Source organism: Xanthomonas sp. NCPPB 3442 (assembly GCF_056725145.1).
The window spans coordinates 4,362,403-4,420,073 of sequence record NZ_CM161514.1; the positions used below are offsets into that span (position 1 = coordinate 4,362,403).

The following is a 57,671-nucleotide window of genomic DNA, read 5'->3' on the forward strand; positions in this document are numbered from 1 at the left end:
GCATCAGCGGTACCCTGTACTACAACACGGACGGCGAGCTCTGCATCGATAACGATTCGGGGCGATTCAGCGAATATGCCGACCGAACGTCAGACCATCTCGAAAACGTTGCCAAGCTCTTTCAGCACTACGGTCTGCCGGTCACGCCGGAATGGAAAGCAAAGAAACAGATTCCGTTGCAGCGTGTGCCCGCCGGTGCGGCCATCGCGTCACCGAGCCCGGCAGAGAAAGGCGAAGCGGCGCATCCTGACCCAAGCGGTGAATGATCCACCGTCCACGCGCATCGTCATGACGGCCCGCAGCGTGCGGTCACCGCCGCACGCTGCACACGCGATGAGTTCGCACCGATCGCTCAACGCTGCCGGTTCCCGCGGCGTTTGACTGCATAGCCAATGGCCAGGAGCAGGAACCACACCGGGCTGGCCAGCAATGCCTGACGCGTGTCGTCCTGCAGGGTGAGCAGCACGATGACGAAGGCGAAGAATGCCAGGCAGACGTAGCACATCAGCACGCCGCCGGGCATCTTGAACGCCGAGGCGGCGTGCTGCTCCGGGCGCTTGCGGCGGTAGGCGATGTAGGCGCACAGGATCAGCGACCACACGAACATGAAAAGCACCGCCGACAACGTGGTGACCAGCGTAAACGCAGTGACCAGGTTGGGAATCAGATACACCAGCATCGCGCCCAGCAGCAGGCACAGGCAGGAAAACAGCAGGCCGCGCGCCGGCACCGCCGCGCGCGACAGCTTGGCAAAGCCTTTGGGCGCATGCTGTTCTTCGGCCAGGCCGTAGAGCATGCGGCTGGTGGAAAAGATGCCGCTATTGGCCGAGGAGGTGGCCGAGGTCAGCACCACGAAGTTGATCAAACTCGCCGCCGCCGGCACGCCGGCCAGCACGAACAACTCCACGAACGGGCTCTTGTCGGCCACCACCTGTCGCCACGGCGTCACCGCCATGATGGCGATCAGCGCAAGCACATAGAAAATCAAGATGCGCACCGGGATCGAGTTGATCGCCTTGGGCAGGTTGCGGCGCGGATCGGCGGTTTCTGCAGCAGTGGTGCCGACCAGCTCGATACCGACGAAGGCGAACACCGCAATCTGGAAGCCGGCGAAGAACCCGCCGATGCCCATGGGGAACATGCCGCCGTCGTTCCACAGATTCGACAGCGAGGCCACGTTGCCCGACGGCGAACGGAAGCCCCAGGCCACCAGCCCGGCGCCGGTGATAATCAATGCGGCAATGGCGATGATCTTGATCAGCGCAAACCAGAATTCCATCTCGCCGAACAATTTCACCGTGACCAGATTCAGGCTCAGCAGCAACAACACGCACAAGATCGCGGGAATCCACGGCGCCAATCCCGGAAACCAGAACTGCGCATAGGCCGCAATGGCAATGACATCGGCAATGGCGGTGATGATCCAGCAAAACCAGTACGTCCACCCGCAGAAAAACCCGGCCCACGGCCCGAGTAGGTCGGTGGAAAAATCGATGAACGACTTGTATTCCAGATTGGAAAGCAGCAGTTCGCCCATTGCGCGCATCACGAAGAACAGCATCGCGCCGATGATGAGATAGACGAACAGGATCGACGGCCCGGCCAGACTGATCGTCTTGCCAGAGCCCATGAACAGGCCGGTACCGATCGCCCCGCCGATGGCGATCAACTGCAGGTGGCGATTGGACAGGCTGCGTTGCAGATGATCGGGCACGGACGGGTCAGACATGGGCACGGCACCGGCAAGTGAACAAGCCGTCAAAAATACGAGATCGCGCCGACGCATACCAGGGGTTTGCGCTGCGGCAATCGCAAGGACATGGATGCGCCGGCGCATGGTGGGCAGCTCGCCCCATCATGGGGCGTCGGTAGTGGCGTGTGGACAACCACTCTCGAGGCAGGCAGCGCGCGCGTGGGCGTTGCGCGCATTGGGCACCCGGTACCCAGTCGCTGCGCATCGGACAGCCGGCTCGCGCCCGCCTGATTCGCCAACTCGTGCTGGTCGAGCTGCACTGGTGGATCGTTTGCCGCAATGCCCGTTGTCGCGAGGTCATCGCCGGGCAGCAAGGCAGTGCACGGCATTGATGACGACGCCAACAGCACCACATGCAATAGATCGAGCCTGCAGCTGCGCCTCAGATCACACCACGGCGCTGCTAGTGCTGCCCCATTGCAGCGCAGCCGCACACAGCATGCGCGTGCCATGCTCGCGCCCGCTTCCCCGACCGCGCGCGTGACAAGCAGCGTCGAGCGCACAACGTCGAGCGCACAAGACGGAGGACGAGCACGCAGAGACACGACGCCAGGCGAAAAAAATGGCCAACAGGAAGCAGGGCCAAACGCGACACTGACCTACTCTTCGTTGGCGCTACTATCAAGAGAACAAAACGCGGTACAGGCGTGGACGCCCGTGTCTTGAAAGACACGCGCCGACAAGTGGGACCGGCATGCGACGTGCTGTCACGGTGACGGCAGGTAGAGCTCATACCAGCGCAGTCGCACCGTCAGTACTCAACCACCCGCAAGGCCGCCGCCTACCCGCCCCGGCAGCGCTCCGTCGTCCTCCTGCTCCGGGTCGCCCACCTCATCGTTCAGGCCACCGCGTTGCGGCGGCTGTTCTTCCAGCGGCGTGTCTTCTTCGTTGGTATTGGGATCGGGCGTGCCATGTGCCAGAACAGCGGCGTCGGCGTTGGTCATGGTGCGCGCGGTGCGTGGATTCAGATGCATGAGCAGCTCCGATGGAATTCGACAGGAGCGTTAACGCTAGGCTGCATCGCGCTACTCCGCCGTGAGCCTGCAATGAGCTTGCGTGACATGCTGTTGACGTGGCGCAGTCGGCATGGCGCGAATGATCACACTCGACATCGCACGGCGCACAAGGCCCTCTTGCGCGGTCGCGCATTCACAACTGCAGACGGCCACGTCCAAGCCGGTAGGCAAGCCTGACCCGGCGCGCATACGACGCCGCGCAGCGCAGACCGCCGCAGCCACCGCTATCATGCCCAGACCTCGCCGAGACCATGCCATGCGCCATCGCATCTGCCTTGCATTGTTGTTGAGCTGCGGCGCGGTGCACGCCGCCACACCGGCGTCGCGCCTGGATGCGGTGCTGCAATCGGGGGTGCTGCGCGTGTGCACCACCGGCGACTACCGTCCCTATTCGTTGCTGCGCGGCGACGGGCAGTTCGAAGGCAGCGACATCGACCTGGTGCAGTCGCTGGCCGCCAGCCTGGACGCACGCGTGCGCCTGGTGCGCACCAGCTGGCCGCAACTGATGCCGGACTTGCTGGCCGACCGCTGCGATATCGCGGTCGGCGGGATCTCCGTCACCTTGCAGCGGCAACGCCAGGCCAGCTTTAGCGCGGTACTGGATGTGGACGGCAAGATTCCACTGGTGCGCTGCGCCGACCAGGCGCGCTACCGCAGTCTGGAACAGCTCAACCGGCCGGAGGTGCGCCTCATCGAACCACCGGGCGGCACCAACGAGGCTTTCGCGCACCGCCAGTTACCGCAGGCCACGTTGCGGCTGTTCGCCGACAACACCACCATCTTCCAAGAACTGCTGGCTCATCGCGCAGACGTCATGATCACCGACGCCTCCGAAGCGCTGTATCAGCAGGCAAGGCTGCCAGGCCTGTGCGCCATCGCACCGGAGCAACCGCTGCAATACAGCGAAAAAGCCTTCCTGCTCCCGCGCGACGACCACGCCTGGAAAGCCTATGTGGACCAATGGCTGCACCTGAGCAAGGCCAGCGGCGACTATCAACGCATTGTTGAAGGCTGGCGGCAGCCGCGCTGAATGAGCCGGGATTAGGGATTCGAAAAGCAGCAAAGCTGCACGTCAAGTCGACTAACGCTGTTACAAATCCCCAATCCCGACTCCCCAATCCCCGCCGTCAAACAATCTTGGTTCGCCGCCACCAACGCGACACCTGTTCCTCGCGCACCAGGGTGAACAGACCGGCGCCCAGGATCAGCGCGATGCCCACGGCCATCGGCCAGTCCAGATGATCGTGAAACAGCAGGTAGCCGAAGGCGATGGCCCATAGCATCTGGCTGTATTGGGTCGGTGCGACAAGGCTGACCGGGGCCATGCGCGTGGCGTACATCATGCAGATGGCAGCCAGCCCGGCGAGCAAGCCGTAGCCGGCCAACAAGCCCCACTGGGACAGCGTGGGCCAGACGAAGCTCGGCAACATCATGATCCCGCCCATCACCAACGGGCCGATCACGCCAGCGCCGTACAAGGTCAATCGCTTCTCGCTATGGCCGGCCATGCGCAAGGCGATCACCGAGATGGCGCCGACCAGGCCACACACGATGGCCGCCACATGCCCATGGGTGAGATGGCGAAATCCCGGGCGCAGCACGATCAACACGCCGATGAACCCGACGATCACCGCCGACCATCGCCGCCAATGCACTTCTTCCTTGAGGAAGATCACCGACAGCACGGTGACGAAGATCGGCATCAGGAAGATCAGCGCGAATGCTTCGGCCATTGGCAAGGTGGTGAAGGCGATCACCGAGGTGAGGTTGCCGATGGCGCCGGTGAGCGCACGCAGCAGCCACAGTGCCGGCTGCTTGGCCATCACCAGCTCGCGCAACTGGTCGTTTGGCTTTTTCAGGAACGGCACCGCTAGCAGCATCAGCAGCGCGCCGAGAAACAGCACTTCATAGACCGGCAGCGTGCCCTCGAGCAGCTTCACGAACGCATCGCTGATCGAATAGGCCGCATAGCAGGCGAACCCCAACAACACACCTTTCAGCATTGCCCACACTCCACGGTTGACGCCGATCCGACGAGGTGTCGATACGGACTGCCTGCAGTATGCGTTGCAGCGTGTGTCAGCGAAACGGCGCGGGCAGTCGACCTCGGTGGCGAGCGCATGGTGGTGGCCCGGCAGCAGATGCCGCAACAGGTCGGTTACGATGCCGCTCCCTTCCTTGCAGCGGTGCGGCACGTGCCGCACGCCGCACACAGAGCTGTCAGCCGTGCCCCACTACTCCGGCCCCCTACTCGTTCTCGCCGATGCCCAAGCCCTGCTTGCCGCGCGCGGCAGTGGTCTGACTCACTGGACCGGCTCGCTCGACCTGGGCCGCAGTACCGACACTGCCCAGCTCGATGCACAGACCTGGCAATGGCGCGGCCGCGGTTATCCCTATCCGGGCAAACTCAAGGAGCGCACGCTGTACTTCTGGGATGGCGAGGATTTCGCGCCGATCTCGCGCTACAGCGGCGCATTGATCAAGCTGGTGCCCACCGAATGGGGCGCGCCCACGTTCGAGATCGATGGCATCAAGATGCTGCCGTCCGCGCAGCTGTCCCCGTTTGAGGATGCGCGGCGCAAGGTGGCGTTGGTGGATCCGCGCGGCAAGATCGTGCTGGACACCTGCGGCGGCCTGGGCTACTTCGCCGCCTGCTGCCTGGAGGCCGGGGTCGCGCAGCTGTTCTCGTTCGAAAAGAATGCCGACGTGCTGTGGCTGCGCACGCTCAACCCGTGGTCGCCGGATCCGCAGGGCGCCGCTGCCGGCGGGCGTTTGCAGCTGACCCATGCCGATATCGCGCAGCACATCGCCACGCTGGCCGACGATTCGGTCGATGCCATCCTGCATGACCCGCCCCGCTTCGGCATTGCGGGCGAGCTGTATTCGCAGGTTTTCTACGGTCAGCTGGCACGCGTGTTGCGCCGAGGCGGGCGGCTGTTTCATTACACCGGCGCGCCGAACAAGCTCACCAGTGGGCGCGATGTGCCCAACGAAGTGAGCAAGCGCCTGGCCAAGGCCGGCTTCACCACGCAACTTGCCCTGGATGGCGTGCTGGCGAGCTTGCCTGCACGGCGCTGAGTGGTGCCTCCACGCCATTGACGCTGGCGATACGGCCCGCGCGATCATCGCGTGGCGAATGCAAGACAGCGTGCACTCGCGGCACGCATGCGCACTGCATGATCACGCGAGGCCGGCATGACGGTTACCGCGGCGGTTGCAGCGTGCCGCCGGCGGGATCTGCGATACTGCCGCGCCCTCGACACGGACGTTGCATGCGCGCCTATTTGATCATTGCCCTGCTGGTCTGGCTATTGCCGGTCACTGCGACACCAACACACGCGCAGACTGCATCGGCAAGCGCAGCATCGCAGCCGATGTCGGAAGTGACCACGCGCTATCCGGTGACCACCGCAACGGTGGGCGGGCGTGTGATCCGCCTGGGCGAACACCAGGGCAAGTGCGCGGTGTCGCGCGACGGCGACATCGTGGTACTGAGCATCGGTGCACCTTGCTACTTCAGCACCGATCGCCAACATGCCGCGCAGGTCCATCGCTTCCATGGCAGCGACGTCGTGCTGGTACAGCACGCGCATCCAACGTCGCGACCAGACTGGGATGTGGCCGTCTACGGGCCCATCTGCGCCTTCGAAGCGCAGGCGGTACGCGAGATCGGCGGCGTGCTGGAACCCGGCGGTGTCGCCGGTTCCTGGCATTGCGACCCGACCGCGGGGGCCGACCAGAAGCAGTTCGTCTACAGCTACGACACCTGGCCCAGGCACGGTGCGCGGCGACCTTCGCGCAAGCAAAAAGCGCATTGATGGATGCGCGAGCGCCGCGAGGCCGATGCGAATCCGGCCTGCTTTTGGTCAGCGCTGTTTGCCCGACACGCCGTTTGCGCCGCGCACCAGCATTTGCACGCTGCAGACGATTGCCTGCCGCCGCGCCTTAACCGCTGGGTGTCGGATGGCAGCGACGTCGCATGATCGGTGGCCACGCACACGCCGGGTCATGCAGCACGAAGACTGCAATCGCCGCCAACCGTGCCATCACCGCACGTGGCGGCGCGCGCGCCAACTTGCATATGCAAACCCGCCGACGATCAGCAACGGTACGCAGCTCAGCAGTGCATCCCAGCCAACGGCAATCCAGAAGCGATGCGGGTCGCTGTCGACCAGAAAGATCCGTGCCGGCCGGCCACGAATAACGCTGACATAGCGCCCTTCGAAGACTGCCTCACCCAATAGCCAAAAACGTCCGCAACATGCGATCACCGCGATACCAACCACGCCGCGCACGAGCCAGTCAATCAGGCGTGAACTCTTGCGTTCAGAGGCCGGCGGCGGTGATGGACGAGGTGTTTTCAAGCCTGAATTTCTATCCACATGGCAGCGAAGTTTACGCGCCCCCCACTCAGAGCGACCAACCAATGCGAAGTCGTCAGGTGGGCTTGGCCGTCATTCGTCACCGGCTGCGGCGCTCTTGCACTGCTGTTTTCGCCAGGCACAGGATTCCAATGCAGGACCTGCGTCAGTCGGGGATGCGGCGCCGAGTCGCAGCCCGCACACCACTGGCGTGCACGCGCGTTCGCTACCGGCGCAATCGTCAGCTACCCAGGCCGAAGATCAGGCTGCGATGCGTTGCAACGCCGGCCATCGCGCCGCTGGCTGCCGCCAACACCACCGATGCGGCCGGGTTTACGATATCGCCACAGGCAAATACGCCCGGCACCGTCGTTGCCTGCATGGCGTCCACAGCGAGAAGGCGACCGAAAGGCCCCTCGCTGGTGGCACATCCAAGCTGCCTCACCAACGGGCTGATCTCGGTCTGGGTGGTGATGAACACCCCGTCCAACGCGAACCTCTGGCCGTCGTGCAGCACCAGCTCCAGCGCATCGCCCTCGCCTTGCAGCGCCGCCACTGCGCCGGTCACCACATGCACCGCGCGCGTCTCCAGTTGCGCCCGCTGGGATTCGTCCGGCACCAGCGTGTCGTTCAAGAACAGCCAAGTAGGGCCCCAATCCGGCAGCATGGCGGCTTGATGCGCAGCAAGCGCAGAGGTCGCGATCACACCGATGCGCCCCTGCTGCAGTTCGTAGCCATGGCAATACGGACACACGAACACCTGCCTGCCCCAACGTTCGGCCAGACCGGCCAGCGCAGGGAGACGATCGACCACCCCCATGGCCAGAATCAGCCGGCGGGTGGCATGCACGCTGCCATCGGCAAAGACGACCTCGAACGCATCCGCCTGCCCGCGGACCTGGACGACCTCGCCATCAGCCCACTGCACGCTGGAATACGACAGCACCTGCGCACGCGCCTCATCGGCGATGCGCGCGGGCGATGCGCCATCGCGGCCCAGCAAGCCATGCGAGGTTTCGGCAAAACGATTGCGCCGCCGGCCGCTGTCCACCAGCAAGACGCGGCGTCGCGCCCGCGCCAACTGCAAGGCGGCTGACAGCCCTGCATAACTGCCGCCAACGATGATCACCTCGTGCTGCATGGTCGCTCCTGGGTGCCGCCACCGATTAATGTATCTTTCGATGTTACATTAATCGACGGCGGAGACACCACGGGTATCGCGCCGCGCATCCAGTGACGTGATTCAGCGCTGCCGCGTGCGCTTGCCCGCCGCGTTGCCGCCAGATGGCGCCCTCGCGCTGCACAAGGCATCGAACTCGCTCGCCAGTGCGGCAAGCGTCACCGTGCCCAGGCGCTGCAACAGCAGCGCTTCGGCGTGGGCCAGCACATCGGCGATTGCCGCATTGACCACACGCTCCACCCCACATTGCGGATTCGGGTGATCGGCACCGATCGCGAACAGGTGCGGGCCGCCAACCGCGCGATGCACATCCAGCAGCGTCACCTGCGCAAGATCGCAGCCGATCTGCCAACCGCCGTTGTGCCCGCGGCTGGATTGCACATAGCCGGCACTGCGCAGCCCGGCCATGGTCCGGCGCACCACCACCGCATTGGTCGACAGCATGCTGGCGATCTGCTCGGAGGTCATCGGCTGCGGGCTTCTGGCCATGTGGAGCAACACGTGCAACATGCGGGAAAGGCGGCTATCGGTGCGCATGCGGTCCTGGGTCGTTCGATCGGTTCACGGCAACCAGCGGTCGCCATCGGCCGGCAGATTGTGCCGCAGCATCGCCTCGATGTCGCAGCGCGGGTGCGTGCACCAGGATCAGCACACCGCCCATTGATCGCGCCCAGCGGTCTTGGCGGCGTACAGCGCAAGATCGGCCTGGCTCAGCAACACATCCAGCCCGGTGTCGGCGACGATGCGCACCGCGCCCATGCAAAAGCGCACCGGTTGGTCGGGCGGCAGGCCGGCGATGTCGATCGCTGCCACCGCACTGCGCAGGCGCGTAAACACCGCGGGAATCTCCTCTTCGCCACAGCCCGGCAGCACCAGCAGGAATTCTTCGCCGCCCAGGCGGCCCAGGCGATCCTGCGCGCGCAAGGCGAGCCGGGACGCACTGGCCAGTGCCTTGAGCACCGCATCGCCGGTGGCGTGCCCATACACGTCATTGATCTGCTTGAAGTGATCCAGATCGATCAATGCCAGCATGCCCGGCGTGTGCGAGCGCAAGGCCTGCTCGATCTGCTGCTGCGCCTCGGTGCGAATGGCGCGCCGGTTGGGCAGGCCGGTGAGTTCATCGCGCATCGCCAGCCGCGACAACTGGCGGCGGTGCCGTGCGCCGAAGGCCAGCACCACCAGTGCACCGAGCAGCAACAGACAGGCCGCGCACAACGCGATCCACAGCGTCCGCTGGCCCGCTTCGCGCGCCTGCAGTGCCAGCTGCGCGGTCTCGCTGCGGCGGCGCAGCTCGGCCGTTTCGGCACCGCGACGTGCGTCTTCGTAGCGCGCCTGCAACCGCAACATCACCGTATCGCGCTGGCGGTCCAGGCTCTGCGCGCGCAGCGCGTTGGCGCGTTGCAGTTCCTGGTAGGCCTCTGCATGGCGGCCGCGGAATGCCAGCGCCTGGGCGATCGCGTCCACCAGTTGCGCACGACGGTTCAAGGTCAGGTTGGGATCGTCCGCGGCCTTGGCGGCGACGATTTCGGCGTCCAGGCCCTCAGCCTTCAACGCGATCAAGGCCTGCAGCAAGACGGCATGACACGCCGCAACGCGCCCGATATTGCCTTGCTGCTGCATCAACGGCAGGGCTTCGCGGGCCATCGTCAATGCAGAAGCGGCATCGCCGGTTTCGATCAGGGCCTCGCTGGCGCTGGTCAGCGCTGCAGCCACGCCGGCCTGGTCGCGCAGTTCGCGGCTGAGCGCCAAGGCGCGCCTGAAATGCAGCAGCGCCGCTTCGGGTTGCCTGGTTGCCAAGGCAGTGCCGAACTCGTATTCGATCAGACTGCGCTGGAAGCGCGCCGGCTGGTCGTGCAGGCGTGCGAGCGCACGCTGCAGATAGTCTTCGGTTTCGCTGTCTTCGGCGGGCCGACCACCGACGCGGCTGGCCAATGCGCCCAGTTGCGTCAACGCATCCAGCTCCAGCCCCAGGAGTTTTTCGCGCGCCGCACATTGATAGCTGGCCTGCGCCGCACTCCAGGATTCATCGCTGCTGCCGGAGGCGAGCATGCTCCACATGTCGACCGCCTCGACTTCGCACAGCAGATCGTTGCGGCCCAGCGCGCTGGCCCGTTGGCGCAGCGCTTCCAGCCGCGCCACCATGACGCGATTGGGGTTTTCGCGCACGTCGCTGAGCGCCTGCACGATATCCAGCCACAGCTGCGCCTGCGAGGTGCTGCCGTGCAGCTGGTCGAGCTTTCCGCGCGCCTGCGTCAGCGCCACCTGGCGGCGTTCGCTGTCTTCCAGCGAAATAAGCACGCGCGCCTGCGCCAGCAAGGCCCAGAACTCGGCCTCCACGTCGTGGTCGCCGCTAGCCCGCTGCAGTGCGCCCTGTGCGATCTGCAAGGCGACCACCGGGTCGTCGATGGTCGCCGCTTCGATCGTCTTCCACGGCTGCGGCTGCGCCGACACCATGCCACTGCCCAGCAGCAAGGCAAACGCAGCGAGCCCATGTCGCCACCGGACCACGCACATGCTCATCGCGTCATCATGTCGAGGACGGGCCGCAGCGTGCGCACGCCAAGCCGATGCCATCTGCGCATACGTGGCGGCTTGCTGGTTGCTGCGGCATTTCAAGCACTCCCACGGTTGGATGGCGATGGAATCCAGCGGAAATTCAGGCCAAACGGTCATTTCCCGATGTGATGCGACTGTCATGATGACCAACGCACACGACAGCGCACGTGATCGACGCGCAAACGGTCGCGTTCGTTATCGGCCCAGGCGGGCCACTCTTGAATCCGGATGACGGGAGAGCGCAGCACATCGCATGGGCGCGCAGACGGCAGCCAGACCCGCACGTCGCCTGGCTATCGCGCGATGCGCCTGAGGCACGGCGACACGCAGTCCACCCCATCTGCTCGATCGCCTGCCATCGCGATGCGACGAGACGGCAACCCCACGCGCCGGTGGGTGAAGCTCCCCCGGCGCGGCCGCGTAAACTGCCGCACGGCAGCTGCCGCCCCTCGATCTTCCGGAGACGCCGTGATCTCACACCTGCCCCGCGCGCTCACCCTGCTCGCCATCGCCTTGCTGTCGGCCTGCGCCACACAGGCCCCGCGTGCCCCGCAACGCTCGCCCGATGCGGTCAAGGCCGATATCGCGCGGCGCCTGCCGGCAACATTGCCCGACCGCGCCGGCTGGGCCAGCGATGTGTATGTGGCGCTGTCCTCGCAGGCGTTGGACACCAGCGCCGAGCACATCTGCGCAGTGCTGGCGGTGACCGAGCAGGAATCGACCTACCAGGCCAATCCGGTCGTGCCCAACCTGGGCAAGATCTCGCGTGCCGAGATCGACCGCCGCGCCAGCGCGCATCACATTCCCGGCTTCATGGTCGATGCCGCCCTGCGTCTGAGTTCGCCGGATGGGCGCAGCTATGCCACGCGCATCGCTGCCGCGCGCACCGAACAGGAACTGAGCCGCATCTTCGAAGACTTCACCGGCAGCGTGCCGCTAGGCGCGCGGCTGTTCGACGGGTTCAACCCGGTGCACACCGCCGGACCGATGCAGGTGAGCATCGCCTTCGCCGAGCAGCATGCGCAGCGCTACCCCTACCCGCCCGGCGATTCGATCCGCCACGAAGTCTTCAGCCGCCGTGGCGGGCTGTGGTTCGGTACCCAGCATCTGCTGGGCTATCCCGCCAACTACGACGCGCTGCTGTACCGCTTCGCCGATTTCAACGCCGGCTGGTACGCCAGCCGCAATGCCGCCTTCCAGGCCGCGCTGAGCAGGGCCAGCGGCATCGCGCTAGCCCTGGACGGCGACCTGCTCACGCCGGGCGCCAGCCTGGATGCGCCCGGCAGCACCGAGCGCGCCGCACGCAGCCTGGGCAGCCAGTTGGCGATGAGCGACCGGCAGCTCCGCCGCGCACTGGAGGCCGGCAACACCGCAGATTTCGCCGACTCCGACCTGTATCGCCAGGTGTTCGCGTTGGCAGAGCGCAGCGCCGGCAAGCCGCTGCCGCGTGCCGTGTTGCCCGGCATCACCCTGGAAAGCCCAAAGATCACCCGCACGCTCACCACCGCCTGGTTTGCGCAGCGGGTGAACGAACGCTGGAAGCGCTGCATGAGCAAGTAGACGAGCGGGCCGCCGCGCTGCCGGCGCTGCGCTCTGTCGCCTCATTCGGTGCTCAGGCGATTGGTCAACACATCGCCGACAACCGGGCCGTCTTCCACCTTGCCATCGCTGCCGCGTTGATACCTGATGCCGGCACGACACGCGGCAGGGTCCATCTCCCATACCCAGCCAACCAGGGCACGCCCTGTGCCTGATGGCGAGCGTAGCGGCATGTTCATGCGCAGGCCATCGTCCTGGCCGCGGTCCAGCGTGCACATGACGGTGCCGGCGCCGTCGTCTTCAGCGTCCGGGTCGATCTCGTCCACGTAGGTGACGGTGGCGATGATCGCCTCGGCATTCACCTGTTGCTGCAACACGTGTGGAAGATCGGCAAGCGGTGGCGCGGCGCGCCCGCCGGATGGCTCCGGGACGAACGCATCGGTCAACCCCACCTTGCGGAAGTAGTACTCGCTGCGTCCGAGTGTTTTCGAGCCCTCCATGGCCGTTGCCATGTCTGCCAGTTCGTCGGTGCGCAGCAGGAACATCTCCGTACCCGAGCGCATGACCAGCAGTTGTGCATCGTTGGCATCGCTACCGCTCGAATCGCGGCGCAAGCGGATGTCCAGGGTGAGGTAGCGATCGCCCATTTCGGTCTGCGTCACCTCAAAGCGCCCCGAATACGCACGCACATCGGTACGGGCATGGCTGCGATGATCGATCTTCCAGAACAGCAGGCGATATTGCCCGTCGGGTTCCAGTGACAGCATGCGATGCCAATCGATATAGGACGACAGGTACAGGCCGTGCAGGTCGCCGCTCGCCTGTGGGTGCTGGAAGATGCCCTCGAACACAGGGCGCTGCTCTGCAGGCAATGCATCGGCAACGGTCGCGGGCGCGTCGGCCACGGGTGCGGGGGCATCGACAGCGTCGCGCAGCCGGGTGTGCAGCGCCAACGCATCGACCTTGTCGACCCGCAGCATCTGCATCGAGAGCAGCAGTTGGTCGATCTGGTAGACCTCGCCCGCAGCGAGTGGGCCGCACTCCTTGCGCGCGGCGGCAAGCCGGGCCGATGGAATCAGGGAATCGCAGAACGCCGCATCGCAGAGGGACTGGTTGAAGAAGTCCTCGAGGTTCCAGCTCAGATCGCCGGTGGCTTTGGAGACCGGATCCACATAGACCACGTCTTCGTCGGTGGCAGTGAGCTTGCGGTAGTACAGCAGTGCGCCGAAGGGCGTGAGCGCGATCGGAATACGCTGTACTGCGTCAGGTGGCGAGACGATCCAGCGATCCAGCACCGGCTGCCAGTGCCGGGGGTCGATCAGCGCCAATTGCATGCGTCCATAATGCCCCAGCCCTTTTTTACGCCATAGCTCGAGCAGACTGGCAGGCAGCACTGGCGCATATGCGGCAATCAGATCCATGGCGGCAGGCTGCGTCCTGCCTGGCGGATGCGCCTTGAGGAAGCGGGACAGTGCCAAGCGGCGAAACCAGGACATCAGACGGCCTCCAGTCAACATTGCGTGCGTGCAACACCCCATATCGTGCCGCATGGCCATGCTGGGGCACGGGAGAAGCGTAGTTCATCGCGCAAGGGCACGTCGTCGGTGGCTGATCGCGCAGCGGCGCACGTGCGGGCCGTGGGTGTCTTCGCCCACGATGGCGATGGCGATGGAGATCGACCCCGCGCCGCCACGCAGCGGTGGTGCAGGGCCTGGGTGATCCGCTGGGCAACCGCTCGATTGCCGGCCCGCTTTCTCGGCCACGCGGCGTCCGTTGCGAGCCGGGTGCGGCTCGCAACGGACGCCACCACGCGGGCACGACTTCTGGCAGAGGCGCCCAGCCCACGTGGCGGGTAGCATCGGACGGTCGCGCCGACCGCATTGCGCGCTCCTTTCATCCCGGAGAATCTTCATGCCCACCACCCCGTTGCCGCTGCGGCACCTGTGCCTTGCCGTCGCCCTGGCCGCTCTGCCGGCACTTGCCGGCGCGCAAGCCCCTGCCGTCACCGAGGCCGACTACGCGCGCGCCGAACGGCTGATCAGCTATGCCGCACAGCCACTGGTGGACCACGCCCTCACCCGCATCGACTGGCTGGATGCCACGCACGTGGCGTATGTCGATCACGATGCCAAGGGCAACCGGCTGCTGCAGCTGGACACCAGCACCGGCAAGACCGCACCGCTCTTCAAACAGGCTGCGCTGGTTGCTTCGCTCAACAAGCTATTGAAGACCGGCGACAAGCCGCTCAAGGCCAACACCTTCGCACCGGTGGTCAAGGTCACCGCCGATGGTCGCTACCGCCTCAACGTGCGCGACACCGCCGTGGTCTGCGATGCGCGTGCGCGTTGCAGCAAGCTGTACGCCAAGGACAAACCGGAACCGGGCGTGCTGTCGCCGGACAAGCGCAGCGAAGCCTTCATACGCGACTGGAACCTGTGGATACGCGATCTTGCCAGCGGCCAGGAAACCCAGCTCACCCGCGATGGCGTGGAAAACTTCGGTTACGCCACCGATAACGCCGGCTGGCAGCACACCGACAATGCCATCTTGGCGTGGTCGCCGGACTCCCGCAAGATCGCCACCTTCCAGCAGGACCAGCGCAAGACCGGCGACATGTACCTGGTCAGCACCAAGCTGGGACATCCGGAACTGCAGGCGTGGAAATATCCGCTGGCCGGCGACAAGGACGTGACCATGATCGAGCGCGTCATCATCGACGTGCCCACCCGCAGCGTGCTGCGCCTGAAAACACCGCCGGATCAACATCGCTCCACGCTCTGCGACGACGTGAGTTGCTCGCCTGGCCTGTGGGACGACGTGAAGTGGGCACCGGACAGCAAGACGCTGGCATTCGCCTCCACCTCGCGCTTCCACAAGCAGACCTGGTTGCGTATCGCCGATGCCAGCACCGGCGCGGTGCGCACCGCCTTCGACGAAACCGTCAAGACCTATTACGAAAGCGGCCAGGTCGCCGCCAACTGGGCGTATCTGCCGGCCAGCAACGAGGCGGTGTGGTTCTCCGAACGCAGCGACTGGGGCCAGCTGTATCTCTACGATCTGGCCACCGGCAAACCCAAGCGCGCCATCACCACCGGCGAAGGCAACGTCACCGAATTGCTGCGCGTGGACCCGGTCACGCGCACCGCATGGTTTGTCGGCGTCGGCCGCAGCGCAGGCGTGGACCCGTACTACCAGCAGCTGTGGAAAGTCAGCCTGGATGGCGGCGATCCGGTGTTGCTCACGCCGGAACCGGCCAATCACAGCATCGCGTTGTCGCCCGACGGTGCACGTTTTGTCGACACCTATTCCACCTCGGTCACGCCGCCGGTCACGTTGCTGCGCGAAGCCGGCGACGGCCGCACCGTCAGCACGATCGCCACCGCCGATATCACCCGCCTCAAGGCGGCCGGCTGGGTACCGCCGGAACCCATCACAGTGAAGGCACGCGACGGCAAGACCACGTTGTACGGTTTGATGTTCAAACCCACCAACTTCGACCCGACGCGCAAGTACCCGGTCATCGATTACGTCTACCCCGGCCCGCAAACCGGCTCGGTGCGCGGGCGCAGCTTTCTCGCCGGCCATGGCGACAATCAATCGCTGGCCGAACTGGGCTTTATCGTCATTGCCATCGATGGCATGGGCACGCCGTGGCGCTCCAAGACCTTCCACGACACCTGGTACGCCGACATGGGCGACAACACCTTGCCCGATCAGGTCGCCGGCTTGAAGGAGCTGGGTCAACGTTATGCCTGGATCGATCTGGATCGCGTCGGCATCTGGGGCCATTCCGGCGGCGGCAACGCCTCGACCGGCGCGATGCTGCGTTATCCGGATTTCTTCAAGGTGGCCTGGTCGGAAAGCGGCAACCACGACAATCGCGGCTACGAAGACGATTGGGCCGAGAAGTATCACGGCGAGCACATCGTCAACACCGACGGTACCTCCAATTACGACGACCAGGCCAACGCCAATCACGCCAGCAAACTCAAGGGCAAGCTCATGCTGGTGCACGGTACGCTGGACGACAACGTGCCGCCGTACCTCACCTTGTTGGTGGCCGATGCCTTGATCAAGGCCAACAAGAACTTCGACATGCTGATGCTGCCCAACGCCAAGCACGGCTACGGCGATCTCACCCCGTACGTCACCCGTCGCCGCTGGGATTACTTCGTGCAGTACCTGCTCGGTGCGACCCCGCCGGCGCAGTATCAGATGCAGCCGATGCCGGCCAATTGAGCGGCGTGCAGGCGGCGCGGTGGCCGCTGCTGCGCCATGTCCGCAGCTAACGCGTCATCGCGCCAAGGTGCCGCACCACACGTGTCATCCGGGTAGACCCGGATGACACGGCGGCCACTCGCTTGGCCGTACTGCCACCCAAGTGCTTCCTCAAAAACGCCAGCACGCGCGTGTCGTACTCGCGTCGATGCGGCTCGATGAAGAACCCGTGGCCCTCGTTGGGGAAGTACAGCGATTACGCCTGCACCCTTGAGTGCGCACTCCATCCGGTGGGTGTGTTCGACCGGCGCGCTCGTCCTTGCCACCGGCCACAAGAAGCACCGGCATCTTGATCGGATTGGCCGGTGTCAGCGGCGAACGTGCTGCCAGGGCGCTGCGCGCGCCGGGCGCGCAACGGTTCAGTGCGCAACAGGTTGCCGCTGGCCCAGCAAGCCCAGACGCCGGAACCACATCTCCAGCGGCACCGTCACCAGCGGCGGCAACGCCGCCAGCAGACTCAAGGCCCATGCCCACCACGGCCAGCGCAGCCGCAGTGCGGCAATCACGCTGACCGCGACATAGAACAGGAACGCCGCGCCATGCAGGCGCCCGAACACCCAGACCACGAGCTCGGTGCTCTGCAGCCCGTACTTCAGAAACATGCCGACCAGCAATCCGGCCCAGGTCAGTCCTTCGAAAAATGCAGCCAACGCAAACAGCCGGCCGATCGGCGACAACGCAGAAGACACACGCATACAACACTCCAGACGGACAGGGATTGCCGCGACGCGATGGCGGCGGCGACGCCCGCTGGCAAGGCCAGTCTACAGTCCAACTCAACGACGCTGAGGTTAAATGGCCAGGCAAGCGCATGCGCCTTGCGACCGATGCGTGTGATACGCGCCCAGTGCCCACATGCGTTTGGCACCGCCGCCGCACATCCCGGCGATAATGCCGGCTCCGTCGTCCTCAAGCCTCGCACCATGCGCATCGCACTGCTGTTGTTCCTGCTGGTCGCCTTATTGCCCGCCACGGCGCTGGCGCTGAAGGTGCGCGATGGCGATCTGCTGTTCGTCACTGCGGCGCACACCGGCTTGAGCGGCGCCATCGACGATGCAACTGCCACCCAGGGGCAACCCAGCTTCGACCATGTCGCGCTGGTGGCGCATGCAGGCGACGTTGCGGTGGTGCTGCATGCCGACGAGCACGGTTCGCGCGAGCAGCCACTGCAGGCATTCATCGATGAGGCCACCGCCAAGCAGCGGCAGATCTTCGTGTATCGGCTCACCCCCGAACATCGTCCTGCCATCCCCGATGCCATTGCCCAGGCACGGCGCATGCTTGGCAAGCCCTACAACGACACTTACGTGCAGGACGACAACCGCTATTACTGCTCGGATTTCATCGAGCGCGCCTTCCGCGCGCATCACGTGTTCGCCCTGCAACCGATGAACTTCAAGAACCTGCAGACCGGCAAGATTTCGCCATACTGGATCGATTTCTACCGCAGCAAGGGCATGCCTGTGCCGCAGGACATGCCGGGCACCAATCCGAACGATATGGCCACGACGGCGGCGTTGACCTCGATGGGTCGGCTGAACTAAACGCCGCGTGCCGATGTCCCCAGACGATTCCGGGGTGACCCTGCAGGAGACTGCTTTGAAGAATGCGATGTTGGCAGGATTAGGGATCGCGCTGTTGGTCGGCTGCGGCAAGGCACCAGCGCCGACGCCGGCTGAAGCAGCAACGCCGCAGGCAGCGGTCGCAGTGCGCACGCCTGCCCACGCCCCGGGCAGGCAGCGTGGCGAGGGCCACCCTTATGAGCTGGCCGATACGCAGGTCTGGGACGTACCGGATCCAGTCTCGGGGCGTCGCTATCAGGTCTTCGTCGCCCTGCCACGCGCTTATGCGGAAAATCCGCAGCGGCGTTACCCGGTGCTGTACGCCACCGACGGCGACTACGCGTTTGCGCTGGTCAAACAGATCGCACGTCGCTTGAATGGCGAAGGCCCGGCCATCGAGGATTTCATCCTGGTTGGGCTGTCCTACGCCGTCGGCGAGGAACCCATGCCCAGCCGCAGGCGCGACTATACGCCGACGCCGGAAGACGGCCCTAACGCGGCGCCGGTGGCGACCCACGGCAAGAGCGCTGCCTATATCCGCTACCTGCGCGAGCAGGTCTTGCCGTTTGTGGCCAACCACTACCGAACCGACGAACAGCGGCGCCTGTATCTGGGGCATTCGTACGGCGGCCTGCTCGGCACGGACATCCTGCTCAGCAGCCCGGAGATGTTTTCTGGCTATATCCTCGGGAGCCCGTCGTACTGGTATGGCGAACATGCCATGGTGGCGCAGGAAAAGACCTTTGCAGCCACGCATCGCGATCTGCCGGCGCAGGTGTACATGTACGTCGGTGAGTACGAGCAAGTGCGTTATCACCAGACCTACGACATGGTCATCGATACCCAGAACATGGCGCGTGCGTTGCGTGCGCGTGGCTATCCGTCGTTGCATCTCACGCTTGAGGTTCTCAACGATGAGGACCACCTGAGCATCGGGCCGCGCGGCATCACCCACGGCTTGAAGGTGTTGCTCGGGAGCAAGGCTGCCGATCGGAGCGAGCGCTGACGCAAGGCATGGCCTCGGGATATTCAAGTGCCCAAGGCAATGGCATGCACCGCAGCGGTCAGCCACGGACACCACCGGTTGCTGCGCCAGCGGTTTGCGCATGGCAGCGGCCGGCATGCGAGCACAACCGATGCGTAGCGTGCACAACATCTTGCCAACTCCCACACACGCCACGCCCTAGTCTGCGCAGATCGATGACAGCGTGCCACGCGCAGGCATTCCGCCTGCGATGGTCGAGCACATGCAGAGGTGCACATGGCTTTGATCCACTCCATCCTGATGGGCGTCGTCGCCGGCATGCGGTCGATGACGCCGCTGGCGGCCGTCGCCAATGCTGCACGCACCGGCAAGCTGCCTGCCGACAATGGTGCGCCGGCACTGCTCGCCAACCCACTGGCATCGGCCGGCATGTTGGCATTGGCTGGCGGCGAGCTGGCCGGCGACAAGATGAAGACCGCGCCCGACCGCATCGTGCTGCCCGGCATGATTGCGCGCATCGCCACAGGTGTGATCGTCGGCACTGCATTGGCGCCACGCGAACAACGCGGCATCGCCGCGCTGCTCGGTGCGACGACCGCCGTTGCCGCCGCCTATCTCACCTTCAATGCACGCATGCGTGCGATCGAGCGCTATGGCCAAACCAGCACCGGCGTGGTCGAAGACGCAATCACGGTAGGCGCGGCGACGCTGATCATGCGCGATGCGGCCAAGCGATAACGCATCTCCACGGATCCATGCATGATGCTTGAAGGCCTGCCACGGGTTGTGCAGGCCGTGCTCGCATAGCGCTCCGTCGCCGCTATCAACTCAGCAAATTATGCCTGTGACAGACCGCGTAACAGACCTTGCTCACGCCGGGCGATAGATCGCACACAGCTTGTTTCCATCAGGGTCGCGCACGTACGCCAACCACGTCGGCCCCATGCTGCTCTCACGCAAACCGGGCGGTCTTTCGATGGAAATGCCGCCAGCAGCGACCGCGCTGTCATGAAAGTGCTGCACTTGCTCCGGCGAGTCGCATTTGAAGCCAACCGTTGCACCGTTACCCGGGCTGGCGGGTTCGTCGTTGATCGGCTCGCTTACACAAAAAGTGCTGCCTGCATGCCGGTAGAACAGGCGCGTGTGCCCGCTTGCTGCCTGATTGACGAACGGCGTAGGCGCACCGAAGACACCTCCTAGCACTGCATCGTAGAACGCTCGCGCACGCGCGATATCGTTCGTTCCTACCATGACATGATTGAGCATGACGTCGCCTGTTGATCGCGCGGGTGCGCAGCATACGCCACCTTACCCGCCGTGCCATGGCGACCATGCGAATCAGCCGCCACGCCCATGAGGCGCATCCAGATCCAGTAGCGGCCCCATCGGGACGATACCGGTGGGGTTGATGGTGTCGTGGCTCTGGTAGTAATGCCCCTTGATGTGCTGGAAGTTCACGGTGTCGGCAATCCCCGGCATCTGGTAGAGCTCGCGCAGGAATCCAGACAGCTGCGGGTAGTCGGCAATGCGCCGGAGATTGCATTTGAAGTGCCCCACGTACACCGCATCGAACCGCACCAGTGTGGTGAACAGGCGCCAGTCGGCTTCGGTGAGCCGGTCGCCGCAGAGATAGCGTTGTGCGCTCAGGCGCGCCTCCAGCCAGTCCAGGCTTTCGAACAACGGCAACACCGCTTCGTCATAGGCCGCCTGGGTAGTCGCAAAGCCCGCCTTGTAGACCCCGTTGTTGACGGTGTCGTAGACACGCGCGTTCACAGCATCGATCTGCTCGCGCAGCGGCTCCGGATAAAAATCACCGTCTGCAGCGCCAATCGCGTCGAAGGCGCTATTGAACATGCGGATGATGTCTGCCGACTCGTTGCTGACCACGGTCTTGCGCTCGCGGTCCCACAACACCGGCACCGTGACCCGGCCCGAGTAATGCGGGTCGGCCTTGAGATACACCTCGTACAGATATTGCGCGTGATTCTCGGTGTCGCCGACCACGCCTGGCCCATCGGCGAAGGTCCAGCCGTTTTCGCGCATCAGCCAGTGCACGATGGACACGTCGATCATCGACTCCAGCCCTTTCAGGCGCCGGAAGATCAGCGTGCGGTGCGCCCATGGGCAGGCGAGCGACACATACAGGTGATAACGCCCCGAAGCCGCCTGGAACCCGCCCTGGCCATGCGGCCCGGCGCTGCCATCGCGCGTGACCCAATTGCGAAACTGCGACTGCGAGCGCTCGAACCGCCCCTCGCTCTTGCTGGTGTCATACCACCTGTCCTGCCATTTGCCATCGACCAACAGACCCATCGTGCTTTCTCCCGCCGCAACACTCACTGGCGACCGTAGCCCAGCGATGTTGCAGGCTGCGTGAGCAGCGCGATGGTGCGCGAGCGTGGCACGCGATCACCGTGGAAGAATGCAGGCAGGCGCATCGCCCGGTGCGTGCGCCTGGCGGCCGGCAAGACGCACCTATCTTGCAATCACCGCCGTTCCCGATGGCACCATGTAGCACGCCTGCGCTTTCTTGCAGGCCTCGGCATTGAGCTCGGCGATCTGGCTGGCCAGGTACTGCTCCGGCGTCAGCCCCATGCGGTTGCGGTACGCGTTGTCGGCGTCGGCCTTGGCCTCTTGCTCCTGCTCGCGCTGCCGTTCTGCGGTGGTCGCCTCCACCAGGGTCTTGACCCGCTGTTGCTGCGCGGCGGTCAGATTCATCTGTTGCAACACATCCGGATTCGGACGTGCGCGGCCCAAGGTGATGTTCTGGATCTGGATCGGCAGGCCTTGCTCCTTGACCAAGGCACTGACGTTTTGTGTCACCGAATCGTCGATCTTCCTGGCCGTGTCCGGGTCGCTCATCATCTTGGTCATGTCGTAGCGCTTGACCTGGTCGCGCACGATGGACGCGTACTGGCTGGCCACGTTGTTCTTGAACCAATCCTGCCCAAACCTGGACAACAGCAGCGCCGGCGCAGTAATCCTGTATTGGATCTGGGTGGAGAAGTCCAACAGGATGTTGTCGCTGGAGGAAAAATCGTCGAATGCCACCTGCACGGTTTGCGGCGTCACATCCACATAGCTGGCCGACGTGGTCAGCCAGGTGTAAGTGCGCCCGGGATCGCGCACATCGTCCAGGCGGATGCCGCCCTTGCCGAAGAACAAGGGCTTATCCACCAACACGGCCTGCTGCCCCGGATCGGGCGACACAACGGTGCACGCACACAGCAAGCCGGCCAGCCCGATGGCCAGCATGGAAGTCTTCATCGATGTCCCCTTGAATGCCCGGGCGCCAATTCGCGCCGGTGTGGCGGAAGGTTACCCAAACATCCGGCCAGTCGCATCCTGCCCGCAGCTGGGGACGTTCGCCGACAGTTCGTCGCTCGGAGAGCGCCCAAGGCCGCCAGCCGAGCGCGCGGCAACAGCCTGGCTGACCCGCTCAGCCGCCCGTATTGGCGCCAGCCAACCACAATCGGCGAAAATGTCCGCCTGCCGACATCCCGCCCAGCGGCCAAGCGCAGCGGCGCCCTGCCCGCCTGCTCCTGTCATCGTCTTCGCCTGCTGGCTGCCGGCCATCGTGCCTGCGTTGCCAGCCGCCCATTCCGGATCTGCCTTGAACACCAACGCCCCACCCGTGCCCAACGACGAGCTGCCCCTGACCGACCGCCTGCGCGCGGCCCTGGACGTGCTGGAGGCCATCGACGCCGACCGCAGCGTACTGGACACCCTGCCCGAAGCCGACCGCGTGCGGCTGCATCAAGTGGTTGCCAAGGTCTATCACCCCGAGCCGAAGGCGCGGCGGCAGTTGCTCAAGCAGCGAGAGCGAGAGCGCCACCAGGAAAAGGTGCGCAAGGCCGAAGCGCTGCTGGAACAACGCGGTATCCGCGCACTACGACGCAAACCGGTGTTCAGCACGCCAAACTATTTCCCGCCGCATGCCGCCGGCCTGCACGACGCCCACAACGGCGAAAACGCCACTGCCGCGGCGGAGCCCACGCATTCGCCCGAGCTGCGCCATTGCTATGTCTGCAAGCAGAAGTTCACCGAGCTGCATCATTTCTACGACCAGATGTGCCCCACCTGTGCGGAGGTGAACTTCTTCAAGCGCACCGAAACCGCCGACCTGCGCGGGCGCGTCGCCCTGCTGACCGGCGGGCGCGTCAAGATCGGGTACCAGGCGGGTTTGAAGCTGCTGCGCGCCGGGGCAGAGTTGATCGTCACCACGCGCTTCCCGCGCGATTCGGCCGCGCGCTATGCGCAGGAACCGGACTTCGCGCAGTGGGGTCATCGCCTGCAGGTGTTCGGCTTGGACCTGCGCCATACCCCCAGCGTGGAAGCGTTCTGCAATGAACTGCTGGCCACGCGCGAGCGGCTGGACTTCATCATCAACAACGCCTGCCAGACCGTGCGTCGCCCGCCGCAGTTCTACGCCCACATGATGGCCGGCGAAACCGCCGCATTGCACGAACTGCCGGAGACCGTGCGGAATCTTGTCGGTCATTACGAAGGCCTGCGCACCCCGGAGTTGCTCCGCGATGCCTCGGCCACCGCGTTACCCGCGGTGCATGGCCGTGGGCTCGACAGCGCCGACGGCCTCACCCGTGCCGCCGAACTCTCGCAGATCGCGTTGCTGGACGACGAGCTGGTAGGCCAGCAGCATCTGTTTCCTGATGGGCGACTGGATCAGGACCTGCAGCAGGTCGATCTGCGCGGCCGCAATTCCTGGCGCCTGCTGATGGCCGAAGTGCCGTCGGTGGAGCTGTTGGAAACGCAGCTGGTCAACGCCATCGCGCCCTTCATCATCAATGCGCGTCTCAAGCCGCTGATGCTGCGCACGCCCGAACGCGACAAGCACATCGTCAATGTCTCGGCGATGGAAGGCCAGTTCTATCGCAACTTCAAGACCACGCGCCACCCGCACACCAACATGGCCAAGGCCGCGTTGAACATGATGACGCGCACCTCGGCGGCCGATTACCAGAACGACGGCATCCATATGAACAGTGTGGACACCGGCTGGGTCACCGACGAAGACCCGGCAGAGATCGCCGCGCTCAAGGTGCAGCAAGAACGTTTCCACCCACCGCTGGATATCGTCGACGGCGCCGCGCGTATCGTCGACCCGATCATCCACGGCTTCAACACCGGCGAACATGTGTGGGGGCAGTTCTTGAAGGATTACGCGCCGACCGATTGGTGAGGCGCGATGACGGGGCCTGGCGATCCATACCGGCATGCGCATTCCTCACCACCAGCAAAAACGGTGTTCGGTTGACGCTGTCGGGCATCCGGCGCTGTTGGCGCGATGCGCAGTGACACAGACTGCAAGTGCGTGCAAGAAACGTGTCGACCATATCGTCAGCACATCCTTGCAGAGGCGGCAGACAGCATCAACGACTCGTCTTCCATCTAGCCACGTCTGTCGTCAGGGATGCCATTCCTGCTTTTTTGCCCGCGTGCTGCAATCACGCAGGCCAACGTCTCGTCATTGGCCTGCATCATCGCTGGCCACATCCTGAGCTGATGCAACGCTAGAGATTATTTGCAGTCTTTGGAGACGGGCGCCACATCGACAGGAGTTACCTGTCCATCAACGGCAACCCGTTTGACCGCCAAGGTGCAGACCGAGTTGCGAAAGTCCAGGTCCAACGCAACCTCGTAATCGGCACCCGCCTCCGGAACAAAGGTGGACGCCAGCAACGGCCCGCATGTCCAACCGCTTTTGAAGCCCGGCGTGCTGGTCCAATGCGCCGGCGAACTGGCACCGGCTTCCACCACCACCGGCTTGCCGGCTTCGATCGCATATTCCTTGTAGAACGGCTTGGAACCGATCATCTTGCGCTCGTGCAGGTTGCGCGTGTTCTGGGTCTCCGGAATGCCGATCGCCTGGTTCTTCACCGACCCCATCAGCGAGCCGAACGCGCTCCCCAACGAACCGGACGCACGCACCTTTTCACCATACGCGGCGGTACACACAGCGTCCTTGTACAACACGATTCCCACGCCGTTCTGACCAAACATCCGGATGCGCGCACCCGTGCCATCGATCCGCGCAGGCGCTTGTTCGGCAGCCAGCACGGGGGCGACACACGCAGCCGCCAAGGACACAACGAGCAATCGAATCATCACGTTAAACACAGCCTCCACAGTTCCATCGAACCTTCTGGTGAGCGTGGAATAGCGGCAGGTTGCGTGAAGTCTTGAACTCCGGTGCAAGTGCCACGCCCAAAGTGAGGCACATATCACCGGAGGCATCACATTTGCCTGGCCGAGCGATGCGCTTTTGCCCACGATGTGGCCGCGACGCTCTGCATCCTTCGACACAGAAACCGGCCATGTTCGCACCATCTCCAGACAGCCCTCGCTGTTGAGCGGCATCTGACGATGTAAAGCGGGGACAGAGGTGTTCCGAACAGCAGGGCGCGCCTGCATTGGCATCTACGCAAGAAGGAAGAAGCTTCCTTCCAGTGGCAGAGCAGATGAACCCGCGCCTTGTGCAGTTTTTGCCGCGCGGTGCATGGCCGACTCACGCTGCAATCGTCCCGGGCTCTGCGCTATCGCCGATCCGTATCCTTGATGGCTTGCGCGCGCGCAAGCGTGTTGGTCAAGGCCAAAACCTCCGGCAATTCGTGCCGAAAGGCATCTACCTGCCCGGCTGGCACGACAGCTTCGAAGTTTGACTGGTCGAAGATCGGGCGGCCTTCCATGTAGAAGCCATCGCGGCCCTGCACGACGAAGTGGAAGCACGATTGCCACCGCGGATCAGGGCGCGCCGACAATTCCACATTGACTTTACTGTGCGCGCGCCCGGTGTCGCCCGAGGTGATGGTCACGGTGCGCGCCGTGATCTGGTTCCCGATATTCATGCAGGCAATGATCGGCGCTAGGCCGTCGCCGCACTGTGATCCAGGAGGCCGGATGCGTTCAACAGCACGCAACCACGCACCCTTCACGCCATCACGACACACTGCTGAAGACGCGATTGCTAGCAAGTGAAGCCACTGCCTGTTAGCGGCCTTGCACCGGGCCAGCGACAACTCACATGGGCACCAGAGGCGGACTTAAGTGCACTCGCAAAATGCTGCAGGCCGGCGAAGTCGTTGATCGGTTGTCGCGAGCCGCTACGATGGTGCGTATTGTCGCGGCCCCCAGCAAGGACGTTGCCCATGTCACAGCACGCGATCGAGGACGTGATCGAACGCGCCATCCACCTGGTCGATCGCAGTACGCAAAACGCCGCGCACCAGGCCGCGCTCATCCACGCCTTGCTCCACCTGCAGGCACGCTACGACACCGGCCTGACCTGGCTGCGCATGCATGAGGTGCTGCTGCGCCACGACGTGCTGGTGCGCACGCCGGTGGAGGCCATCGACGATGCGGCGCTGCGCGCCCAAGCGAGGGCTGCCGAGACATCGTGCTGGTTGGAGAGCGATCGTGGCACGGGCTATCTACACCTGGAAGAAAACGCATCCGTGCTCTACCAGCAAACGGGAACCGGCCACGCCATGCCGGTTTCCGCCTTGTTCCGTGCCGTGCTGACGCTTGCCGATCAGGCCGACGATGGCGAGTTATTCACTGACCTCTATGGCCTGCTGGTCAACGGCTGGCTCGACGCCACATTCACCGCCGAGGACGGCCTGGCGTCGTCGCTGGACGGTCTTGTCGCCTGCGATGACCTGCAGGCAATCCGTGGCATTGCCGCGCGGCGTGGACTCAAGCGCCGGCGCGGCGTGTCGGAAGATCTCGCGCTGCCTCACCTCAGCGAGAGCCAGGAGCCTGGCGAGATCGAGCAAAACGCCGGCTTGCGCTTCTTCCTGCAGCCCAAGCGCGCGCCCACTGCCTTGCTGGCCGCACGCAACAGGACCCTGCGCCAGCTCGCACGCGTGCAGGAACTGATCCCGATGCTGGTGGAGCAGCGCCTGAGCGCCGCGCTGCAGCAGGCGGGTTGGTCGGCGGTTGCCGTGCAACCCGAGCATCCATGGTGCTGGACCCGCGACCGCGACGGCAGCCGCCAGTGCCTGTGGGCCACCCACGACGCGACGTGTGGGGAGTTGATTGTCCAGGCAGGCCTGCAGCACGCCCGGCTGCTGGACTGGCAGCAACGTTCGGCAACCACCCAACTGCACGACCTGCACATATACGATCGCGCCGCACCGCTGCTCGGCAAGCATGCGCTCAACCCCAAGGACATCGGCACGTATGGCGGCTTAAGACTGGACCCGGCTCACAGCGATGCGCAGCTGGGCAACGCCTTCGACCGTCTGGCCGCTGCCCTCCCTGCCCTGGACGTGTACTACTTCGATGTGATCGCGCAGCAGTTGTCTGGGCCATTCTTCGATCGCGACCTCGAGATGGTCATGCGCACGATGGAGGAAGGCCACAGCACCGGGGCAATCGCCCAGGATGTGCTGCTTGCCAGTCCCGACAGCACATTACTGGCGTTTGTGTTCCACCATCTGGAACATGGGGACGACGTCGCTGCGGCAGCGGTGGTTGAGCGCGTGCGCGCACGCCATGCCGCGCGTACGCGTCTGAATGCCTGGCATCGCGCGTATCTGACCCCATTCCTGCAGCAATGGGACCACGGGCAGCGCGATATGCCGATGCCGCCAGTGCAGCACGTCCTCCTGCTCAATCACCTGCGCGCACGTGAATCCGTCTGAACATGGTCGCCGCCATGACCGCGCTTGGCACCGTTCGAATGGGTGACCTCGGCCATGGCTCAGCCCTCCTGCGTCGCCTTTTGAAACTCGATACGCCCGTGATCGCCCGAATATTTTCTCTTGACCAGGATGCGGTCGGCCGGCGTGATGCAGCTATTTTCCAGCGAATTGGCTACATGGGCTTCATCAACGAAGAACTCTTCGTAAGGCAACGACAGTACGGATGTCTCACCGCCCTGATCGAACGTGAGCAACAAACTGTCCTCGCGCTCGAAGCACAGCCGACTCCAGGCAAAATCGGCCAGTTTCCCGGCTTCGACAACAGCCGATTCCTTACCTGCAAGCAGTGCCGCAACATTCTGCGGAAACTGCTTTTTTGAAATCGGGGGCTTGGTCATGCCGCATCCTGAAATAGTGGCAACGGCAACGGCGGCCGCGAACGAAAGGTAACGACGGAAGATGGCCAATGGCATGGGGGCGCGGCTCCTTGCTGCGGGCTGGTAGACAGGTGGACCAGGATCAAGCGCTGCACGGCGCTCCATCAGCGAGCAGTCTGGCCCCAACTGGTGTATTGCGGCTCTGGTCGCATCTTGCCGCTGAGCCGGATCGACAGGACAGCCTCAGCGCAACCACTCAGCCGGCAGCGAGGACGGTGGCAAACGGGTCGTCGCCGGCATCCTCGTTCCAGACGTACTCCGCGATGCTGGCGACTTCCTTGGCAGCGTCGTGGCCGAATATCTTCGCAATGAGCGCCAGCGCCATGTCCGTTCCAGCGGACACGCCGGAGGACGTGAATAGATGTCCATCCTCCACCCAGCGCGCACGCTTCACCCACTCCGCCTTCGGACCCTGCGACGTCACCCAGGCGAAGGCGCGCTTGTTGGTGGTGGCGCGCCGCCCATCCAGCAGGCCGGCGCGCGCAAGCAATGCGGCGCCAGTACAGATGCTGGCCACATGCGGCGCCGTGTGCGCCAGGCGCGCAATGCCAGCAACCAACGCGGCATTGTCCACCTCGCGGCGCGTGCCCATGCCGCCCGGCACCATCAGGATGTCGACTGGGGGCGCCGAATCCAGCGCGTATTCCACCGCAACCGTTGGGCCGGCGCTACTGGCGACTGCGCCGACACGTTCGCCGAGCATCACGATCCTCACCTTGCCTTCCAGATTGCCGAACATATCCAGCGGCCCGAACACATCCAGCAACTGGAAGCCCTCGAACACCAACATGCCTAGCGTCAGCTGCGCTGCATCTGAGGCCACCTTGTCGCGCCGCGCGCTTGCCGGACGCGCATCGTTGGCCGTTGCGCCGGCGCAGTTCATCGCAGCGCTGCCCAGCAGTGCGGTGCGTAGCACCAGACGGCGCGAATGGTTGGCATGGGTCTGCTCCCGTTCGATAGACATGGCAGTTCCTCTGTATGAAACCAACAGTGTGTTGGCGTCGCGCATGGATGAGCCCGCACTGCAGCGCAAGCGATTGCGGTGGTGCGCAGGCCACTGTATGCACCGCTGCGCAGTGCGGTGTGAGGACGCCCCGCATCAGCGTGGCGGCCGCCAGGCATGCTCCACGCTCATGCGTTGAGACGCGCAAGGCCCACTTCAACGGTCGCCTCTCCAGGCAGCGCCGCAGGACAGGCAAACAAGGCTCCGGATGATCGCCACAACCGGCTGCTGCTGCGCTATCTCTCGCCCGGCCTCACCAAGCGCCTGGGTGCCGCCCCGAGCATGCGCTTGAATGCATGGCCGAACGCGCTCGGCGACTGGTAACCGACCGTGAGCGACCCAACGCTGCGGCAAACCCTGCAGGCGCAGTCCGAGGCAAGCGGCCTGCCTGCCAAGGCCATCGCGCACGCCATCGCCGATGCGATCGATCAGCCAGAGGATGTCGAGGTCGGCAGCCTGGTGATTCGCCCTACGTCGCAAGCGTAGTGGACGTCAATCCATTTACGCGCTGGCATGTCATTTTTTAGCAGCGCTTGAGGGTTTGAAGGCCAACCGGGCGCACTCAGCGCTGTAAGCATGCTCAGAGTCCCCGCCCTATGCGTGCACATGTGTCGGCTGGGATCTGCTGTAGCTGGGCAGCAGGACGCAATGCAACATCTCGTTAACCCCTACCAGCCGAATTTCTTGATTTCCCAGGAATCGATTCTAACGAAGACGGAATTTGCGCACCGTTACCCGCAAATGTGGCGCCAGTGACACATACGATTCCTAGACAAAAACTGCCATGCCAATGGCTGATCCCCAGATGCCGAAATTCGCTTGATCGGATGTGGGCGAACGGTCGCAGTGGTCCACGCTGACACTGAAGCAAAAGCATATCGGCCCGGCAAGCCGCGCCGTTGATCAATAAGTAGACAGAGTGCTGGAATGGCGGACTAGCCCCTGCACGTGGAGCTAATCCGCCAGATGACTACTTAACGAGATTTGTTACGAACCTTACAGTTCCGTTTTCTTCTACGACGGCGCCCAGCGGGCCGTTGCCATTATTGGCACCAGCACCGGTGCTGCTAAATTCAATCGGTACGTCCATCGCCCCAAGGGTTGCCTCAATGGCTTGAATCTTTGAGACGCTTGAGCGAGAGCTACTATCGCCTCCATGGATTGCTGCTTTAGCGGCATACCCCTGCGAACGAAGACTCTCAATATAGCTTTTAATTTCCCACTGCGCTCTGCGATTTTCGGGCATAACATGGAACACCCGCGCCTTGCCTGCATTCTGGGAGGGTTTTTCTCCCCCGACCGCAACCCCAACGCAAAGGTCCATCCCGTCAGTCATGCAGAGAACCCCAGGCTTAGAGGTCCCGGTTGAAGCTGTTACAGCAGGCTGGGTCGAGTAGCCAACGCCCTTGATCGGCTTATTTCGGTTCAATGCGAACTCCCGACCTGCTCCGGAGGATCTCTTTATCCGTGTAGATGCCAGGCGCACGGGAAACGCTTCTTCATGACTGCGATCCTTGAGCGGAGCGCTAGGATGGCTTCGCTCGGCCTGGTTCTGGCTGGCAGACAGTTGCTCAAACTGAGGGAAATTAGTTGGGTTATATGCGACGTCCCCCCGCTCTGAGTAGCGGCCGGGTTTAGAGTCCGGGGTTGATGATATCGGTGTTGGCCAGCTGTTGGGCATACGCAGATGGCGTCATGCCGCCAATGGCCTTCTTGGGTCGCTCCTCGTTGTATTCGCGTCGCCAGCGTTCGATCTCGGTACGCGCATGCAGCAGGGTTGGGAACCAGTGCTCGTTGAGGCATTCGTCGCGCAGCCGGCCATTGAACGATTCGACGTAGGCGTTCTGGTTTGGCTTGCCAGGCTGGATCAGCCGTAACTGCACGCCACGCGCATGTGCCCAGGCCACCATCGCTTTGCCGCAAAACTCCTTGCCGTTATCTGTGCGGATCACCTGTGGCAAGCCGCGACTGTGCGCCAGCCGATCCAGCACGCGTGTCACGCCATGGCCCGAGATTGCGCGCTCCACCTCGATGGCGATCGCTTCGTGGGTTGCATCGTCCACGATCACCAGACACTTGATCACTCGGCCTTCGGCGCTGCGGTCGAACACGAAATCCATCGACCACACCTGATTGGCCTGCGATGGCCGCAGCAGCGGCTGACGCTCTCCTATCAGCACCTTTTTGCGCTTGCGGCGCCGGACCTGCAGCTGCTGCTCGCGGTACAACCGCTCCACACGCTTGTAGTTCACGATGCGTCCTTCCTGTCGTAATTTGAGATAGATCATCCCCACACCATAACGGCGATGGCGATGCGCCAACGCACAGATGCGTTCGCGCAGTGCGACGTTGCGATCTTCGCGCGGGCAATATCGCAGCGCACTGGCGCTCATGCCGATCACTGCCAACGCACGACGCTCGCTGGCACCACGCCCGATCCACTCGCGCACCAGCATGCGACGCGCCGGTGCGCTCACCACTTTTTTCGCAGTGCATCCTTGATCAGGTCGTTCTCGAACAGCTGCTCGGCCAGCAACTTCTTCAGCCGCGCGTTCTCGGACTCAAGGTCCTTGAGCCGCTTGGCATCGGGCACGCTCATCCCGCCGAACTTGCTGCGCCACAGATAATAGGAAGCCTCGCTGAAGCCATGCCGCCGGCACAGGTCCTTGATCGCCACACCGGCATCAGCTTCGCGCAGGAAGCCGATGATCTGTTCTTCAGAAAAACGCTTCTTCACGTCCAATCTCCTCGAGTTAGGGAATTGGACTCCAAACTGAGGTGCTACTCAAAATCGGGGGGGCGTCGTATGAGTAACGATTGATACTACTTGTCATGGAAATTACCTCTATCGATCCACAGAGAAATTCTTACAAAATACGCACTCGCCAGTGGACGTGGCCGCGAACTTATCTGCAATAATCCGAAAAACGCCGCAGATTAAACGAGCGAGTTAAAACAGATGAGACAATCGAACCACCCGAATCTCTTACCCTAGGACACCCACGCAGACGACATGTACTTGGTCTGCCCAGCACACCTTCAAACCTACCCGGTGACCCAGATCGTGCGTGGCATTTTGGTGATGCCGGTGATCATCAGCCAAGAAGATCCACAACGATCCCCACCCTGCTGGATGACGCGCATCAGGTACGGAAAGGTCCGGACGCAGCTGACGCGACGTCGCCAACATCTCGCATTCAAGAAGAAATTATCGTGACGGAAGCGAAGCAGGCACGCTATTGCACAGCGTCGCACGGGCTTGCATGAGTCGCTCGCTTAATTACTTCCCTGCCGTTTAAGCAGCGTATCGATCGAAACCCAAGGAGTAAGTGCGTCGTCGGCGATCCATCTGTCCGGCATCGGCCAGCGTGGCGGCAACCGACGCGTGCAAGGCTGCAGTGGCAGTCACCCAAGTGCGATCTCCCAACCCGACGGAAGCGATGCAAGCCCACGACCAGAAGTCGCCGCGTGGCATGACGTTCAGCGCGTCATTGATGGACCGGTTTGGCTGACGGGTTGCTGCGATTGCTCCAGCGCCTGCTGTTGTTCGCGCGCCTGGGTCTGGTTGATTGCCTGCAGGCGATCAAATGACTGGATCTCTGGCGTCTGCACGGCTTCCACGGTCGGCATGTGTGCGCGCTGGTGTGCCGGGTCGTTGATGGCACCTTGGACAATGAAGACTTGCTGGTAGTTGATGACAGCCGGCTGCATCGACAGACGGTACACGCCATCCTCCTGAAGCGGCTGGTTATCTGCGCCTCGGAATCCCTCAGCATTCAATGTGCGCTGCACCTGCCGCACGATGTCAGACGATTCGCCTATGCGGATGGTGCCGTCGTCCACAATTGGCCTTGGCTCGATGCCACCAATCCGTGTCTGGGCATCAACCGATAGGCGCCCGCTCGCGAGGTCTTCCATGTAGTTTTCGGATTGCTGGTAGTAACGCGTATCCATCTCCATATGGACATGCTTGCCGGCGTTAGGGAGCCCCTTGTTGCTCTGCGTACCGAGCGACTGACCGTATTCCACGCTGTCTCCTACCGAAACACCGACTGGATCCAGATGCAAGATGCGCGCGACCAATTCGCCGCCTTTGCGATCGTAGATATCTACGGCACCAAACCGGTCGGCATCAACACGGGCTACATAGCCTGCAACAGGCGAAGGCACATCAACGGCGCGAACGTTGGCACCACCTGGCGGGATCCGGCTATCTTCAAGCATGAAATCTTTGGTCAATAGCACCTGATCCGCGCCCAGAGCGCTGGAAGGTCCGCCGTCAGTTCTACGCGTCTCCAGCTCCTGAATTTCCCCGCCAATCACACCGTAAGACCGGGTACGCGGGTTTTCGACATTGACAGGAATGCCGTCCACCACTTGAGCACGCGCATTTGCCCCGGGATGATGGGTGACCAAACCCTCGAAATCTTCGACACGCTGGTTGCCGAGCCTGGGGCTATGAAATTGCTGCAGCCTGTACGGCGCAGGTTGAACGACATTCCCGTCTTCATCTGCCATGACGTCTCTCCTTGATCATGTCAAACCTTGCTCAATTATTTACACCGACGATACTGCTTGACTGATTCACCGTCGGAAATCACTAGATGCTCGCCCTTCAAAATGTACAAGTCATCAGTTTTTATATCTGGCGCAATGTCCGACTTGGCGGAAACAACCCAGGCGTGCGGGCCGGTGGAAACAAGCTTGATTGCTACCGGAACCTCCTCGTGCTCGTACCCACGCAGCCGGGTCTTCTCGATGCGTATGGGCGAATCAGAATCAGGATTCAAGGGTAGCTTGCACGATTGTGGCCCCAGATCCCACATCCCCTGGAGTTCTGTGGGATATGCAATGGAGTGCCGCGCCTTGGTGGCTGACACCGCACTGCAGCTTGGCAATATAAGGGAAACTGAAAGGAACGCAGTCAACATCCGCATACTTACCTCTACTCGGTGGTCATGGTCGGCGCGCAAGCCTGATAGAGGGCGCGTGACCACTATACCTAAGCACTAATCAAGCAAACACATCATTACGCAGCACGCGTCTTATGCCCCTGGACGGATTGTCTTGCATACTGCGGGGGCAACATCTAGCGCCGCGGCTACAGCGGCACCTCCACCGGCGGCAACACCTCCATCAGCAGCTGCCCTTCGCTGGCGGTGATGCGCAGCTTGGTGCCGATGGCAAAGCCCAGTTGTTCCAGCCATAGGCCGCTGAGGCGGACGTGGGGCACGTGCTGGTCGCCGGCGTGGTCGTGGGCACCGGGGTAGTGGGTGTAGCTGACGGTGCATTGGCGCGGGCGGCGGGCGCGGCGGGGTGCGCGCAGCGTGCCGGGGCCTTGCGGGGATGCATCCGGGTCGGGCGGCAGCATCGGTGGCAGCTTGGTGCGGTCGGGTTCCACAACGACCCACTGCACCCGTTTGGGCGGCGCGGGGCGCGCACGCGTGCGGGTGGGCCGTGCGCTGGCAGATGCCGTGGGTGGGCGGCGGCGTGTCATGGCGCCTCCGGGTGGTGGTTGGTGGATGCGGCAACGCGCTGCTGCACCCACCAGCACTGCGCGCGACCCGGCGGCGCAAGGTGTGCAGCAGCGCACCAAGCTGGCGACTCAGCGGATGCGCGGGATGGATGCTCGCCTGCTCAACAGCTGCGCGTGCGACGAGCCGGCGTAGCACCTCGGCTACATCTAACAGCAGGCGGTGAGCGGAAGCTGGCAATAGATCAACCGGCACAGATGCCGGCATGGATGGTGCGGTAGACATGGCAACGCCCTCCTGGAACAACCCAAGAACCGCCGCCAACGGCGACGGGATGTCGGGAGGTTCGAAACCGCACACAGCCGGCGGGCGTATTTCCCTTGCGGGTGTTGTATTAGCCGCCCTCCCGACGCAGGCATCGCGTCGGCTTGTACCTGCAGGATGCAGGCACAAAAAACCCACCGGTTTGACGGAGGTGGGTACCGCTGTGTGAGGAGTTTCGACGCTCCTTAGGCTGGAGATTGCAACGCACCAATCGCGATGTCAACCGAGGCCATCTGTGCTCAGAAGGCAGATCCGAAAAGTAGCGACACACGATCTGTGTGATCAGATATTTGAGGTCACAGGCCCGCTACGCTTGCACCGGATGCACTACGAAAGAAATTTCGCGCCGTCCCATCACTTCTACCTGGCTGTGTAGACCTGACACCTTTAATCTTGCCGTATCACCCAACGATGGTAGGTGTCATGGAAAGTAGCGATGTGGGACCGATCGTGCCCTTGACCTTCAAGGCATTAGAAGAACGCCTGCGCGCGCTACCAGAGTTTCCTGCCGACACTGCCAGCCCAAGCCGCCTCGTGCGCGGCGCCGCCATCGTTATGGCATTAGGAATCGCCCTGACCCTCGTTGCTTCGTTCTAGCTTTACCAATGTTCCTCCCCAGTTGCTAAAGAAGGCAGCAACGGCTGGCTTCTGGGTTGCGTTGATAGCGCTAGGCATCCTGATGATAATTAGCATCTATGGGATAGTCAGTGATCTACGTCGATGGACAGTAGATCAAGCAATGCGCACTGATCATCAGCTAGAGCAATTTATGCAGGAGGTGAGTTGGCTGAAGAAGTATCCGGCAGCAACCCTGCAGATCATGCTGGATCACGCTCGCTACAGCCATACACGCCGTGCGGGCCGCATTGCGCTATTGGCCGGAAGCATCGACAAGCTAGGCCTTCTGCCGGTTGCGGCGTCGCTCTTCCTGGTTCTGCGCGCTGGTGGCAATCCTCTAGCGATGTCTCCATTAACAGCAATAGTGGGGATTTTCCTGCTGTTCTTCTGGATGATCTGCTGGGTTGCCACGTCGGCCAGGGGTAAACTGCAGACCTATGAATACTTGCTCGACATGGCGCTAAAGGGCAAAGAGAAAGGCGCAGCAGCAGCTGACGCATAAGATTGGGGCCAGGCTAGGTCAGGTCAGCCCGCCACTGTAACTTCATAGCTCCGCTATCTCTTGGGGCGCATACTTGCAACCGAACTACGCATGGATGACCATCTGTGTGATTGCGTTGGAGCTGTCAGTCATGCAAACGAATCCTCACGCCAACCTTAGCTCTTTAGCATTGCTAGCAGCTGCTAGTCTCTTCTTCATATCAGGGTGCTCTGCCATGCAGCAAGACTCACGGCCCGGTTTTAATACTCAGCAGTCTGCCGCGAAAGCAAGGCAGCAGCTTCAAGCCGCCAACCCGGTAGGCTCGCCCATTATGGCCGCGCAGAAAAACCTTGAGGATCTAGGATTTCACTGCCAAGCGTTGAGCTCTCCTGGCGCAGGTTACAAAGCGTCAATAATGTGCACGCTTTCCCCTGCCGTGAAAGAGGCGCAGCCATCGGTGACAGCGCCAGCTGTGCCGGTTACCTGGATGGTGGGCTTTCATTCTGCTGACGGGATCTACTTGAGCAAACTGGTAGTGAATCGAGCACCGCAAGATATTGAGGAATAAGTCATGGATGAGCAGAGGAAGGCGACAATTTTGGTGGGGGCAAGCGAGGTTGCTGGTGACCGCCGCCATCTTTACCTGCTCTTTCAGAAATCGGATGGCAGCCAGACCGTAGTACGTGGAGGACCCGACACTAGAGCCGAGGGAAATGACTTGGCGAACTTTGCCGAGAGCACAGTTCTTGGCTCGGAGAAATTTGGGCACATTCGAGTTGAAACAGCCCCTTACATTGCCCCTTATGAAATTGGGTACCGGCTCAAACAAGACGGCAACTACGAGCCAGTGCCTTTGAACCAGTTGGATCCCTCCGAGCCGGCTCTTGCGAGGGATGCCAAGGGCAACATCGTGAAAGCGACAGTCACCGCACCAGACTGGCCCGCACCGGGCGAACGCCACGAGCGCATCGTTGCCTGGAGCGGTTCTGACCAGGAATTATCCACAAAACTTGAGTCTGCCCTGAAGGCTGGGGATCAGATCAATCACGCACAACTGGAATATTCCCCGCTGCACAACAACAGCAACGGCGTTGTCAGCAACTTGCTGAAAGCCAGCGGCGTTCAACCTGTTCTGCCGAAGAACGCACAAGGTGAGACAGTCAACGCCCCGGATTTTGGGGAAGACCTTTATCAAGACGTCGGCGCGGCATCGGTACGCAGCGGATACAGGTTTGACGGCAAGCAGTGGTTCGATGCGGACGATCGTAGAATCGCGCCTCCTACGAGTGGGCAGCCATTGATACCACAGGATCCGGCCGCGCCGTCGCGTGGATCATCCGATGGTTTCAAGCTCAGCGCGCAGGCTCCATCGCCTAGCGATCCCATGTTTGCTCAAATCCAGGATGGCGTACATCGGATCGATCATTCGCTGAATCGTGCTCCCGATGCGGCAAGTGACCGTATGACCTGGAGCCTGTATGCCCTTGCCAAAGAGCAGGGACTGGAACGTGTAGACAGCGTAGTGCTTGGCCAAGCAGGCACCCGGGCAGCCGCCGGCGAGTACGTTTTCCTGGTCCAGGGAGATCCTTCCACCTCCGTGTACCACCGTGAGCAAATGCGCACGGCAGATGCGGTGGAGAGTTCGGTTGAGCAAAGCCAAGCGCGCGTGCAGTCTGCCGAACAGACACGTGCACTCGCGATGAGTGCTGAAATTCAGGAACAGAGTCAAAAGCAAGATGCACCAAGGTTGCAAGTCTGATTGACCTGGGTCATAGCAGCCTTTCGACCAGCCAAGCAGAGACAACACGTAAGTATTGAAACACTTTGCAAGTAGCTCGCTTCCGGCGTTTGAGGTTAGCTTTGGCTTACCGAGATGGCAGGTGCTAACGTTTCTAGACGGATCCCAGACCTTGGCATGAACTTAGATATGAAAATTAGGCTCATTTTTGGGACAGCATTACTTTCGCTATCAATCTCGACTGCTTCTGCAGAAGTAAGTCTGCGATCTGATTATAGGAAGAGTGATGTGCAGCCGGTCAAAGTTGCAAAGGTGGGATCCAACTCGCTCCAAATCACCTATCGCATGCCGGCGGAAAGCCAATTTTATTCTCCCGGCGTTGATTTTTTAAGTGACCGCGGCGTCTTGCGCATTGCCATCCGCAGATGTGGCATTAGTGCTAGGTGCGATGCGATGGCGAAAGCTGTCATACCACCAGCTGAGCTTTGGATGCCGAAAGTCACCGTGCCCTATGCGGGCGAAGAGGTATTGGTGGTTTACGTGGATACAGAAGAAAAATTTGCACCTTAGTTTTAAGTCTGTTCTAGCGGGTCAGGTCAACCTGACCGCGTTAGTCTTAGCAATAAAATTCGTGACTGCAATATTCAGTCGGTCATGCAGCTACCTATCTCACTATTCACTCAAGTCGCCAGCGTTTTTTTCTGCACGGCCCAATGGGAGCGTTCACTCCATGGAAATCCTCTACTCGGGTACGGACAAGATACTCTGCGACTCGCTAACTTTGATGCTCACTGAATCTCGAATCGATCACGAGACTAGCAAGCGCTTGTACAGAGTGCAGATAAATGACGCCGATGAAGTGCATCAGGTTTTAGTTCATTGCAATGATTGGGACAGTGCAGCCCGACAGCTCGACATGCTTACCAGGAGGACGCAACACAACGAGGCACCCGCGTCAGTGAGTCCTGGATCGCGTCGCCAGTACGCTGCAGTGCTCATGATTGCTCTTGGAATCTCTGCCGGCCTTGCCGCTACAAAGCTACTACATAGCGCCCCCAACCCTTGCCTATTCTTACCTCAGCCCCATGCTCCCACCCGATAGACGACTGGTAGGTATGTCGTCGACGCCGGCAACGCAGCGATCAAGGTATCGGGCGCTAACGGGGTCAGGTTCACTTCCTACGCAAATTTCAGGCTACAGCCTCAACTTTCGACAGGGCTTCCTCGCTATCAGCACCAATGCCTGGCTGCGAGTCTTGTGCCATGGCCAGACTTCCACGCATCGACCTTCCCGGCATCCCGCAGCACATCGTGCAGCGCGGAAACAACCGCTTGCCGTGCTTTCTGGATGATGGCGATCGATTGCGCTATCTGCACCTGATGCATGAGGCCCTGCACGCCACAGGCTGCCAGCTGCACGCTTACGTCTTGATGGACAACCATGTGCACTTGCTAGTCACGCCACCTGCAGCGGGACGCATCGGACAACTGATGCAACGGCTTGGGCGAAACTACGTCGCATTGTTCAATGGCCGCCACGGGCGCACGGGCACGCTGTGGGAAGGCCGGTACAAGGCATGTCTTGTGGACAGTGCGGACTACGTCCTTCGCTGCTATCGCTACATTGAGCTCAATCCGGTGCGTGCTCGCCTGACCGACAACCCGGCGACGTATCGCTGGTCCAGTTGCCCAGCCAACCTAGGCCAACGCAAGCACTCCGTGCTGACACCACATCCCTGTTGGCTTGCGCTTGGCAGCGACCCGATCCAGCGATCCAACGCGTACCGTGCTCTGCTCAATGAAGCCCTCTCCGACGAACTGCTCGCCAGTATTCGCCTTCATCTACAGCAGCAGCGAGCCCTGGGCCACGACGCCTTCCGCGCAATGGTCCAAGCCAAGACCAACCGCTTTGCAGGCGTCAGGCCCGCTCATCGGCCACGCAACCCCAACACCACCGACTGATAAGTTAACCTGACCCCGTTATTACCGGGAGATTCGCGCACCCGGCCAGGCAGATAGCGATCAGCCACAAGCGCGGCCTACGGCAGCAGCTAACGGGGCCAGGTGTCAACGCCGAAGTAAATCTGACCCACTTTCCGGGTCTTGGGTCACGACGCCTTCCGCGCAATGGTCCAAGCCAAGACTCACCGTTTTGCGGGCGTAAGGCCCCTTATCGGTCACGCAGACCGAACACCGTCGACTGGTAAGTCAACCTGGCTTCGTTATTTTCAAGGTAGCGACACAGCCCTGCTATCGGACATCACCGCGCGGGATTGTACGCCCGGTTCGCTTAATTACCTCCGTCAATTAACTCCGTCCCGTTTTCCCGGTGCAACGCGAGCACATGACAAAGCGCCGCACGGAGGCGGCGCTTTGTTGACTGAAAAGCTATTCCCGCGACTCACGCGAGATGCTGACAGCACAGGTCCACGTAATGAACATCAGCCCGCTTGTTTTTGTCCGCCCATGGACTGCGCCTGAGTAGCTCCCGTGTCGTCATCCGTCGGAGCAAGCTCCCAAAGAGTTTTTTCACCGGCGGGGGAGAGCGGATTGCTCTCGCCGTCAGCGGCGGGGAAGTTGCTTGGGGCAAGGGTGTAGCTGTAGAGCTCTTGCAGCACCTGCGCCATTGGCGTGTAGAAAAGGATGGAACGGGTGCGATCGTCACTGGACGAGATGACCCCGACCAGATGCCGGTCGTAGGTGACGACCGGTCCGCCGGAGTCGCCGCCGTCAAGGCTGGCGAACTCGGACGAGTCCGCGGCACCGAGGTGATCATAATTCGGCCGCCAAATTCCTGGCGCGAGTGTCATGCCGTGCCAAACGCACCGGACACCGGTGCGCCAACCGCTTGTGCAGAATGTCTCATCTGGCGCGTTGGACCACCCGCTCACAGGAAGACGTGCTTCCCGCCCGCCGCGCGGCATGAAGACCTGATTGCTCGCGCGGGGCCGATATTGCAAGTACGGATTGCAGATGGCAGCGCCGCTATTGTGATGTGCCTGGCACCACACATAGGACGGATTGGGCTCGGGCGGTACCTTCACAAGCTCGAGGTCCGAGGCTGCGGACTGCCACACGACAGTGCCAATTGGCTCGTTCTGGTCACCCAAATAGACCGTCCCGCCCGGTAGGGAGCAGTGCTTGGCAAGCAGGAGCCATCGTGTGGCATTTTGGTACGGCGTCAGTCGATAGAGGATGTTGCTGGGCACCACCACCGCCCCGACGGTGCAGGATCCTGTATTCACGCCGACTTTCGAGCCAGAAATGAGCGGCAGGACGTCGCGGTCGGGATTGCGAGGAGGGACCACCTGCGCCATGGCAGCCGAGCATGCAAAGGAGGTGCTGATGACTATTGCGAGGCATGCCACGCGCTTTTGCATCTGTAGATTTTTCATCAAGAATCGGATCCTATCAGGGGTTTTCGGGATGACTCAAAGTACTGATTTTCCTGGCACGTTCGCGCCTTTATAGATCGATGATATTGGCGTGGTAGAAAGTGACCTTAATCAGTCATTGAAACGTCACCTTGAATCATTTCCCTGTGATTATCTGACAAAAGAGCATTACAAGTTGTCGAAAAACGAATTTCAAGGAATCGGCTCGGCCTGAAACACGAAGCATGGTCTCACCGTAAAGAGAGTGGCGCATTCTGGAACCGGGCGACGGAAGCGGTTGAATCGACCGCATCATCGCCGCAACGGCTTGGGCGAAACTACGTACCATTTTTCAATGGCCGCCACCGGTGCGCCGGTACGCTATGGAAAGCGCGGTACAAAGCATGTCTTGTGGACAGTGCGGACTACGCCCTTCGCTGCTATCGCTACATTAAGCTCAATCCCGCGCGTGCTCGCCTGACCGACAACCCTGCGGCGTATCGCTGGTCTAGTTGCCCTGCCAACCTAGGCCAGCGCAGGCACTCCGCACTGACACCGCATCCCTGTTGGCTTGCACTTGGCAACGACCCGATCGAGCGATCCAACGCCTACCGTGCCCTGCTCGATGAAGCCCTCTCCGACGAACTGCTCGCCAGTATTCGCCTTCATCTACAGCAGCAGCGAGCCCTGGGCCACGACGCCTTCCGCGCAATGGTCCAAGCCAAGACCCACCGCTTTGCGGGCGTCAGGCCCGCGCATCGGCCACGCAACACCAACACCGCCGACTGATAAGTTAACCTGACCCCGTTATTTGGAAGCCAAGACCCGCCGCTTTGCGGGCGTCAGGCCCGCTCATCGGCCACCCAAGCCGAACACCGCCGACTGATAAGTTAACCTGACCCCGTTATTCGCAGATCCTCATCGTCCAGGAAGATCGCGCATCGGTTCACGCCTCTCTGGACAACATGCATCGGAACGCCTGGCAGTTCTAGAGGTGGCTGACGCGGCATGGCCGGGCCTCCTGCTAAAGAAGAAGACCTCAGCCTGACGGGAGCGATGCAGGGCCGCTATCAGACATCGCCGCGTAGGCCTGTATGATCGGCTCGCTTAATTACCTCCGCCCACTTTCGGTCGTCTTTTTGGTTCCTTTTGGTCGGTGGCTGCTTTCATGAGCGGCGCATGCTTTTGTCGCCCCCTTTTATTGGCAATTAGTTTCACGCCCCATCACGGCTTTCCCGCTCCTCTTTTGCCTTAAGCCTTGCCAAAAGCAACCTCATCTGAATTCTTGTAACCTGTTGGATTTTGAGTTCCTTATGTAGAGGTGCCATCCGGCGAGCTTTGATATCTTCAAGAATCATTTGATTGGCATCGACCTGCTCTTGTAAGTAGATCTCATATTCAGACGGCTTTGATTCAATTTTCGCGGGCGGCACAGCTGTAAAACTTGCTACAAGCATCGACACTCCAAAACTCAAAAATCCTCCTGACGCAGCGATAGATGCCATTGGACCAACGGCTGTACTCGCAAGCCAATATCCAAGTAAAACAATAGCCAATCCAAAAGCGTGCATCCATCCCGGATGATGTAGCAAAAAAGATCTAAAATTCCAGATTATTGCCACTACGGCCGCGAGGAGAAGTAGCAACGAGAATCCACTATATGCATCTATCATCGACAGAATTTTTACTTTACTAGCCATCATTTTACGCCTCAATTTAAACAAACGAAGCCCCTCGCCCCGAATAGCGGCCGGGTTTAGAGTCCTGTGCTAATTGCCCCCGCCACAGGGTTCCGCCGCGCCGGTGCCTGACATTGAAGGCCTGCATATACGATTCGCCGCTGAGCCGCATCGCCGAAGACACTGCGCTAGCCTTATCCGCCGAGTCCAGCAGGTGGCCGTGGTTGTGCATCAGTGCAAGCGCATGCAACCGCACAGCAAAGCGCTCGCAGACCGCGCGGAGTGGCAGGCAATAGTGATTCGGAACGCCGAGCAGTTCCAGACGCGGCTGACGCGGCGTAACGGGGCTTCCTGCTCAAGAGGAAGACCTGAGCCTGACGGAAGAGGTACAGGCCCGCTGTCAGGCATCGCCGCGCGGACAGGGACGACCGGTTCGCTTAATTACCTCCGCCCCCTTTTTGCCGAACACTAGATAACAGCAACAAAGTTAGCGCGAGCCGTAGAAAGCGCCGCATTCGCCTGAGTTACCCCTCCGCGAAAATCACTTTCGGCCTTCCGAACCAACTTAGACGCTTTAACCTGAGCAGAGAGCTTAAGGTTAGGAACAACAATCTCATTCACGTGCTCCGGCGTCAGCTCAATGAGGCCCGTCGAACCAGTGTAAAGCCTCGAAATCTGATCTGCGCCGAAACCGCACCTTAAGTAGTCAGCGAGAAAATAGGGATCCATAATTGATGGATCGACCCTAATAATTGTTACGTGGCCATCAGCAATCGCCGGATCGTCACGGTCGTACACACAGGCCTTTCCTAAAGTGCCATCACCTGTAGACGACAGAAGCACGTCTCCGTGTTGAATCTTGCAATACTCCGGCAGATCGTCGTAAACAGACTTTTCTACATAGTCAGAGCTTGCATCAGTCTGAAGCAGCCCGTGGGAGTTGATATTGCTACCCGCCTTCACAACCAATGCGAATCCGTCATTTTCGTCAACGTAGACATCCGCCGGAGGACTTTTTCCACGCCTCGTGCTCACCAAATTCAGCGACCGAACTGTCTGTCCATGATTAGACCGCATCAAACCGATTCGGTCTATTACAGAAGGTTCCCAATATTTCAAGTCCATTCTTGCGGTCGAGTCAGCCGCGATATCGCTCATCGGAACGTCAAACGCGCTCCAATGAACTCCACTGCGCAGACCGGGTTTCTGCGGCGCCATGACATTATGATCAAAATCTTGAAGTAAGGCCGACATTTCGAAGCCGCGAATCTTCTCGCCCGAACCGTCATAACCGAGAGAATCAAGGCTGCAGAAGGACACAAGGGACTTATCAGAGGCTGGCCGATCAGGCTTGACTCGCCGCTGTAGCAACAAGACGCTAGATCGGACATTGATCTTATTTGGCTTGAAAGTTTCGCTTGGAAGCTGCACGACGAGGAGCAACTTGCACTCTTCAAGAATATATCGTCGAAGACTCGCAGCACTTTCGGTATTTAAAACACCATCGTCTATGACCGTACAGATGTAGCCGCCCGGCTTTGTGCACCGAATCATCTTCTGAAGAAACAGGTTCTGCCCCTTCGTCGTACGGATTGGATACTGAGCGAGCTCGACAGAAGGAAGCGATTCGGATTCGGACGTGCCGAAGGGAGGATTTGTCAGGATGTAATCACAGTCTGGTAGCTCGACATTCCAACTCTTCGATCCCACCCGAAGAGAGTCTTCCGGCCGGATGTTGGTATGCCCATCTCCCGCAATGATCATGTTCATTTTTGCCGCGGCCGCAACACCGTCATTGGCGTCGGAGCCAAAGAAGATCTCAGCCTTGAGGCGCAGCGCCGCTTTCTCGTACAGGGACTGAGAGATGCTCTTGGAATCCAGCCGCTCCTTGAGTTGGCGTAACGCACTCTTTAGCATAAATACCAAAAAGCCACCCGTTCCGCATGCTGGGTCCAGCACCTTGGTGGGTTGATTAGCAATAGCTGCATTCACTATCGCTTCGCGACCAACCAGCAGCGCCATTAGCTCTACCAATGGTCGCGGGGTAAAATATTGCCCTAGCTTCTTACCCTTTAATGTTGCCCGAACAAAGTACTCAAACGCGGCCCCTTTATAATCGAGCCCGCTGTCTTCAAATGACACAGCAGCAAGCTGACGAACGATATAATGAAAAGTTTTGGCTTGCTTGAGATGAATAGGATCAGCGAGGACATCGCCATATGACGTCGTCTTCTTGATGTCCGAGATCATCCTTTCGATAGCGTCCCTGACCTGATCGGCTTCGCGATCAGGTTTGGCGGCGAGCTCATGAAATAGGTATGAATAGGGCAGCGTCAGCGTCGAACCATCTAGGTCTGCCTTCTCCTCAAGCAGCTTGAGAAACAAAAGCTTTGAAAAGTCTGCAAAAGCATGCTCTTCGTTTTTCTCAATCTTCCGAATCGTGTTATGGCAACGCGCGAACAATGCATTAAGCTGCTTCAAAGGCAAACCAGGGCGGAACGGGACACTAGAGTCAGTGGAAAGCGCAACGTCTGTGATTCCCTTGTTCGCACGGAAAGCGCGTAGGGTGGCCGGCAGTTGGTCCTTAGTAGGGACTTTGCCTTCTAACTTTCCATCCCAGCGAATGGCCTCTCCCGAATTTGCATTGAAGCACTGAAACTCGGTTCCGTTCGTCACAACGACGAACGGAACCTTGAGTGACTTACCGTAGTCGAGGGCTTGAGTGACATCCTTGGATGCAAGCCTCCTCGAACTACGCTTAGCTTCCACCAAGAACGCCGGAGCTCCACTCTTGTTGAGAACGACGATATCAACATAGCCAGCGGCGTATCGGGTGGTGGATTTTGTAGCCGTCTCGTAGTCGAAATCCTCGGTGGGGTTGTATCCCCTCCGCTGAAGATAAGGAAGAATTCGCTTGATTACGGTCTCAGTTTCAGTTTTCACCGACGACATTTTGTTTCCTTTGCAAGTGTGATGCTGATCGACATCACCATGTTTGAAAGCCCAGACCTAGAATGAACAAATCGGGTCGCGCAGCCTGCGACGTATCAGGCTGCCAGGCGTTTTGACACCCGAGACGATTGCCCGCCCCCGACGCCTCGCAATTGCGTGCCAGTGTACTGGCGACTACCTAGAGGACAAGAGAGTCGAGTGGTGGCCGAGCCAAGGGCGCCTCTCTGTTGCGCGACGCCATGCCCTAGCGTCGCCAAAGGACCAGCGCCCGCCCAGGCCCCGTCGAAGTGCACTGCCTATGGCGTGAACTAGCCCCAGAAGCCCGACCTACACCATTTGCGGCTGCGACTTGAGACGAGGACAGGGCATCTTCTGCGACAGCCACCCAGCTGTGTACAGCGGGTGCGCGACGTTGGCACCAAGGACTGCTCCACCCTGCTTGGAATATAGATGAACTGCGACAAACGAAATGGCTCGCGCTTAGTTCTCAAGCGTCACCATCAAAAACGGAAAACGCCTCTTAAGAGGCGTTTTCCGAACACGTCCACAATACATTTGCGAAAGCGGTTCAGAATAAGCTAAGCCATTGATCTAGTTATCAATTACTACAAGCCTTAAACTCCTACCTCCCTGCCATGTGCGGCAAAAGTCGCGACACTGACCTCAAACCCCAACAGGATTCGCCTTCTCAGGATCAATCTTGTACTGCTTGATCGCCCTGGCCACATCCTTGCCCGTCATCTTCCCATCCTTCGCCAACGCCGCAATGGCGGCATGCGCGATGTAGTACCGATCGACCTCGAAGAAGCGGCGCAGGTTGGCACGCGTATCCGAGCGACCGAACCCATCCGTGCCGAGGACGGTGTAGGTCATCGGGACGAAGGCGCGGATCTGGTCGGCGAAGGCGCGCACGTAGTCCGTTGCGGCGATGGCCGGGCCCTGGCGGCCTTCCAGCAGCTGGGTGACGTAGGGCTTGAGCTGTTCGGCCTCCGGGTGCAGGCGGTTCCAGCGTTCCACGGCGTAGCCGTCGCGGCGCACTTCGTTGAGGCTGGGGCAGGACCAGATGTCGGCGGTGACGCCGAAGTCCTTGTCCAGCAGCTCGGCCGCGGCAATGGCCTCGCGCAGGATGGTGCCGCTGCCCAGCAGCTGCACGCGCAGCTCGCCCTTCTTGGGCTTGCCGGCGTTCTTGAGCAGGTACATGCCCTTGATGATGCCCTCGGCTGCGCCGTCCGGCATGCCGGGGTGGGCGTAGTTCTCGTTCATCAGGGTGATGTAGTAGTACTCGTCCACCTGGTCTTCCATCATCGCCTTCATGCCGTGCTGCATGATGACGGTGACTTCGAAACCGAAGGTCGGGTCGTAGCTACGCACGTTCGGGATGGAGCCGGCGATGACCTGGCTGAAGCCGTCTTCGTGCTGCAGACCTTCGCCATTGAGCGTGGTGCGGCCGGCGGTACCGCCGAGCAGGAAGCCACGCGTGCGCATGTCCGCTGCCTGCCAGGCGATGTCGCCCACGCGCTGGAAGCCGAACATGGAGTAGTAGATGTAGAACGGCAGCATCGGCACGTCGGAGACCGAATAGCTGGTGCCGGCAGCCATCCACGAGGCGATGGCGCCGGGCTCGCTGATGCCCTGCTGCAGCACCTGGCCGGTCTGGTCTTCGCGGTAGTACATCAGCTGGTCGGCATCGACCGGCTTGTACTTCTGGCCGAACGGGGCATAGATGCCGATCTGGCGGAACATGCCTTCCATGCCGAAGGTGCGCGCCTCATCGGCCACGATCGGCACGATGCGCGGGCCCAGTTCCTTGTCGCGCAGGGCGATGTTGAGGCTCTGCACGAACGACATGGTGGTGGAATAGCTGCGCTCGCCGCTGTCCTTGAGCAGGCGCTCGAACTTGTCGAGCGTGGGCGCCACGAACGACTTGCTGGCCTTGGGACGGCGCGACGGCAGGAAGCCGCCCAGCACGTTGCGGCGCTCCTTCAGGTACTGCACTTCCGGGGAATCTTCGCCGGGGTGGTAGAACGGCACCTGGCCGTCTTCCAACTGGGCATCGGTGACCGGAATGTTGAAGCGGTCGCGGAAGTGCTTGACCGCCGCATCGTCCAGCTTCTTGGTCTGGTGGGTGGGGTTGAGCGCCTCACCGGCCGAGCCCATGCCGTAACCCTTGACCGTCTTGGCCAGGATCACGGTGGGCATGCCGGTGGTGTTCACGGCCTGGTGGTAGGCGGCATACACCTTGTGCGGGTCGTGGCCGCCACGGTTCAGGCGCCAGATGTCGTCGTCGGACAGGCCGGCGACCATGGCCGCGGTCTCCGGGTACTTGCCGAAGAAGTTGGCGCGGGTGTAGGCGCCGCCAAAGGCCTTGCAGTTCTGGTATTCGCCGTCGACGGTTTCCATCATCAGCTTGCGCAGGACGCCGTCGGTGTCCTTGGCCAGCAGGGCGTCCCAGTAGCCGCCCCAGAGCAGCTTGATGACGTTCCAGCCGCCGCCACGGAACACGCCTTCCAGTTCCTGGATGATCTTGCCGTTGCCGCGCACCGGGCCGTCCAGGCGCTGCAGGTTGCAGTTGACCACGAAGATGAGGTTGTCCAGGCCTTCGCGGCCGGCCAGCGCGATGGCGCCGAGGGTTTCGGGTTCGTCCGATTCGCCGTCGCCGATGAAGCACCACACCTTGCGGTCGGACTTCTCGATGAGGCCGCGGTTTTCCAGGTAGCGCATGAACTGCGCCTGGTAGATGGCGGCCAGCGGGCCCAGGCCCATCGACACGGTGGGGGTCTGCCAGAACTCGGGCATCAGCCACGGGTGCGGGTAGGAGGAGATGCCCTGGCCGTCCACTTCCATGCGGAAATTGTCCAGCTGGGACTGGCTGATGCGGCCTTCGAGGAAGGCGCGGGCGTAGATCCCCGGGGCGCTGTGGCCCTGGATGAACAGCAGATCGCCCGGATGGTTGTCCGAAGGCGCACGCCAGAAGTGGTTGAAGCCCACGTCGTACAGCGTGGCGCTGGAGGCGAACGAGGCGATGTGGCCGCCCAGGTCGCCCGGCTTGCGGTTGGCCCGCACGACCGTGGCCATGGCGTTCCAGCGGATGATCGAGCGGATCTTCCACTCCAGCGCGGAGTCGCCGGGGTGCTTGGCCTCGTTGGCCGGGGAGATGGTGTTGACGTACTCGGTGGTGGGCGAGAACGGCAGGTAAGCGCCGGCGCGGCGGGTCTGTTCGACCATGCCTTCCAGCAGCTGATGGGCGCGCTCCGGGCCTTCGACGTCGATGACGGCCTTGATCGATTCGAGCCACTCCTGCGTCTCAAGCGGGTTCGGATCGTTGTGCAGCACTTCGTTCAACCAGTTCATTAGCGCTCCCGGGGGGACACACCCCGCGGGTGTGTCGACATCGTGAATTCGTGAACCCCCAAGTGTACCGCACGCACCTGTTGCCATTCCTCGCTACGGGTGCGTATGGAATGGGACGCTGTCGTGCGCTGCGTGGAGCCTGGGTGCCTGTTGGAACGCCGATGCGGCGCAGCGGGCGCGGCCGGTGTACGACCAAAGGATGAGGGCAAGCGGCAGGCGATGGCCGGGCGCTGCCGCATCGAGTGGGCCGCTGTGCATGCCCGCCCGTAGGAGCGCACCTGGGCGCGAGAGGCTTTCTCGGTGACGCCTCGCGCCCAGGTGCGCTCCTACGCGATGGCGGAGTCTGTGGGTTCGGCTGGGTGCCGTCGCCAGAACATCCCAGCGGCGGGCGCCGCCGATTGCAGGAGCGCACTTGAGCGCGAGCAGCTTTATCGGTGAAGCCTGTCGCGCCCGGGGGCGCTCCTACGCGATGGCGTGGTCTTTGGGTTTGCCAGGACATCGCCCCGCGGCGGGCGCCGCCCCGTGGCAGCGTGCTGGTCAGAATGCTTGCAGCGCTTCGGTCAGTTGGCCGTTGTTGTTGACTGCGCCCATGGTGTAGCCCTGCCAGCCCGGGTAGGCGTTGGGCTCCCAATAGAACACGCCGAGGACGCGCGCGCCGATGCTGCTGCTGCGGCTGAGCAGGTTGCTGAGCATGGCGCGGGTGGTGGCCGCCTGCTGCCAATCCATGCCGACCTCGGAAATGACCACATCGCTGCCGTAGCGCGCAATCATGTCGCGCATGTTGGTGTCCAGGCGGCTGTTGTAATCCTGCCAGCTGCCAACCGGCGGGTAATGCGACATGCCGATCACGTCCCACTTGCCGCCGGCCGAGCGCAGGTTGTCGAAGAACCAGCGGAAGTTGGCGTTGTCGTAGCCATTGGCCAGGTGCACGACGACCTTGGCGTTTGGCTACACCGCCTTGGTGGCGGTGTAGCCGCTGTTGATGAACTGGCCCAGGGTGGCGAAGTTGGGCGTCTTGCCCTCGTTCCACAGCATGCCGCTGTTGATCTCGTTACCCACCTGCACCCAGCTGACGGTGATGCCGTTGTCCTTGAGGTATTTGAGGATGCCCTGGGTGTGGCTGTAGACATCGGTGTTGAGCTGGGCAACGGAGTGGCCGGCCCATGCCGCCGGTTTGGTCTGCTTGCCCGGGTCGGCCCAGCTGTCGCTGTAGTGGAAGTCGATCATGATGCGCATGCCTTGCGCGGCGGCGCGCTTGGCCTTGTCCAGGGTGTCGCGGCCATCGTTCCAGCCGCCGGACGGGTTGACCCAGACGCGCAGGCGAATGGCGTTGCCGCCGACATCCTTGAACAGCTTGATGAAGTCGGTGGTGTTGCCGGCTGCATCGCGAAAGACCTGCGGCGGATTGTTGGCGGCCTGTTGATTGAGCCAGCTGACGTCCGCGCCTTTGGCGATGCCTTGCGCGCTGACGCCGGCGCTGCACAGACACAGCAGCACGATGAGCCATACACGGTGGTAGTGCCTGCAAAAGATGGTCATGAAACGCTCCCTCGATCGATGGATGTCGCGCCGGTTGGCGCCTTGCTTGATCCCCTGTCTTGCCTGGTGCGTGAGCGCGGCGTGGCATGTGCCTGGCCGTGCATTGCTGCAAATCCGTGGCGATTCAAGCACGGCCGTACAGCCCGGTTGAGGCCGCTATAGGTGCGGGGAGTTGTGGCATAGCTCGATGCAGGAAAACCTTGCATTTGCACGCCTCGCGCGGGCCGGTTGTTGTGCAGATGCAGCAGCAGTGGTGCGCATGACTGCGCGAATGAACGCAAAAACGCCGGGCAGGCCCGGCGTCTTGATGCAAGGTTCGATGGTGGCGATGTGCAGTCCGGACGGCGTGCGGCATGGGCCGCAGCGTGATGTGTCACTTCACACCTAAACGCGGCAGCGCCACACGCCCCTCAGCCCATGGCGCGTGCGCCCTGCTGCTGTTGCTGGGTCTGGGACTGTTGCTGCTCCAATGCCACCGACTGACGCGCCGCGTTTTCGGCGACGCGTTGGCTGCTCTGTTCCAGCGGGGTATTCATTGCCGTCATGGTGTCCACGCTCACGCGCAGCTGTGCCGGGTCGTCGACACGTCCCTGCACGGCAAAGGTGCGTGCGGCATCCGGGCTCATCATCACCGCATCGATGCGCTGGCCACCGGCGGCGTGCATTTCCGATGCGAGCGAACCGGATAACTGCGCGCTGTGCTGGTCGGGCGTGCGCCCGGCACGTGCGTCCTGCGCATGCACGCCGCGCTGGGCATCCTGGAACAGGCCATTGCCCACGTGCCCGGGTTGATCGATCCGCAAGGAAGTATGGCCGTTGCCATGCTCGCGTGCGTCGCGTTTGGCCGGCTCGCCCGGCGCGAGCGGGCCGCGGTTGGCATCGATGGCGTCCTGGCCGAGGCCCTTCGGCCCCCGGCTCAACAAGGTGATCCCAGCCCGGATCTCGTCCAGATCGGATCGGTACTCGTTGATCATTCGCTTGTTTTGATCCGCGAGTTCACGCGCCTGCGGGTTGTTGAGCGGAGAGCGCTCATCCAGGAAGTTTTTGATGGTGTGCGAGCCGAGCGAACTGACCGCAGATGTCACAGGTGAATCGGGAATCAGGAAATTCAACCTGCTGTTGCTGTAGCCCATCGCACTGAGCGTCGCGATCTCGTTGGGCCTGGCATACACACGCACTTCTCCGTAATGCGGAGATGCTGCGCTCACCGGATCAGCGGCCATGACATGGTTGATCACGCTGTTGCCCCCTTCCGGGATGCGATACGCCAAGCTCGCTGCACCGTAAGCGTTGAAGGTTTCGCCTTTCAGATCGAAGTGGTGGGCGCTGACCTGGGCAAGCGCTCCGCCGAGCGAATGGCCAGTCACGGTCACCTCGGGAGCGTGCCCGGTGCGCTGCTCCTGCTTGGCTGCATAGCCAAGTGCACTTTTCGTCAGGGCGATCGCATCTTCCGCTTGCGGATTGATGCGCTGAAGCACCATGGAGCCATCTGCCTGTATCGCATCACGCAGGATTTCCTCGGTACCCCGGTGGGCGACGACGATATCGCCGCCGCCGACGCGTTGATAGATTGTTCCCTGATAGCCCGTCTTTGGATTATTGACGTGCTCTAGGATTTCGTAGCTCTCGCCGCCAACATCCACTCGCTCACGGTCACCAGGGCCGCGCTTACCGACCTTGTGATCGACGTAACCCTCGTTAGAAAGAATGGCGTATTGCTGCGAGGTAGGCTTCACGGCGAGACCTCTTTGGCGGCAAGGGTTATCGAGAATAACTGGTCGCGCAATTCCGGCTTGAAATCCGCCGCCGAGGGCAAGCCGTTATCGGCATAGTCTGCAATGTCTTCCTTGGGATACCCGCCCTTCCAGAAGTACAGAGTAACCGGCTTGCCTGCAATGACATCCTTGGTCTCGATGAATGGCAGAAATGCGGTCTCCTCTTTTTTACCTGTGGCCTTCAGGGACACCCGTGCTCCCGTCATGCCCCAGTGACAGACCCCACGTCCGTAATAATCTTCATCGAGCATGAGATCAAGGTAGATGACTCCTTGATATTCCTGCTCGGAGACTTTTTTCAGTACAACCGGCTCGCTGCTTGTGATGCGTTGTCCAACGCCTGTTTGAGGATGAATCTGTCCGCATTCGCTGTCGTTGCTGACGTCGTACTGTGCATACCCATTCACCGCCGCAAACGGACCAGGCGCCTTGTCCAAGGTGAGCGTCAGCGCATAGGCCTGACGCGGGCTCGGATTCACCTTGGCAAGACCGCGGCCGCCGGCCTGGACGTCGGCTGCTGCAGTTGCCTCGGTGTCGGGGGAATGGGTCTGGGTCATGCTGGTCTCCGGGGGGTGACAGGCCGTAAGCAAAAGGGCCAGCAGGCTTGGGGTCAACATCTGGCGCAAGGCCGGCCTCCGTGGCAGGTGGGCGGCCAATCTAGTCCGCTCGCGTTCGGCCGGTCAATCGAAACCTCGTGAGGATGAGGCTGCCAGGGAGAGTTGTGCGTGGCAGCAAAGCTGCCATGATCCAGCGCAGCTGCTGCCACGAAGAATGCGCCATGCGCAACCGCCCGCGATCACTGCCACCCCAGACATCGGTCGCCGCGCGCATGCCCTGGCGCCGCAGCTTGCGCATGCGTGTGTTGCTGGCGGCTACCGCGGTGCTGGTGGCGTTGCTGACGGTGCTGGGCACGGTGTTCTACCTGGGCGCGCGCGCCGAGCTGGTGGAGGCGGCGCGTACCGAGGTGGATGGCCTGACCGAACAGACCGCGCGCAGCCTGGCGGCCTTGCTCGATTCGGTGCAGGTGAGCGGGCGCACGCTGGCCGCCAGCAGTAGCGGCGTGGGGCTGCAGCCGTTCAATCTGCGTGCGTTGCTGCTGGCCACGCTCACCGGCGACCCGGATATCGGGGCGGCGCGCCTGATCATCGCACCGCGTACGCAAAAGGCCGGCGACAGCGGGTTTGTGTGGTACGTGCACCGCAGCGGCACGCGCATCGCAGAAAAATCCGCGCTGGAACTGGGTTATGACTATCGCGCGATGCCCTGGTATCTGCGCACCCAGCGCGAGGGCCGCGCATGGTGGTCCGAGCCCTACCTGGATGCCAACGGCGGCGGCCTGTACACCAGCTACAACCTGCCGCTGCGCCGGCCTGGCGATGCACCGGATACGGCGCCGGTCGGCATGGTGAGCGTGGATCTGCCGCTGCAGCATCTGCGCGAGATCATCGATCAGCTGCCGCGCGATATCGGCATCCAGACGATGCTGCTGTCGCCGGAAGGCCTGCTGGTCTTCAGCCCCGACCCGGCACTGAATCTGCGCCATTCGCTCACGGCCTACGTGGCCCGGTCGCGCCCGGATCTGCGGCCATTGCAGCGCGCCGTCGCTGCCGGCCAGCCGATCTCGTTTTCGCATACCGCGCCCGATGGCGAGCGCTTTCTGACCCACAGCGCGGCGGTGGGGCGCAGCGGCTGGACCTTCGTGCTGTCGGCCTCCGAAGGCTACGTGCTGGCCGGCCTGAACTGGCTGGCGGCGTGGGTGGCGCTGGCCGCGCTGCTGGGCGCGTTGGTGTGGTGGTGGTTGATGCGGCGGATCACGCGCAAGTTGACGCGGCCGATCGAAGAACTGACAGACACCGCCGAGCACTTCCGGCGCGGCGAATTCGAATACCCGTTGCAGCACATCGAACGCGACGACGAGGTAGGCGTGATGGCACGCGCCTTCGACAGCGCACGCGATGCGATCCGCCATCACATCGCCGAGATCGGCGAGATGACCGCCGCGCGCGAACGCATGCACAGCGAGCTGCAGATTGCGCGCGAGATCCAGCAGGCGATGCTGCCTTCCGGGCGCACCTTCGACCGCGCCAGTTCGCATCTGGAAACCTGCGCATGGCTGGAGCCGGCCAAGGCGGTGGGCGGCGATTTCTACCACTTCGTGGAAACCGAACCGGGCCTGCTGTGGTTCGTGGTGGGCGATGTCTCCGACAAGGGCGTGCCGGCGGCCTTGTTCATGGCGCGCGCGGTGAGCGTGCTGGAGATTGCCGCACGGCGGTACACGCGCCCGGACGCGATTTTGATTGCCGCCTCCACGCGGTTGGCCGAAAACAACGAGACCTGCATGTTCGCCACCGTGCTATGCGGCCTGATCAACGTGGTCAGCGGCGACTACTGGCTGGCCAGCGCCGGGCACGAGCCGCCGTTGTTGATCGATATCGATGGCAAGGCGCGCCCGTTGCCGCTGGAAACCGGTGCGCCGCTGGGGATCGAGCCGCAGGAATCCTACCCGGTGCTGCAGGGCCGCATGAGCGCCGGGCAGACCTTGCTGGGCTACACCGATGGCGTGACCGAGGCGATGGACGAGCGCGGCGCCAGCTACGGACTGGAGCGGTTGCTGACGGCGCTGCACCCGCGCCGCAGCGCGGCGGCGCAGTGCAAGGCGGTGATCGCCAATATCGCCCGTTTCACCGGCACGGCCGATCCGTACGACGACATCACGCTGCTGGCGATCCGGCTGCGCCAGGAGCATGCTGGGCGGGTCGCACACGCTGGCCGGGACGCGCCCGGAAAGGCAACGACTGCATGAAGCTCGATTTGGCCATCGCACCATCGCTGGCCCAGCTGGCCGGCGCCAACGATGCGCTGGAACAATCGCTCACGCTTGAGGGCCTGCACGCCGAGCGCATCGGCCAGGTGCGATTGATCGTGGAAGAGCTCGGCTGCAATGCGCTGACCCACGGCCAGTGCGCGGCACAGCCGCTGCGTTTGCAGCTGCAGCTGGACGCGCAGGCGCTGGTATTGGAAATGCACGATGCGGGCAGCGCCTTCGACCCCTGCGCCGCGCCCATGCCCGAGGTGACCGACGAGCTCGACGACCGCGCCATCGGCGGGCTGGGGTTGTTTCTGGTCCATCAGTTCGCCGATCACATCGACTATCGCCGCGATGGTGCATATAACGTCGTGCGCGTCACCCTGCTGCACCCGTACGCCCCTGTCCCCGAGGCCCCGTCATGACCACGCTCGCCATTCAGATCGACCCGCCGCAAGACACCCGTCAACGCGTCATTCTGACCGGACGGCTGGACACCCACACCTACCAGGACCTGGACGCGGCACTGTCGCCGTTGCTGGGCACCCGCATCACCACGCTGGTGCTCGACCTGAGCGCACTGGAATACATTTCCAGCGCCGGCATCCGCTGCATCTTCAAGGCGCGCAAGGCGCTGGCCACGCGCCAGGGCAAGGTGCTGGTGAGCAACCCGCAACCGCAGATCCGCAAGGTCTTCGACATGGTCAAGGCGGTGCCGTTGAGCGACGTGTTCGCCTCCACCGAAGAGCTGGACGCGTACCTGGCGGCGATGCAGCGCAAGGTGATCGAACAGAGCGCGCAAAGCGATACGCCGATCGTGCCGCACTTCGCCGAAGCCTGAGCGCAGCTGTACTACCGACGGGGCCCACCGCCGGGCGCGGCAAGGCACGTTGCGGCTTGTACGCGCGCCGTGCGGTCGCTGCGGGCTTTCCATCGGGGCTGACGACTGCGCGCCACATCGATGTCGCCGCCGACGTCGCCTGCGCGCACATGTGGGGACCTGTGCGCGTGGGTGCCGGCACCACCTTGGTTAGGCTATGACGCCCTGCCCTGCGCGTTGCCATGCCCGCACTGATCATCTTCGATTTCGACGGCACGCTTGCCGATTCGTTTGGTTTTTTCCTGAGCACCCAGCGGCTGCTGGCCGAACGGCATGGCTTTCGCGCCGCGCAAGCGCATGAAGTCGACGATGCACGTCGCCTAAGCACGCGCGAATTGCTCAAGGCATCGGGCCTGAGCGCGTGGCGCGTGCCATGGGTGGCGGCCGACTTCATCCGGCTCATGCGCGCCGCGCCACCGGTGGCGTTGTTTCCCGGCATTGCCCACACCGTGGGCGCGTTGCATGCCGGCGGCAGCCGGCTGGCCGTGGTGTCGTCCAACTCCGTGGAGAACGTGCAGCGCGCGCTAGGCGCAGAGCTGAGCGCCACATTTGCCGTCATCGAAGGCGGCGCGCATCTGCTGGGCAAACAACGCGCCTTGCGTCGTGTGCTGCGTGCCACCGGGCACACTGCGGCGCAAGCGGTCTACGTGGGCGACCAGGTCGCCGACTGGGAAGCCGCACAGCTCGTGGGCCTGCCGTTTGCCGCAGTGGCCTGGGGCTATGCGCATCCGGACGTGTTCGCCGGGTTGGCCGGAACGCAGTTGATCGAACGCGTGGAAGACTTGCTTGCGTTGAGCGGGGATTAGACGGCGAGACTGCGCATTGGCAGCGCTGGGCCTTGCCGATGATGCGTGTCGACATACCCTCATCCGCCCGTCGGGCACCTTCTTGCGATGGGAGGAAGGAAGGCGGGATCTCGGGGCGCCTGGCGCTGCGCCCGGACAGTGCCAATCTCTACACCCCACCTACCCGCGGCAACGGCGCCGGTACGTTCAACATGCCACCGGCCGCGACATACGCTGCCAGGGCCTGACCCTGGCTCAACAGGTGCCCGTGCATGGTGCGCTCGGCGCCTTCGGCATCGCCACGTCGCACGCAGTCCATCAGTTGGCGATGTTCCGCCAGCGATTGCGCCATGCGTCCGGGCGTGAGCAACTGACGGCCGCGGTGCATCTTCAAGATGCGGTGCAGATCGTGCGTCACCCGGATCAACCACGGATTGCCGGCGTACTGCTGCACGGTTTCGTGGATCAGGTAATTGTTGCGGTAATACTCGGCCACATCGCCGGCCGCCGATGCGGCTTCCATTGCCGCGTGCAGCTCTTCCAGGCGCTGCACGCCGGCCGC

At 62.2% G+C, this 57,671-nt stretch carries 49 protein-coding genes and 6 pseudogenes (2 of these 55 only partly in view); 24 read left to right on the top strand and 31 right to left on the bottom strand.

The window, feature by feature from the left end:
* On the top strand, positions 1–266 hold the 3' end of the coding sequence (gene xopV / locus AC1POX_RS18890; RefSeq protein ID WP_218488918.1) for a XopV/AopV family type III secretion system effector. Its footprint begins 721 nt before the window's first position; the window shows 266 of its 987 coding nt (coding positions 722–987); the start codon falls outside the window, past its left edge; it ends in the stop codon at positions 264–266.
* Between the two features lie 86 nt (positions 267–352).
* Here xopV and cycA read toward each other — a convergent pair whose 3' ends face one another.
* Together cycA and AC1POX_RS18900 are read right to left on the bottom strand one after the other, a co-directional pair.
* Positions 353–1,729, bottom strand: coding sequence for a D-serine/D-alanine/glycine transporter (gene cycA / locus AC1POX_RS18895; protein WP_277574358.1), 1,377 nt, complete (start codon positions 1,727–1,729; stop codon positions 353–355).
* A gap of 782 nt (positions 1,730–2,511) precedes the next feature.
* Positions 2,512–2,727: a hypothetical protein gene (locus AC1POX_RS18900; RefSeq protein WP_218559330.1), complete on the bottom strand. Its 216-nt coding sequence runs from the start codon at positions 2,725–2,727 to the stop codon at positions 2,512–2,514.
* A 298-nt stretch (positions 2,728–3,025) separates the two neighbouring features.
* Here AC1POX_RS18900 and AC1POX_RS18905 point away from each other — a divergent pair, with 298 nt between their 5' ends.
* A complete protein-coding gene (locus AC1POX_RS18905; RefSeq protein WP_057681181.1) occupies positions 3,026–3,799 on the top strand; it encodes a transporter substrate-binding domain-containing protein in 774 nt (257 codons plus the stop codon).
* 97 nt (positions 3,800–3,896) lie between these two features.
* On the opposite strand, the gene AC1POX_RS18910 is transcribed toward AC1POX_RS18905, so the two are convergent.
* Entirely contained in the window at positions 3,897–4,772 is an 876-nt protein-coding gene (locus AC1POX_RS18910) for a DMT family transporter (RefSeq protein WP_008577555.1), read from the bottom strand.
* 160 nt (positions 4,773–4,932) lie between these two features.
* Here AC1POX_RS18910 and AC1POX_RS18915 point away from each other — a divergent pair, with 160 nt between their 5' ends.
* Both AC1POX_RS18915 and AC1POX_RS18920 read left to right on the top strand, forming a co-directional pair.
* Positions 4,933–5,847, top strand: coding sequence for a class I SAM-dependent methyltransferase (locus tag AC1POX_RS18915; protein ID WP_277569666.1), 915 nt, complete (start codon positions 4,933–4,935; stop codon positions 5,845–5,847).
* Positions 5,848–6,041: 194 nt separating this feature from the next.
* Positions 6,042–6,587: a hypothetical protein gene (locus tag AC1POX_RS18920; protein WP_218504850.1), complete on the top strand. Its 546-nt coding sequence runs from the start codon at positions 6,042–6,044 to the stop codon at positions 6,585–6,587.
* Between the two features lie 228 nt (positions 6,588–6,815).
* Here the strand turns inward: AC1POX_RS18920 and AC1POX_RS18925 are convergent, their stop codons facing one another.
* From AC1POX_RS18925 to AC1POX_RS18940, 4 genes are all read right to left on the bottom strand, one after another.
* Positions 6,816–7,010 (bottom strand): hypothetical protein, encoded by a 195-nt coding sequence (locus AC1POX_RS18925; protein WP_029818569.1) that lies wholly within the window; start codon positions 7,008–7,010, stop codon positions 6,816–6,818.
* A 361-nt stretch (positions 7,011–7,371) separates the two neighbouring features.
* Positions 7,372–8,271: an NAD(P)/FAD-dependent oxidoreductase gene (locus tag AC1POX_RS18930; RefSeq protein ID WP_031420904.1), complete on the bottom strand. Its 900-nt coding sequence runs from the start codon at positions 8,269–8,271 to the stop codon at positions 7,372–7,374.
* A 102-nt stretch (positions 8,272–8,373) separates the two neighbouring features.
* Entirely contained in the window at positions 8,374–8,847 is a 474-nt protein-coding gene (locus AC1POX_RS18935) for an Rrf2 family transcriptional regulator (protein WP_372356476.1), read from the bottom strand.
* 108 nt (positions 8,848–8,955) lie between these two features.
* Positions 8,956–10,830 carry a GGDEF domain-containing protein gene (locus tag AC1POX_RS18940; RefSeq protein WP_057681186.1) on the bottom strand — a complete coding sequence of 625 codons (1,875 nt, stop codon included), beginning with the start codon at positions 10,828–10,830 and terminating at the stop codon, positions 8,956–8,958.
* Positions 10,831–11,334: 504 nt separating this feature from the next.
* Between AC1POX_RS18940 and AC1POX_RS18945 the strand changes: the two genes are divergently transcribed.
* Positions 11,335–12,426 carry a DUF1615 domain-containing protein gene (locus tag AC1POX_RS18945; protein ID WP_014089274.1) on the top strand — a complete coding sequence of 364 codons (1,092 nt, stop codon included), beginning with the start codon at positions 11,335–11,337 and terminating at the stop codon, positions 12,424–12,426.
* A 41-nt stretch (positions 12,427–12,467) separates the two neighbouring features.
* Here the strand turns inward: AC1POX_RS18945 and AC1POX_RS18950 are convergent, their stop codons facing one another.
* Positions 12,468–13,901, bottom strand: a complete 1,434-nt coding sequence (locus AC1POX_RS18950) for a GAD-like domain-containing protein (RefSeq protein WP_372356477.1) — start codon at positions 13,899–13,901, stop codon at positions 12,468–12,470.
* A 415-nt stretch (positions 13,902–14,316) separates the two neighbouring features.
* Between AC1POX_RS18950 and AC1POX_RS18955 the strand changes: the two genes are divergently transcribed.
* Entirely contained in the window at positions 14,317–16,644 is a 2,328-nt protein-coding gene (locus AC1POX_RS18955) for a S9 family peptidase (RefSeq protein WP_372356478.1), read from the top strand.
* A 46-nt stretch (positions 16,645–16,690) separates the two neighbouring features.
* Here AC1POX_RS18955 and AC1POX_RS18960 read toward each other — a convergent pair.
* Together AC1POX_RS18960 and AC1POX_RS18965 are read right to left on the bottom strand one after the other, a co-directional pair.
* Positions 16,691–16,995: pseudogene (locus AC1POX_RS18960) on the bottom strand (alpha/beta hydrolase family protein).
* 47 nt (positions 16,996–17,042) lie between these two features.
* Positions 17,043–17,378 (bottom strand): DUF3817 domain-containing protein, encoded by a 336-nt coding sequence (locus AC1POX_RS18965; protein WP_184420498.1) that lies wholly within the window; start codon positions 17,376–17,378, stop codon positions 17,043–17,045.
* A gap of 228 nt (positions 17,379–17,606) precedes the next feature.
* Between AC1POX_RS18965 and AC1POX_RS18970 the strand changes: the two genes are divergently transcribed.
* The 3 genes from AC1POX_RS18970 (at position 17,607) to AC1POX_RS18980 (ending at position 19,968) form a co-directional block, all read left to right on the top strand.
* Positions 17,607–18,227 (top strand): YiiX/YebB-like N1pC/P60 family cysteine hydrolase, encoded by a 621-nt coding sequence (locus AC1POX_RS18970; protein WP_136733520.1) that lies wholly within the window; start codon positions 17,607–17,609, stop codon positions 18,225–18,227.
* A gap of 85 nt (positions 18,228–18,312) precedes the next feature.
* Positions 18,313–19,251, top strand: coding sequence for an alpha/beta hydrolase (locus AC1POX_RS18975; RefSeq protein ID WP_372357192.1), 939 nt, complete (start codon positions 18,313–18,315; stop codon positions 19,249–19,251).
* A gap of 255 nt (positions 19,252–19,506) precedes the next feature.
* Positions 19,507–19,968 (top strand): membrane protein, encoded by a 462-nt coding sequence (locus tag AC1POX_RS18980; RefSeq protein WP_014089269.1) that lies wholly within the window; start codon positions 19,507–19,509, stop codon positions 19,966–19,968.
* 132 nt (positions 19,969–20,100) lie between these two features.
* Here AC1POX_RS18980 and AC1POX_RS18985 read toward each other — a convergent pair whose 3' ends face one another.
* The 3 genes from AC1POX_RS18985 to AC1POX_RS18995 all read right to left on the bottom strand — a co-directional run bounded on the left by AC1POX_RS18985 (position 20,101) and on the right by AC1POX_RS18995 (position 22,485).
* A complete protein-coding gene (locus AC1POX_RS18985; protein WP_372168591.1) occupies positions 20,101–20,496 on the bottom strand; it encodes a VOC family protein in 396 nt (131 codons plus the stop codon).
* 72 nt (positions 20,497–20,568) lie between these two features.
* The gene (locus AC1POX_RS18990) at positions 20,569–21,543 is read right to left on the bottom strand and encodes a glutathione S-transferase family protein (protein ID WP_372356479.1); all 975 of its coding nucleotides are present in this window, start codon (positions 21,541–21,543) and stop codon (positions 20,569–20,571) included.
* A gap of 162 nt (positions 21,544–21,705) precedes the next feature.
* Positions 21,706–22,485 carry an SPFH domain-containing protein gene (locus AC1POX_RS18995; RefSeq protein ID WP_014089266.1) on the bottom strand — a complete coding sequence of 260 codons (780 nt, stop codon included), beginning with the start codon at positions 22,483–22,485 and terminating at the stop codon, positions 21,706–21,708.
* Positions 22,486–22,843: 358 nt separating this feature from the next.
* On the opposite strand from AC1POX_RS18995, the gene AC1POX_RS19000 reads away from it, so the two are divergent.
* Positions 22,844–24,430 (top strand): SDR family NAD(P)-dependent oxidoreductase, encoded by a 1,587-nt coding sequence (locus AC1POX_RS19000; protein ID WP_218554296.1) that lies wholly within the window; start codon positions 22,844–22,846, stop codon positions 24,428–24,430.
* A gap of 338 nt (positions 24,431–24,768) precedes the next feature.
* Here AC1POX_RS19000 and AC1POX_RS19005 read toward each other — a convergent pair whose 3' ends face one another.
* Complete coding sequence (locus tag AC1POX_RS19005; RefSeq protein ID WP_029818559.1) at positions 24,769–25,356, bottom strand: hypothetical protein; 588 nt, start codon at positions 25,354–25,356, stop codon at positions 24,769–24,771.
* Positions 25,357–25,784: 428 nt separating this feature from the next.
* Positions 25,785–26,096 carry a hypothetical protein gene (locus AC1POX_RS19010; RefSeq protein ID WP_218488937.1) on the bottom strand — a complete coding sequence of 104 codons (312 nt, stop codon included), beginning with the start codon at positions 26,094–26,096 and terminating at the stop codon, positions 25,785–25,787.
* Positions 26,097–26,396: 300 nt separating this feature from the next.
* On the opposite strand from AC1POX_RS19010, the pseudogene AC1POX_RS19015 reads away from it, so the two are divergent.
* Together AC1POX_RS19015 and AC1POX_RS19020 are read left to right on the top strand one after the other, a co-directional pair.
* A pseudogene (locus tag AC1POX_RS19015) lies at positions 26,397–27,506 on the top strand (hypothetical protein); the annotation flags it as partial.
* A 42-nt stretch (positions 27,507–27,548) separates the two neighbouring features.
* On the top strand, positions 27,549–27,893 hold the full coding sequence (locus tag AC1POX_RS19020) for a hypothetical protein (RefSeq protein ID WP_372357193.1): 345 nt from the start codon (positions 27,549–27,551) through the stop codon (positions 27,891–27,893).
* A gap of 59 nt (positions 27,894–27,952) precedes the next feature.
* On the opposite strand, the gene AC1POX_RS19025 is transcribed toward AC1POX_RS19020, so the two are convergent.
* The 3 genes and pseudogenes from AC1POX_RS19025 to AC1POX_RS19035 form a co-directional block, all read right to left on the bottom strand.
* Positions 27,953–28,366, bottom strand: a complete 414-nt coding sequence (locus AC1POX_RS19025) for a hypothetical protein (RefSeq protein WP_372356480.1) — start codon at positions 28,364–28,366, stop codon at positions 27,953–27,955.
* 160 nt (positions 28,367–28,526) lie between these two features.
* Complete coding sequence (locus AC1POX_RS19030; RefSeq protein WP_372357194.1) at positions 28,527–29,069, bottom strand: DJ-1/PfpI family protein; 543 nt, start codon at positions 29,067–29,069, stop codon at positions 28,527–28,529.
* A gap of 6 nt (positions 29,070–29,075) precedes the next feature.
* A pseudogene (locus AC1POX_RS19035) lies at positions 29,076–29,294 on the bottom strand (DJ-1/PfpI family protein); the annotation flags it as partial.
* Positions 29,295–29,660: 366 nt separating this feature from the next.
* Between AC1POX_RS19035 and AC1POX_RS19040 the strand changes: the two are divergent.
* Positions 29,661–29,819: pseudogene (locus AC1POX_RS19040) on the top strand (oxidoreductase); the annotation flags it as partial.
* Between the two features lie 484 nt (positions 29,820–30,303).
* On the opposite strand, the gene xopAF reads toward AC1POX_RS19040, so the two are convergent.
* From xopAF to AC1POX_RS19060, 4 genes are all read right to left on the bottom strand, one after another.
* A complete protein-coding gene (xopAF, locus tag AC1POX_RS19045) occupies positions 30,304–31,014 on the bottom strand; it encodes a XopAF/AvrXv3 family type III secretion system effector (protein ID WP_372356481.1) in 711 nt (236 codons plus the stop codon).
* Positions 30,968–32,070 (bottom strand): IS3 family transposase gene (locus AC1POX_RS19050; RefSeq protein ID WP_126952755.1). Its coding sequence is split into 2 segments (ribosomal slippage): positions 30,968–31,812 and positions 31,812–32,070, totalling 1,104 coding nucleotides; the frame shifts between segments, so codons are not numbered across the junction. The genes xopAF and AC1POX_RS19050 overlap by 47 nt, the downstream gene beginning before the upstream one ends.
* 743 nt (positions 32,071–32,813) lie before the next feature.
* On the bottom strand, positions 32,814–33,806 hold the full coding sequence (locus AC1POX_RS19055) for a DUF8155 domain-containing protein (protein WP_372357195.1): 993 nt from the start codon (positions 33,804–33,806) through the stop codon (positions 32,814–32,816).
* Between the two features lie 628 nt (positions 33,807–34,434).
* Positions 34,435–34,830: a SymE family type I addiction module toxin gene (locus AC1POX_RS19060; RefSeq protein WP_184515863.1), complete on the bottom strand. Its 396-nt coding sequence runs from the start codon at positions 34,828–34,830 to the stop codon at positions 34,435–34,437.
* Positions 34,831–35,554: 724 nt separating this feature from the next.
* On the opposite strand from AC1POX_RS19060, the gene AC1POX_RS19065 reads away from it, so the two are divergent.
* From AC1POX_RS19065 to AC1POX_RS19090, 6 genes are all read left to right on the top strand, one after another.
* Positions 35,555–35,728: a hypothetical protein gene (locus AC1POX_RS19065; protein ID WP_372356482.1), complete on the top strand. Its 174-nt coding sequence runs from the start codon at positions 35,555–35,557 to the stop codon at positions 35,726–35,728.
* Positions 35,729–35,870: 142 nt separating this feature from the next.
* The gene (locus AC1POX_RS19070) at positions 35,871–36,251 is read left to right on the top strand and encodes a hypothetical protein (RefSeq protein WP_228733848.1); all 381 of its coding nucleotides are present in this window, start codon (positions 35,871–35,873) and stop codon (positions 36,249–36,251) included.
* A 130-nt stretch (positions 36,252–36,381) separates the two neighbouring features.
* The gene (locus tag AC1POX_RS19075) at positions 36,382–36,798 is read left to right on the top strand and encodes a hypothetical protein (RefSeq protein WP_108702759.1); all 417 of its coding nucleotides are present in this window, start codon (positions 36,382–36,384) and stop codon (positions 36,796–36,798) included.
* 3 nt (positions 36,799–36,801) lie between these two features.
* Complete coding sequence (locus AC1POX_RS19080) at positions 36,802–37,989, top strand: XVIPCD domain-containing protein (RefSeq protein WP_008576638.1); 1,188 nt, start codon at positions 36,802–36,804, stop codon at positions 37,987–37,989.
* Positions 37,990–38,145: 156 nt separating this feature from the next.
* Positions 38,146–38,538 carry a hypothetical protein gene (locus AC1POX_RS19085; protein WP_228735347.1) on the top strand — a complete coding sequence of 131 codons (393 nt, stop codon included), beginning with the start codon at positions 38,146–38,148 and terminating at the stop codon, positions 38,536–38,538.
* 693 nt (positions 38,539–39,231) lie between these two features.
* Positions 39,232–39,930, top strand: coding sequence for a transposase (locus AC1POX_RS19090; RefSeq protein ID WP_046932880.1), 699 nt, complete (start codon positions 39,232–39,234; stop codon positions 39,928–39,930).
* 479 nt (positions 39,931–40,409) lie between these two features.
* Here AC1POX_RS19090 and AC1POX_RS19095 read toward each other — a convergent pair whose 3' ends face one another.
* Positions 40,410–41,363 (bottom strand): trypsin-like serine protease, encoded by a 954-nt coding sequence (locus tag AC1POX_RS19095; protein ID WP_372356483.1) that lies wholly within the window; start codon positions 41,361–41,363, stop codon positions 40,410–40,412.
* 390 nt (positions 41,364–41,753) lie between these two features.
* On the opposite strand from AC1POX_RS19095, the gene AC1POX_RS19100 reads away from it, so the two are divergent.
* A complete protein-coding gene (locus tag AC1POX_RS19100; RefSeq protein WP_074053248.1) occupies positions 41,754–42,131 on the top strand; it encodes a transposase in 378 nt (125 codons plus the stop codon).
* A 125-nt stretch (positions 42,132–42,256) separates the two neighbouring features.
* On the opposite strand, the pseudogene AC1POX_RS19105 reads toward AC1POX_RS19100, so the two are convergent.
* The 7 genes and pseudogenes from AC1POX_RS19105 to AC1POX_RS19135 all read right to left on the bottom strand — a co-directional run.
* Positions 42,257–42,352: pseudogene (locus AC1POX_RS19105) on the bottom strand (transposase); the annotation flags it as partial.
* Positions 42,353–42,556: 204 nt separating this feature from the next.
* Entirely contained in the window at positions 42,557–43,042 is a 486-nt protein-coding gene (locus AC1POX_RS19110) for a hypothetical protein (protein ID WP_372356484.1), read from the bottom strand.
* A 447-nt stretch (positions 43,043–43,489) separates the two neighbouring features.
* Positions 43,490–45,973 (bottom strand): N-6 DNA methylase, encoded by a 2,484-nt coding sequence (locus AC1POX_RS19115; RefSeq protein WP_372191614.1) that lies wholly within the window; start codon positions 45,971–45,973, stop codon positions 43,490–43,492.
* Positions 45,974–46,636: 663 nt separating this feature from the next.
* On the bottom strand, positions 46,637–49,324 hold the full coding sequence (aceE, locus tag AC1POX_RS19120; RefSeq protein ID WP_372356485.1) for a pyruvate dehydrogenase (acetyl-transferring), homodimeric type: 2,688 nt from the start codon (positions 49,322–49,324) through the stop codon (positions 46,637–46,639).
* Positions 49,325–49,861: 537 nt separating this feature from the next.
* Positions 49,862–50,863, bottom strand: a pseudogene (locus AC1POX_RS19125) (glycosyl hydrolase 53 family protein).
* 410 nt (positions 50,864–51,273) lie between these two features.
* Positions 51,274–52,599 (bottom strand): XVIPCD domain-containing protein, encoded by a 1,326-nt coding sequence (locus tag AC1POX_RS19130; RefSeq protein ID WP_372356486.1) that lies wholly within the window; start codon positions 52,597–52,599, stop codon positions 51,274–51,276.
* Positions 52,596–53,195 carry a hypothetical protein gene (locus AC1POX_RS19135; protein WP_372356487.1) on the bottom strand — a complete coding sequence of 200 codons (600 nt, stop codon included), beginning with the start codon at positions 53,193–53,195 and terminating at the stop codon, positions 52,596–52,598. The genes AC1POX_RS19130 and AC1POX_RS19135 overlap by 4 nt, the downstream gene beginning before the upstream one ends.
* 137 nt (positions 53,196–53,332) lie before the next feature.
* On the opposite strand from AC1POX_RS19135, the gene AC1POX_RS19140 reads away from it, so the two are divergent.
* From AC1POX_RS19140 to AC1POX_RS19155, 4 genes are all read left to right on the top strand, one after another.
* On the top strand, positions 53,333–55,441 hold the full coding sequence (locus AC1POX_RS19140; RefSeq protein WP_033479142.1) for a SpoIIE family protein phosphatase: 2,109 nt from the start codon (positions 53,333–53,335) through the stop codon (positions 55,439–55,441).
* Entirely contained in the window at positions 55,438–55,869 is a 432-nt protein-coding gene (locus AC1POX_RS19145; RefSeq protein ID WP_029818544.1) for an ATP-binding protein, read from the top strand. Before AC1POX_RS19140 ends, AC1POX_RS19145 begins: the two co-directional genes overlap by 4 nt.
* Complete coding sequence (locus AC1POX_RS19150; RefSeq protein ID WP_011346238.1) at positions 55,866–56,285, top strand: STAS domain-containing protein; 420 nt, start codon at positions 55,866–55,868, stop codon at positions 56,283–56,285. The genes AC1POX_RS19145 and AC1POX_RS19150 overlap by 4 nt, the downstream gene beginning before the upstream one ends.
* A 221-nt stretch (positions 56,286–56,506) precedes the next feature.
* Positions 56,507–57,130, top strand: coding sequence for an HAD hydrolase-like protein (locus AC1POX_RS19155; protein ID WP_122273341.1), 624 nt, complete (start codon positions 56,507–56,509; stop codon positions 57,128–57,130).
* A gap of 148 nt (positions 57,131–57,278) precedes the next feature.
* Here AC1POX_RS19155 and AC1POX_RS19160 read toward each other — a convergent pair whose 3' ends face one another.
* A protein-coding gene (locus AC1POX_RS19160) for a GntR family transcriptional regulator (RefSeq protein WP_008576608.1) crosses the window boundary here: on the bottom strand, positions 57,279–57,671 show its 3' portion. It continues 327 nt past the right edge of the window; 393 of the gene's 720 nt are visible here — the last part of the coding sequence; the start codon falls outside the window, past its right edge; it ends in the stop codon at positions 57,279–57,281.

Coding starts and splice junctions, on each gene's coding strand:
- AC1POX_RS19095 (WP_372356483.1), bottom strand. CDS start 41,363: ATGAAAAATCTACAGATGCAAAAGCGCGTGGCATGCCTCGCAATAGTC.
- xopAF (WP_372356481.1), bottom strand. CDS start 31,014: ATGCCCAACAGCTGGCCAACACCGATATCATCAACCCCGGACTCTAAA.
- AC1POX_RS19060 (WP_184515863.1), bottom strand. CDS start 34,830: ATGACACGCCGCCGCCCACCCACGGCATCTGCCAGCGCACGGCCCACC.
- AC1POX_RS19150 (WP_011346238.1), top strand. CDS start 55,866: ATGACCACGCTCGCCATTCAGATCGACCCGCCGCAAGACACCCGTCAA.
- AC1POX_RS18915 (WP_277569666.1), top strand. CDS start 4,933: ATGCCGCTCCCTTCCTTGCAGCGGTGCGGCACGTGCCGCACGCCGCAC.
- AC1POX_RS18935 (WP_372356476.1), bottom strand. CDS start 8,847: ATGCGCACCGATAGCCGCCTTTCCCGCATGTTGCACGTGTTGCTCCAC.
- aceE (WP_372356485.1), bottom strand. CDS start 49,324: ATGAACTGGTTGAACGAAGTGCTGCACAACGATCCGAACCCGCTTGAG.
- AC1POX_RS19080 (WP_008576638.1), top strand. CDS start 36,802: ATGGATGAGCAGAGGAAGGCGACAATTTTGGTGGGGGCAAGCGAGGTT.
- AC1POX_RS18970 (WP_136733520.1), top strand. CDS start 17,607: ATGCGCATCGCACTGCTGTTGTTCCTGCTGGTCGCCTTATTGCCCGCC.
- AC1POX_RS19090 (WP_046932880.1), top strand. CDS start 39,232: ATGGCCAGACTTCCACGCATCGACCTTCCCGGCATCCCGCAGCACATC.
- AC1POX_RS18985 (WP_372168591.1), bottom strand. CDS start 20,496: ATGCTCAATCATGTCATGGTAGGAACGAACGATATCGCGCGTGCGCGA.
- AC1POX_RS18955 (WP_372356478.1), top strand. CDS start 14,317: ATGCCCACCACCCCGTTGCCGCTGCGGCACCTGTGCCTTGCCGTCGCC.
- AC1POX_RS18920 (WP_218504850.1), top strand. CDS start 6,042: ATGCGCGCCTATTTGATCATTGCCCTGCTGGTCTGGCTATTGCCGGTC.
- AC1POX_RS19010 (WP_218488937.1), bottom strand. CDS start 26,096: ATGAATATCGGGAACCAGATCACGGCGCGCACCGTGACCATCACCTCG.
- AC1POX_RS18940 (WP_057681186.1), bottom strand. CDS start 10,830: ATGAGCATGTGCGTGGTCCGGTGGCGACATGGGCTCGCTGCGTTTGCC.
- AC1POX_RS18990 (WP_372356479.1), bottom strand. CDS start 21,543: ATGGGTCTGTTGGTCGATGGCAAATGGCAGGACAGGTGGTATGACACC.
- AC1POX_RS18980 (WP_014089269.1), top strand. CDS start 19,507: ATGGCTTTGATCCACTCCATCCTGATGGGCGTCGTCGCCGGCATGCGG.
- AC1POX_RS19025 (WP_372356480.1), bottom strand. CDS start 28,366: ATGCCATTGGCCATCTTCCGTCGTTACCTTTCGTTCGCGGCCGCCGTT.
- AC1POX_RS19135 (WP_372356487.1), bottom strand. CDS start 53,195: ATGACCCAGACCCATTCCCCCGACACCGAGGCAACTGCAGCAGCCGAC.
- AC1POX_RS18950 (WP_372356477.1), bottom strand. CDS start 13,901: ATGTCCTGGTTTCGCCGCTTGGCACTGTCCCGCTTCCTCAAGGCGCAT.
- AC1POX_RS19145 (WP_029818544.1), top strand. CDS start 55,438: ATGAAGCTCGATTTGGCCATCGCACCATCGCTGGCCCAGCTGGCCGGC.
- AC1POX_RS19030 (WP_372357194.1), bottom strand. CDS start 29,069: ATGTTCGGCAATCTGGAAGGCAAGGTGAGGATCGTGATGCTCGGCGAA.
- AC1POX_RS18930 (WP_031420904.1), bottom strand. CDS start 8,271: ATGCAGCACGAGGTGATCATCGTTGGCGGCAGTTATGCAGGGCTGTCA.
- AC1POX_RS19065 (WP_372356482.1), top strand. CDS start 35,555: ATGGAAAGTAGCGATGTGGGACCGATCGTGCCCTTGACCTTCAAGGCA.
- AC1POX_RS18965 (WP_184420498.1), bottom strand. CDS start 17,378: ATGCGTGTGTCTTCTGCGTTGTCGCCGATCGGCCGGCTGTTTGCGTTG.
- AC1POX_RS18905 (WP_057681181.1), top strand. CDS start 3,026: ATGCGCCATCGCATCTGCCTTGCATTGTTGTTGAGCTGCGGCGCGGTG.
- AC1POX_RS19110 (WP_372356484.1), bottom strand. CDS start 43,042: ATGGCTAGTAAAGTAAAAATTCTGTCGATGATAGATGCATATAGTGGA.
- AC1POX_RS19005 (WP_029818559.1), bottom strand. CDS start 25,356: ATGATTCGATTGCTCGTTGTGTCCTTGGCGGCTGCGTGTGTCGCCCCC.
- AC1POX_RS18900 (WP_218559330.1), bottom strand. CDS start 2,727: ATGCATCTGAATCCACGCACCGCGCGCACCATGACCAACGCCGACGCC.
- AC1POX_RS18910 (WP_008577555.1), bottom strand. CDS start 4,772: ATGCTGAAAGGTGTGTTGTTGGGGTTCGCCTGCTATGCGGCCTATTCG.
- AC1POX_RS19075 (WP_108702759.1), top strand. CDS start 36,382: ATGCAAACGAATCCTCACGCCAACCTTAGCTCTTTAGCATTGCTAGCA.
- AC1POX_RS19155 (WP_122273341.1), top strand. CDS start 56,507: ATGCCCGCACTGATCATCTTCGATTTCGACGGCACGCTTGCCGATTCG.
- AC1POX_RS19070 (WP_228733848.1), top strand. CDS start 35,871: ATGCGCACTGATCATCAGCTAGAGCAATTTATGCAGGAGGTGAGTTGG.
- AC1POX_RS19115 (WP_372191614.1), bottom strand. CDS start 45,973: ATGTCGTCGGTGAAAACTGAAACTGAGACCGTAATCAAGCGAATTCTT.
- cycA (WP_277574358.1), bottom strand. CDS start 1,729: ATGTCTGACCCGTCCGTGCCCGATCATCTGCAACGCAGCCTGTCCAAT.
- AC1POX_RS19085 (WP_228735347.1), top strand. CDS start 38,146: ATGAACTTAGATATGAAAATTAGGCTCATTTTTGGGACAGCATTACTT.
- AC1POX_RS18995 (WP_014089266.1), bottom strand. CDS start 22,485: ATGCTGGCCATCGGGCTGGCCGGCTTGCTGTGTGCGTGCACCGTTGTG.